Annotated in this window: 34 protein-coding genes and 1 riboswitch; of the genes, 9 read left to right on the top strand and 25 right to left on the bottom strand. The window is 73.9% G+C overall.

The genetic code is table 11. The annotated features are described in order from the left end of the window. The first annotated feature begins 256 nt into the window (after window positions 1-256). Window positions 257-1537: an MFS transporter gene (locus ACWDVG_RS16230; protein WP_451699826.1), complete on the top strand. Its 1281-nt coding sequence runs from the start codon at window positions 257-259 to the stop codon at window positions 1535-1537. A 37-nt stretch (window positions 1538-1574) separates the two neighbouring features. Beyond that, the gene (locus ACWDVG_RS16225) at window positions 1575-2825 is read left to right on the top strand and encodes a D-arabinono-1,4-lactone oxidase (protein WP_451699825.1); all 1251 of its coding nucleotides are present in this window, start codon (window positions 1575-1577) and stop codon (window positions 2823-2825) included. A 29-nt stretch (window positions 2826-2854) separates the two neighbouring features. Here the strand turns inward: ACWDVG_RS16225 and ACWDVG_RS16220 are convergent, their stop codons facing one another. After that, window positions 2855-3766: a hypothetical protein gene (locus ACWDVG_RS16220; protein ID WP_451699824.1), complete on the bottom strand. Its 912-nt coding sequence runs from the start codon at window positions 3764-3766 to the stop codon at window positions 2855-2857. A 433-nt stretch (window positions 3767-4199) separates the two neighbouring features. Between ACWDVG_RS16220 and sepH the strand changes: the two genes are divergently transcribed. Continuing rightward, on the top strand, window positions 4200-5258 hold the full coding sequence (gene sepH, locus ACWDVG_RS16215; protein ID WP_451699822.1) for a septation protein SepH: 1059 nt from the start codon (window positions 4200-4202) through the stop codon (window positions 5256-5258). Between the two features lie 151 nt (window positions 5259-5409). Here the strand turns inward: sepH and ACWDVG_RS16210 are convergent, their stop codons facing one another. Next, the gene (locus ACWDVG_RS16210) at window positions 5410-6237 is read right to left on the bottom strand and encodes a sulfurtransferase (protein WP_451699821.1); all 828 of its coding nucleotides are present in this window, start codon (window positions 6235-6237) and stop codon (window positions 5410-5412) included. 179 nt (window positions 6238-6416) lie between these two features. Here ACWDVG_RS16210 and ACWDVG_RS16205 point away from each other — a divergent pair, with 179 nt between their 5' ends. Then, entirely contained in the window at window positions 6417-7190 is a 774-nt protein-coding gene (locus ACWDVG_RS16205; RefSeq protein WP_451699820.1) for a VOC family protein, read from the top strand. Window positions 7191-7313: 123 nt separating this feature from the next. Here the strand turns inward: ACWDVG_RS16205 and ACWDVG_RS16200 are convergent, their stop codons facing one another. The 11 genes from ACWDVG_RS16200 to ACWDVG_RS16150 form a co-directional block, all read right to left on the bottom strand. Beyond that, entirely contained in the window at window positions 7314-8690 is a 1377-nt protein-coding gene (locus ACWDVG_RS16200; RefSeq protein WP_451699819.1) for a polysialyltransferase family glycosyltransferase, read from the bottom strand. Between the two features lie 3 nt (window positions 8691-8693). Further along, window positions 8694-9659, bottom strand: a complete 966-nt coding sequence (locus ACWDVG_RS16195; RefSeq protein ID WP_451699818.1) for a glycosyltransferase family 2 protein — start codon at window positions 9657-9659, stop codon at window positions 8694-8696. 28 nt (window positions 9660-9687) lie between these two features. Next, a complete protein-coding gene (locus ACWDVG_RS16190) occupies window positions 9688-12426 on the bottom strand; it encodes a YfhO family protein (RefSeq protein WP_451699817.1) in 2739 nt (912 codons plus the stop codon). A 231-nt stretch (window positions 12427-12657) separates the two neighbouring features. Beyond that, a complete protein-coding gene (locus ACWDVG_RS16185) occupies window positions 12658-14079 on the bottom strand; it encodes a protein kinase domain-containing protein (protein ID WP_451699816.1) in 1422 nt (473 codons plus the stop codon). Next, window positions 14076-15095 carry a tetratricopeptide repeat protein gene (locus tag ACWDVG_RS16180; RefSeq protein ID WP_451699815.1) on the bottom strand — a complete coding sequence of 340 codons (1020 nt, stop codon included), beginning with the start codon at window positions 15093-15095 and terminating at the stop codon, window positions 14076-14078. Before ACWDVG_RS16180 ends, ACWDVG_RS16185 begins: the two co-directional genes overlap by 4 nt. Before the next feature lie 78 nt (window positions 15096-15173). Next, window positions 15174-18563 carry a protein kinase domain-containing protein gene (locus tag ACWDVG_RS16175; RefSeq protein ID WP_451699814.1) on the bottom strand — a complete coding sequence of 1130 codons (3390 nt, stop codon included), beginning with the start codon at window positions 18561-18563 and terminating at the stop codon, window positions 15174-15176. Window positions 18564-18693: 130 nt separating this feature from the next. Next, window positions 18694-19305, bottom strand: coding sequence for a hypothetical protein (locus ACWDVG_RS16170; RefSeq protein WP_451699813.1), 612 nt, complete (start codon window positions 19303-19305; stop codon window positions 18694-18696). A gap of 66 nt (window positions 19306-19371) precedes the next feature. Next, window positions 19372-20022: a thymidine kinase gene (locus ACWDVG_RS16165; protein ID WP_451699812.1), complete on the bottom strand. Its 651-nt coding sequence runs from the start codon at window positions 20020-20022 to the stop codon at window positions 19372-19374. 93 nt (window positions 20023-20115) lie between these two features. Then, window positions 20116-21321, bottom strand: coding sequence for an alkaline phosphatase family protein (locus ACWDVG_RS16160; protein WP_451699811.1), 1206 nt, complete (start codon window positions 21319-21321; stop codon window positions 20116-20118). After that, a complete protein-coding gene (locus ACWDVG_RS16155; protein WP_451699810.1) occupies window positions 21321-21905 on the bottom strand; it encodes a DUF5998 family protein in 585 nt (194 codons plus the stop codon). The genes ACWDVG_RS16160 and ACWDVG_RS16155 overlap by 1 nt, the downstream gene beginning before the upstream one ends. Window positions 21906-22019: 114 nt before the next feature. Next, entirely contained in the window at window positions 22020-24968 is a 2949-nt protein-coding gene (locus ACWDVG_RS16150) for a bifunctional acetate--CoA ligase family protein/GNAT family N-acetyltransferase (protein ID WP_451699809.1), read from the bottom strand. 173 nt (window positions 24969-25141) lie between these two features. Here ACWDVG_RS16150 and ACWDVG_RS16145 point away from each other — a divergent pair, with 173 nt between their 5' ends. Beyond that, complete coding sequence (locus ACWDVG_RS16145; protein WP_451699808.1) at window positions 25142-25423, top strand: HPr family phosphocarrier protein; 282 nt, start codon at window positions 25142-25144, stop codon at window positions 25421-25423. Between the two features lie 210 nt (window positions 25424-25633). On the opposite strand, the gene ACWDVG_RS16140 is transcribed toward ACWDVG_RS16145, so the two are convergent. The 4 genes from ACWDVG_RS16140 to ACWDVG_RS16125 all read right to left on the bottom strand — a co-directional run bounded on the left by ACWDVG_RS16140 (window position 25634) and on the right by ACWDVG_RS16125 (window position 30393). Beyond that, window positions 25634-26317: a GntR family transcriptional regulator gene (locus tag ACWDVG_RS16140; protein ID WP_451699807.1), complete on the bottom strand. Its 684-nt coding sequence runs from the start codon at window positions 26315-26317 to the stop codon at window positions 25634-25636. A 176-nt stretch (window positions 26318-26493) separates the two neighbouring features. Then, on the bottom strand, window positions 26494-27267 hold the full coding sequence (locus tag ACWDVG_RS16135; RefSeq protein ID WP_451699806.1) for a M23 family metallopeptidase: 774 nt from the start codon (window positions 27265-27267) through the stop codon (window positions 26494-26496). Window positions 27268-27276: 9 nt separating this feature from the next. Continuing rightward, window positions 27277-27440: riboswitch (cyclic di-AMP (ydaO/yuaA leader) on the bottom strand. 212 nt (window positions 27441-27652) lie between these two features. Next, window positions 27653-29050: a M16 family metallopeptidase gene (locus tag ACWDVG_RS16130; protein ID WP_451699805.1), complete on the bottom strand. Its 1398-nt coding sequence runs from the start codon at window positions 29048-29050 to the stop codon at window positions 27653-27655. After that, window positions 29047-30393, bottom strand: coding sequence for a M16 family metallopeptidase (locus ACWDVG_RS16125; RefSeq protein ID WP_451699804.1), 1347 nt, complete (start codon window positions 30391-30393; stop codon window positions 29047-29049). The genes ACWDVG_RS16130 and ACWDVG_RS16125 overlap by 4 nt, the downstream gene beginning before the upstream one ends. A 181-nt stretch (window positions 30394-30574) precedes the next feature. Here ACWDVG_RS16125 and ACWDVG_RS16120 point away from each other — a divergent pair, with 181 nt between their 5' ends. Then, window positions 30575-33031: a DNA gyrase/topoisomerase IV subunit A gene (locus ACWDVG_RS16120; protein ID WP_451699803.1), complete on the top strand. Its 2457-nt coding sequence runs from the start codon at window positions 30575-30577 to the stop codon at window positions 33029-33031. A gap of 170 nt (window positions 33032-33201) precedes the next feature. Here the strand turns inward: ACWDVG_RS16120 and ACWDVG_RS16115 are convergent, their stop codons facing one another. Continuing rightward, window positions 33202-34284: a CobW family GTP-binding protein gene (locus tag ACWDVG_RS16115; protein WP_451699801.1), complete on the bottom strand. Its 1083-nt coding sequence runs from the start codon at window positions 34282-34284 to the stop codon at window positions 33202-33204. A gap of 206 nt (window positions 34285-34490) precedes the next feature. Here ACWDVG_RS16115 and ACWDVG_RS16110 point away from each other — a divergent pair, with 206 nt between their 5' ends. Both ACWDVG_RS16110 and ACWDVG_RS16105 read left to right on the top strand, forming a co-directional pair. Then, on the top strand, window positions 34491-36227 hold the full coding sequence (locus ACWDVG_RS16110) for a sensor histidine kinase (protein WP_451699800.1): 1737 nt from the start codon (window positions 34491-34493) through the stop codon (window positions 36225-36227). Next, on the top strand, window positions 36224-36904 hold the full coding sequence (locus tag ACWDVG_RS16105) for a DUF7342 family protein (RefSeq protein ID WP_451699799.1): 681 nt from the start codon (window positions 36224-36226) through the stop codon (window positions 36902-36904). Before ACWDVG_RS16110 ends, ACWDVG_RS16105 begins: the two co-directional genes overlap by 4 nt. Window positions 36905-36935: 31 nt before the next feature. On the opposite strand, the gene ACWDVG_RS16100 is transcribed toward ACWDVG_RS16105, so the two are convergent. The 3 genes from ACWDVG_RS16100 to ACWDVG_RS16090 all read right to left on the bottom strand — a co-directional run bounded on the left by ACWDVG_RS16100 (window position 36936) and on the right by ACWDVG_RS16090 (window position 41303). Further along, on the bottom strand, window positions 36936-38528 hold the full coding sequence (locus tag ACWDVG_RS16100) for a solute symporter family protein (protein WP_451699798.1): 1593 nt from the start codon (window positions 38526-38528) through the stop codon (window positions 36936-36938). Beyond that, window positions 38525-38950, bottom strand: coding sequence for a DUF485 domain-containing protein (locus ACWDVG_RS16095; RefSeq protein WP_451699797.1), 426 nt, complete (start codon window positions 38948-38950; stop codon window positions 38525-38527). Before ACWDVG_RS16095 ends, ACWDVG_RS16100 begins: the two co-directional genes overlap by 4 nt. 235 nt (window positions 38951-39185) lie before the next feature. Further along, entirely contained in the window at window positions 39186-41303 is a 2118-nt protein-coding gene (locus tag ACWDVG_RS16090; protein WP_451699796.1) for a DNA gyrase/topoisomerase IV subunit B, read from the bottom strand. A 430-nt stretch (window positions 41304-41733) separates the two neighbouring features. On the opposite strand from ACWDVG_RS16090, the gene ACWDVG_RS16085 reads away from it, so the two are divergent. Next, the gene (locus ACWDVG_RS16085; RefSeq protein WP_030211728.1) at window positions 41734-41964 is read left to right on the top strand and encodes a DUF7455 domain-containing protein; all 231 of its coding nucleotides are present in this window, start codon (window positions 41734-41736) and stop codon (window positions 41962-41964) included. Between the two features lie 142 nt (window positions 41965-42106). Here the strand turns inward: ACWDVG_RS16085 and ACWDVG_RS16080 are convergent, their stop codons facing one another. The 4 genes from ACWDVG_RS16080 to ACWDVG_RS16065 all read right to left on the bottom strand — a co-directional run bounded on the left by ACWDVG_RS16080 (window position 42107) and on the right by ACWDVG_RS16065 (window position 47814). Next, window positions 42107-42928, bottom strand: coding sequence for a S1 family serine peptidase (locus tag ACWDVG_RS16080; RefSeq protein ID WP_451699795.1), 822 nt, complete (start codon window positions 42926-42928; stop codon window positions 42107-42109). A 142-nt stretch (window positions 42929-43070) separates the two neighbouring features. Further along, window positions 43071-44624, bottom strand: coding sequence for an RNA polymerase sigma factor (locus ACWDVG_RS16075; protein ID WP_451699828.1), 1554 nt, complete (start codon window positions 44622-44624; stop codon window positions 43071-43073). Window positions 44625-45002: 378 nt separating this feature from the next. Beyond that, window positions 45003-45890 carry a FadR/GntR family transcriptional regulator gene (locus tag ACWDVG_RS16070; protein ID WP_451699794.1) on the bottom strand — a complete coding sequence of 296 codons (888 nt, stop codon included), beginning with the start codon at window positions 45888-45890 and terminating at the stop codon, window positions 45003-45005. Between the two features lie 160 nt (window positions 45891-46050). Then, complete coding sequence (locus ACWDVG_RS16065) at window positions 46051-47814, bottom strand: ATP-binding cassette domain-containing protein (RefSeq protein WP_451699793.1); 1764 nt, start codon at window positions 47812-47814, stop codon at window positions 46051-46053. Window positions 47815-47842: the final 28 nt, after the last annotated feature.

Below are 47842 nucleotides of genomic sequence, written 5' to 3'. Positions count from 1 at the left end.
TCCAGGAACGGGACCACGTCGTCCGGGCCCTCGGGGCCGCCGAAGGAGAGCAGCAGCAGGGCGTCGTACGGGGCGGGATCGTGCTGATCGGACATGGCTCCGATCCTGCCACCCGCCGCTGACGGCGCGGGTCGCGGCCCGTCCGAAAAAAGGGGGATGCCTCATCGACTTCAACGCCGTAGGCTTTAGACGTTAATTACACGTGTTGAGTACGCGCGGGGTCGCCGCGCCGACGCACGGAGATCCGGAGTTCCCCTTGGCCAGTCCCTACCGCGCGATCTTCTCGGCGCCCGGCACCACCTCGTTCTCCGTGGCCGGGTTCTTCGGCCGCATGCCGCTGTCCATGATGGGCATCGGCATCGTCACGATGATCTCCCAGGTCACGGGTCGGTACGGCCTCGCGGGCGCCCTCTCGGCGACCCTGGCGATGTCCGCCGCCGTCCTCGGCCCCCAGGTCTCCCGCCTGGTCGACCGGTACGGCCAGCGCCGGGTGCTCCGCCCGGTCACCCTGATCTCGCTCGTCGCCGCGGGCGGGCTGCTCCTCTGCGTGCAGCAGCAGGCGCCCGACTGGACGCTCTTCGCCTTCACCGCCGTGATCGGCGTCGTGCCGAGCGTCGGGGCCATGACACGGGCCCGCTGGGCGGAGATCTACCGCGGCGAGGCGCGCTCGCTGCACACGGCGTACTCCTGGGAGTCGATCGTCGACGAGGTGTGCTTCATCTTCGGCCCGATCATCTCCATCGGCCTGTCGACGACCTGGTTCCCGGAGGCCGGTCCGCTGCTCGCGGCCGTCTTCCTCGCCGTCGGCGTCTTCTGGCTGACCGCCCAGCGCGGGACCGAGCCGCAGCCGCACCCGCACCGGGAGGCGAGCGGCGGCTCCGCCCTGCGCTCCCCCGGCCTGCAGGTCCTGGCCCTCGCGTTCGTCGCCACCGGCGCCATCTTCGGCTCGGTGGACGTGGTGACCGTCGCCTTCGCCGAGGAGCAGGGGCAGAAGGCCGCCGCGAGCCTCGTCCTCGCCGTGTACGCGCTCGGGTCCTGTCTGGCGGGCGCGGTCTTCGGACTGCTCCACCTCAAGGGCGAGCCCTCCCGCAGGTGGCTCCTGGGCATCGCCGCGATGGCCGTGAGTATGATCCCCCTCCTACTGGCCGGGAACCTGCCGTTGCTGGCCGTGGCGCTCTTTGTCGCGGGCCTCTCCATCGCACCGACGATGGTGACCACGATGGCCCTCGTCGAAGCGCACGTACCGCGCACCAAGCTGACCGAGGGCATGACCTGGACGGGTACCGGGCTCGCGATCGGCGTGGCGCTCGGCTCCTCGGCCGCCGGCTGGGTGGTCGACGCGTCGGGAGCGGAGGCGGGGTACGTGGTGCCCGTGGTCTCGGGCGCGCTCGCGGCCGCGGTGGGTGTGCTCGGACACCGCCGGCTGAGCAGGCCGGTGCCGAACCGGGAGGGGCAGCGTGAACGGGACGACAACGGCGGGGGCGACGGGTCCGACGGCCTCGGGGAGCGCAGGGGCGGCGAGCAGACCGTGGCGTAACTGGGCGGGGAACGTCACCTCCCGCCCCGTACGGGAGGTGAGGCCGGCCTCGGCCGAGGAGCTCGCCGAGGCCGTGCGCCGCGCCGCGGAGGACGGGCTGCGGGTGAAGACGGTCGGCACCGGCCACTCCTTCACCTCGATCGCCGCCACCGACGGCGTCCTGGTCCGGCCCGACCTCATGGCCGGCATCCGCCGCGTCGACCGCGAGACGATGACCGTGACGGTCGAGGCGGGCACCCCGCTCAAGCGGCTCAACGTGGCGCTGGCCCGGGAGGGCCTGTCGCTCACGAACATGGGCGACATCATGGAGCAGACCGTCGCCGGGGCCGTCTCCACCGGCACCCACGGCACCGGCCGCGACTCGGCCTCGATCGCCGCGCAGATCCGCGGCCTGGAGCTGGTGACGGCCGACGGCACGCTGCTGAGGTGCTCCGGGCAGGGGACCGAGGAGGAGCGCGCGGTCTTCGAGGCCGCCCGGATCGGCCTCGGGGCGCTGGGCGTGATCACGGCGATCACCTTCGCCGTCGAGCCCGTCTTCCTGCTGACCGCCCGCGAGGAGCCGATGAGCTTCGAACGGGTCACCGCGGAGTTCGACGAGCTGCACGCCGAGAACGAGCACTTCGAGTTCTACTGGTTCCCCCACACGGACAACTGCAACACCAAGCGCAACAACCGCAGCCAGGGCCCCGCCGCGCCGCCCGGCCGGGTCAGCGGCTGGATCGAGGACGAGTTCCTCTCGAACGGCGTGTTCCAGCTCGCCTGCTCGCTCGGCCGCGCGGTGCCGCCGGTCGTCCCGACGCTCGCCAGGATCTCCAGCCGGGCGCTGTCGGCCCGTACCTACACCGACATCCCGTACAAGGTCTTCACCTCGCCGCGCCGGGTCCGCTTCCTGGAGATGGAGTACGCGCTGCCGCGCGAGGCGGCCGTCGCGGCCCTGCGCGAGCTGAAGGCGATGGTCGAGGGCTCGCCGCTCAAGGTGAGCTTCCCGGTGGAGGTGCGGACCGCCCCGGCGGACGACATCCCGCTCTCCACGGCCTTCGGGCGCGAGACGGTCTACATCGCGGTCCACCTGTACAAGGGCACGCCCCACCACGGCTACTTCACCGCGGTGGAGCGCATCATGACGGCGCACGGGGGACGGCCCCACTGGGGCAAGATCCACACCCGGGACGCCGAGTACCTCGCCGGCGTCTATCCGCGCTTCGCCGAGTTCACGGCCCTGCGCGACCGGCTCGACCCGGACCGGCGCTTCGGCAACGACCACCTGCGCAGGGTGCTGGGCGACTGACGGCGGGGCGGGCGGGGGCAGGGCCCGGATCACTCCGACGGGGCCGACGGGGCCGGCGGGGCGGCCGGGTCGGCGGGGTCCGTCGGGGGCGTCCGCGTCGGGGCGGTCGGAGCGGTGGGCGTCGCCGGGTCCGTCGGCCGCGCGGGGGGCGTGGGCGTCGCCGGAGCCGTCGGTTCCGTCGTGGGCCCGGTCGGTGTCGGCACGGCCGGGGTCGAGCCCCCGTCGGCCGAGCCGGACGGCGTGGGCGCGGGGGCGCCCGTCTCCGCCCCGCCGCCCGGGGTCGTGTCCCCGTCGTCCGCATCCGAGGGCGCGGGCGTCGGGGTCGGTGTCCCGCCGCGGCCCGGCGCGTCCGCGCCGCCGGGGCCGTCGTCCGCGCCGCCGCCCCGGACGACGGAACCGAAGGTCGTCCTGCCCTGCGTGCCGCTGAAGTCCTCGCCCGAGACGAGCTCGTAGGCGGTGATGCCGCCCATCGTGACGCCGAAGACCAGGGCGGCCGCGATCGCCGGACGCCGCCATCCCCGTACGCGGGTGCCGTGGGTCGTGGCCTCGCCGAACTCTTCGGCGTACGGGACGGGGGCGGGGGCCGGGAAGGGGGTACGGGCCGGGGTCTGACGGGCCTTCGGCCGGGCCGCCGCCTTCGCGTCCCGCATCTGCTCGCCGGTCCGCTTGAAGAGGTGCTGGAAGAGCGGACCGCCACAGGTGGCGATGACACTGATCACACCCGCGCCGACGATCGTGCCGTACACACCGAGGGTGGCGGCGAGTTTGGCGGCGACGACGGCGGCGACGGCGCTGCCCGAGACCTGAGCGACGCTCAGATCGATCCTCCGCCTGCCGTCCCGCGCCGGCGCTGTCGCCGTCTCCCCCGTATCTCCCGCCCCCACCGCCTCGTTGGTGCCGGTCTCCGGCCTCTGACGCATCGCCAACCCCTGCTTGCTCATCTGTTCCACCGTGCACCCAGAAGGGACAAATGGGCGAAGCGAATAGTTCCGTTTCCGGTGGTTCTGTGAAGAGCGACACGTGGGAGGGGGCGTCACGGAGACTCAACTCCCGTACCGCCCGAGAAGTTGAGCGGCGCGCCGGTCCACCCAAGTGGCCCGAATGGAGTACATTGACGAACCCTGGGGTCCGGACGCCTTCACGGGTGCCCGGAACACGGGGAGGGGGCCGAACCCGGCACTCGAACCGGCGGCGCCGCGGCACCGCACGGAAACCCGCTGCGCAGCGTGACCGCCAGTCACTCCGCGTAGCGATCAGGTAACCGTGCCATAACGGCGTTCCAGGGTCCATGCCCGACACGCCGGGCAACTCGGCAAGGTAGTGGCAGGCTGCACCCGGGCAGGCCACACTCGACTAGCGGAAGCAGCGACGCACGTGACGTCGGCAGGCACCACCCGGGAGGTCCCCATGCCCGAACTGCGTGTCGTGGCCGTCTCCAACGACGGCACACGACTGGTGCTGAAGGCTGCTGACAGCACGGAGTACACGCTTCCGATCGACGAGCGGCTCCGTGCCGCCGTGCGCAACGACCGCGCGCGCCTCGGCCAGATCGAGATCGAGGTGGAGAGCCACCTCCGCCCCCGTGACATCCAGGCGCGGATACGAGCCGGTGCCTCCGCCGAGGAGGTCGCCCAGCTCGCCGGCATTCCCGTCGACCGCGTGCGCCGCTTCGAGGGCCCCGTGCTCGCCGAGCGCGCCTTCATGGCCGAGCGGGCCCGCAAGACCCCGGTCCGCAGGCCCGGCGAGAACAGCGGCCCCCAGCTCGGCGAGGCCGTGCAGGAGCGGCTGCTGCTGCGCGGCGCCGAGAAGGACACCGTGCAGTGGGACTCCTGGCGGCGCGACGACGGCACCTGGGAGGTGCTGCTCGTCTACCGCGTCGCGGGCGAGGTCCACACCGCCAGCTGGACCTACGACCCGCCGCGCCGGCTCGTCCAGGCCGTCGACGACGAGGCGCGGGCCCTCATCGGCGAGACCGACGACACCATCGCCGCCGCCCCCGAGCCCAGCTTCCCCTTCGTGCCGCGCATCGCCCGGCTGCCGAGGGACCGGCCGCTCGACCGGGCCCTCGACCGGCAGCTGGACCGGGCGCCCTCCGCGTCCGCCGCCGAGCCGGAGGAGGAGCGCGACTCGCTGACGAGCCTCCTGGAGGCCGTGCCGAGCTTCCGCGGCGACATGGTCGTGCCCGATCCCCCGGAGACCGAGCCCGCGGAGGAGGCGGAGGCCGAGGAACCCCCGGCCCCGGCCGCCTCGGCGGGTGCCGGAGCCGCGTACGCCGACGTCCTCATGCCACGCGCCGTCTCGGGCCACCGCGACCGCCTCCACGGCGCAACGGACCGCCAGGCGGAGGCCGACGGCGTCCGCCCGGGCCGCCGCGCGGCGGTGCCGAGCTGGGACGAGATCGTCTTCGGCACCCGGCGGAAGAAGCAGGACTGACGCACGACTCCTTGTACGTCGTGAGGAGGCCCGCACCTGACGTCAGGTGCGGGCCTCGTCGTGCGTACGGAGGGGGGCGCGGCGCGCGTACGGGGCGGGCCTCGTCGTACGTACGGGACGGGGGCGCGGCGGCTCCGTCGCTCCCGGAGGCCTACTGGGGGTCGGGGCCCGTGGCGACCGGGCGGGACGGGTCGGAGGACCACTCCGACCAGGAGCCCGCGTAGAGCGCCGCGGGGATGTCCGCGAGCGCCAGCGCCAGGACCTCGTGGGCGCCCGAGACGCCGGAGCCGCAGTAGACGGCGACCGGCGTTCCCGCGCCGACGCCCAGGGCGGTGAACCGCTCGCGCAGCGCGTCGGCTGCGAGGAACAGGCCGTCCGGGCCGACGTTCTCCGTCGTCGGGGCCGAGACCGCGCCCGGGATGTGCCCGCCGACCCTGTCGATCGGCTCCACGTCACCCCGGTAGCGCTCGGCCGCCCGGGCGTCGAGGAGCAGCCCCGAGCGGGCCAGCGCCGCCGCCTCGTCCGCGTCGAGCAGACCGAGCGCCCCCGGCTTCGGCCGGAAGTCACCGGGCTCCGGCGACGGGGTCTCGCGGGACAGCTCCCCCGTCCAGGCGGCGAGGCCGCCGTCGAGGACCCGCACGTCGGGGTGGCCGGCCCAGCGGAGCAGCCACCAGGCGCGGGCCGCACCCCAGCCGAGACCGCCGTCGTAGACGACGACGGGCCGCCCGGTCGAGACGCCGGCCCGGCGCATCGCCGCCCCGAAGGCCGCCACGTCCGGCAGCGGATGGCGGCCGCCGGTGCCGGGCGGACCGGCGAGTTCGGTGTCCAGGTCGACGTAGACCGCGCCGGGGAGGTGACCGGCCTCGTACTCCGGCCGCCCGGGCGGGCCGCCGAGCGTCCAGCGGACGTCCAGGAGGACCGGCGGCCGCTCCCCGGCCGACTCGCTGAGAAGTTCGCTTGCGGAGATGATGGGCTTCATGGGAGCCATCCTCGCGCAGCCGCACGGCCGTGGCGGGGAATCCCCGGCGTCCCTCCCACCGGACCCACCGGATCCCGCCACCGTCGGCCTCGTGGGCGGGGCGCGACGCGCCTTTCGGTTTTCGGTGCGACCATCGGCACGGGCACGGTCAGTGGAAGCGGTCCGAGGAGAGAGTGACGATGACCGAGGCGACTCGGCGTACACCCGGTACACCCTGTTGGGTGAGCCTGATGGTGCACGGGATCGACGCGACACGGGAGTTCTACAACGCGCTCTTCGCCTGGGACTTCGTCCCCGGTCCGCAGCAGCTCGGCCCGTACGTCCGGGCCCTGCTGGACGGCAAGGAGGTCGCCGGCATCGGCCAGATGCCGCCGGACCGGCACCTGCGCATCGCCTGGACGCCCTACCTCGCCACGCCGGACGCCGACGAGACCGCCGAGGCCATCCGCAGCTGCGGCGGGACGGTCGCGGTGGGGCCGCTGGACGCGGGCGAGGCCGGCCGGATGGCGATCTGCGCCGACCCGATCGGTGCGACCTTCGGCGTCTGGCAGGCGGAGGCGCACCACGGCACGGCGGCCGCGGGCCCGCCCGGGACGCCGGTCTGGAACGAGCTGCTCACGTACGAGACGTCCGCGGCCGGGAAGTTCTACCGCTCGGTCTTCGGGTACGAGGTCGAGCCCGTCGTCTCCGCCGACCACGACTACGCGACGCTCCTCCTCGACGGCCGCCCGGTGGCCTCCCTGCACGGCGTCGGCAACGCGCTGCCCCGGGACCGGGGCGCGCACTGGATGACGTACTTCGAGGTCGCCGACGTCGACGGGGCCGCGCGGCTCGTCACCGAGCTCGGCGGACGGGTGCTGCGGCCGCCCCGGGACGGCACGGCCGGGCGCCTCGCCCTGGTGTCCGACCCGGAGGGCGCCGTCTTCACGCTCGTCCGGTCCGCGGACCGCTGAGGCGCCTCCGCCGACCGCCGAGGTGCCCGGCTCAGATGCCCCGCCGACCGCCGGGGTGCCCGGCTCAGGTGCCCCGCCGACCGCCGGGGTGCCCGGCTCAGGTGCCCCGCCGACCGCCGGGTCTCAGGGCCTGCGGGCCCGCACGAGGTTCCGGAGGCGTCGGCCCGCCGTGGCCGCCGTGCGCGCGGCGGCCGGGTCGCCGCCGGGCAGGCCCAGCCGGGTCAGCCGCTCGACGGTGAAGTGGTGGGCGGTGCCGGGTTCGGCGTGGTGGGCGGCGAGGAACCGCTCCGTCTCCTCCCGCATGCCGGGGTGGCTCGTGTGCCGCATGCAGTAGCCGACGGCCCGGACGAGCGGGGCGAGGGAGGCGGGGGCGGGGCCGGGCACGGCGGGCGCCGCGTCGCCCTCCAGGTCCGGGACGAGGTGGTCGACGACCGTGAGCGGGATGCGGTTGCTGTTCTCGAACGGTGTCAGCCGGGCGAGCAGCTCGGCGGTGCCGACCCGCGCGACGGGGACGTCGTAGTAGACGGCGGCGGTGAGCAGCGCCGTGGAGAAGCATCCGACGACGAGCCGGGGACGGCAGCGCTCGTAGAAGGTCTCGGCGAGCAGCGGCCCGTCGAGGACGGTGAGCCGCACGCCCGCCCGCTCGGCCTCCTCGTGGAGCACCTGCGAGTAGCGCACGGGGGCGGTCGGGTGGGGCTTGAAGACGAGGGAGCGGTGTCCGGCCGCGACCGCGCCCCGCACCATCCGCAGGTGCAGGTCCTCCTCTTCCTCGGCGGTGAGGAGGCCGAGGGCGGCGAGGTACTGGCCGAGCAGCAGCGCGGTGGGTTCGGCGGCGGCGGCCCGCTCGACGGCCCCGTCGATCGCCGGGTCGTCGGCGACGGCCGCGGCGATCTCGGCGAGGACCGCCCGGAAGGCCTCGTCGGGGACGAGCTCGGCGCCGACGCCGTACTCGGTGAGCAGCAGGGGCCGCAGGCCGGGCACGAGGTCGAGGTGGAGGACGCGCCGGATGCGGCAGGCGACCGACTGGGGCAGGTCGGAGCGGGTGGGGCCGTAGCTCATGAGGCCGTCGGCGTAGACGTCGACGGTGCTCTCGGGAAAGGCTCCGGCGAGTGCCTTGGCGGGATTGACCTGGATGGACTCGACGATCAGCTCGACGGGCGCGGTGCCGAGGCCCCAGGCGGTGCGCAGGACGCGCTGCCAGAGCGGGGCCTCCTCGGGCCGGGGCGCCCAGGTGGCGGGGTGGTACGGGTGGATCGTCTCGTTCCAGTCGAGGACGCCGTCGAAGCGGGCGGCGATCCGGTCGTACCCGGCCATGCTCTCCAGGCGCAGCGCGGTCTCGGGGATCTCCGCGTTGTGGGAGAGCAGCAGGAGCCGGCGGGCGTCCTCGCGGGGGCCGTACCGGCCGGCGTCGAGCGCGGCGGCGACGGTGGCGGCTCCGTAGAGGGTGGACACCTGGAAGATCTGGACCGGGCGGCGGTCGTCGGGGGCGGCGGGGGCCATGGGTCAGGCGGTCCTTCCGGTGTCGCGCAGGCTCCGGAGGAGGGTGCTGCGGGGGGTGTCCATGGTGGCGAGGGTCTCGTCGAGGACCTCCCGCGGCATGCGGTGCAGGGCGTCCGCGACGTCGGACCGCAGCTTCCGGGCGACCTCGGGCTCGTACCCGCCCGCCTTGTTCACGTGGAAGGCGATCATGGCGCAGTAGGTGCGGACGGCCTTGGGCAGGAAGCGGTCGGCGTCCACGTCCCGGGAGACCTCGTCGAGGAGGAGGTCGTAGGAGGGGATGAAGTCCAGCTGGCGGTTGTCGGTGATCTGGGTGAGGGACGTGGTGACGCCGCGCCGGTAGAAGACGCCGTGCAGGGAGAGCGCCGCGTAGGTGCGGGCCTTGAGGTGGAGGCGCCAGACCCAGAGCCGGTCCTCGGCCGTGCGCAGGGAGGTCTCGAAACGCGATTCCCCGTTCCGGAAGAGCCGCGCGCCGTAGATGCCGAAGGGGACGAAGGGATAGTCGACCATCGTCACCATGCCGGCCGGGGAAATGCCGTCACGGGGGTCCATGACCGTGTCCCTGTGCTTGGCCGGAGCGTATTTGATCTGCCTTTTCCGGCCTTCCGAAAGGACGTGGTCGGTGCGGGCGAAATCGCAGCCGAGGCGCTCGATTCCGGCGACGGCGGCCCGCAGGTGTCCGGGGGCGTACCAGTCGTCGCCGTCGAGGAAGGTGAGGTACGCGCCGCGCGCCGCGTCGATGCCGGTGTTGCGGGCCTGGGCGACGCCGAGGTTGGTCTCGTGCCGGATGACGGTGGAGTTCGGGAGGCGGTCGCGCCAGCGGTCGAGGATCTCCGGGGTGTCGTCCGTGGAACAGTCGTCGATCAGCAGGAACTCGAACTCCGGATCCGCGTTGTTCGCGAGGCTGCGGAGGGTGTCGGGAGCGTACGCCCCGACATTGTGGAACGGGACGACGACGGACAGTTTCGGCACACGGATTCCCAACACTGAAATCGAACGGTCAAACGCCGGTACGGCGGGCAGAGTAATCGGCCCGTTTCCCCGGGAAACGATCCGGGCGTGCACTGCGGGTGAACTCTTGTCGTCCCCGGTGGAAACCGGGCCCCCGTCGCGGCACGCGCGCCCCGCGGGTTCTCCGGTCCAGAAGCCAGGTGGCGGCGAGGGCGAGCAGCGCCGTGCCGCCGACGGCGGCGCCGAGCCGGAGCCCCGGCGGCCGGAAGGAACAGCTGACGGAGGTGGCGCGGCCGTCGAGCGGTACGGCGACGAGGCCCCGGTAGGCGCGGGCGGACACCGGCTCGGCGTCGCCCGCGGCGCAGCGCCAGCCGGAGAGGCGGGGCACGGCGAGGACGGCGAGGCCCGTGCTGCCCTGCGGCAGTTGGGCGGTGACGCCGTGTCCGGTGGCGCGGACCTCGGTGGCGCCGGTGGCGGTCAGCCGTCGTACGGCGGCGTCGAGGCGGGCGCGGTCCAGGCAGCCGAGCGCCTGGGCGGGCAGCCGGATCTTCCCCTTGGTCTTCGCCTTGGCGTCAGGGACCAGTTCGACGCGCACCTCGCCGGAGCCGGGCACGGTGCCGAGCGCCCGCATGGGGGCGCGCACGGCCGGCGGGCGGCCGTCGTACGGGACGGGGGCGCCGCCCGCGAGCGCGGCGGTGCCGTGGAACTCGGGCGCCCAGAACCAGAGGGTGGACCCCGCGGGGCAGCGGGCCGTGACGGTGCGTCCGGACCGGCGCACCGCCGGCAGGTCGTACACCGAAGCGCCGAGAAGGAGTTCCTGGTTCCGGAAGGCGGAGTCGCGCGGGTCGGTCGCCGCCGGGGAGCCCGCGGGGCTGTCCGGCGCGGGGCGGACGGTGACGAGCGGGGGTACGGGCACGGTCGTGGCCGTGATCGTCGCGCGCGGGGCGGCGTCCTTGCGGACGGGTTCGGTGGGCCGCGAGCGCATCCGGGTCCCGATCGAGAACAGCGCGTCGGTCACGGGGTTGTCGAGGGTGACCGGGTGGCGGCCCTTGGCGTAGGAGCCGAAGCCGAGGTCGGCCAGGGTCCGGGAGGTGGTCTCGGAGGTGAGGCTGCTGTACAGGTCGGCGCCCTGCCCGCCGACGACCAGGGCGTCGTTGCCGCCGGGGACCTCCCCGGGGTCCGTACGGTGGTCGGGCCAGGCGTCGGCGCGCGCGACCGCGCGGGCCATGTCGGCGTGCCAGGGGCCGAGTCGGGGGGACCAGGCGACCGCGTCGCGCTGCCGCTCCTCGACGCGCCATCCGGTGACGGCGTTCTCCCCGGCCTGGGCGGCGACGAGCAGGGCGACGGCGAGGACGGGCAGCGCGCGGGCGGCCCTCCCCCGGCCGGCGAGGAGCGCCGGGAGCAGGGCGGCGAGGGCGGCGGCGAGGGCGAGGAGCGCGGCGACGCCGAGCGTCGGGTACGTCCAGGGGTCGATGTCGAGGCTGCCGCGGGCCGACCAGGCCAGGAGCGCGAGGAGCGCGCCGCCGGCGAGGAGCGCGGCGGGCCGGGGCACGCCGGGGGCGACGGACAGCCAGGCTCCGACGAGCAGCAGCCCGCAGAGCACGAAGGTCTGGCGGTACGGGTTGCCGTTCGGCGAGGCCCCGGCGTGCCAGAGGAGGTGCGTGGGCTCCCACTGGAGGGAGAGCGTGACGCCGAGGACCGCCACCGTCCAGGCGGCGCGGACGCGCGGGGCGACGGCCCGGTTGAAGGGCAGGGTCAGGGCGAGCAGGAGCGCGGGCGTGCCGATGAAGAGCGCCGGGCTCGCGGTGCTCGCGGTGGCGGGCAGGAAGCGGGCGAGGACCTCGGTCCAGGCCGCGGGCGCGAAGGCGGTCGGCGGCGTGGGGTCGGCGGTGCGGGTGGCCAGGAAGACGACGGCGACGAGCGGGGCGGCGAGCCCGATGCCGATGAGGACGCTCCGGGCGGCACGGAACAGCCCGGCGGTGCGGCGGCGGAGGGGCGCGCCTTCCTCGGCGGTGAGGAGGCGGACGGCGAGCACGAGGGCGGCGCCGACGGTGGCCATGTACGCCGTGTAGAAGTTGGCGGTCCAGGCGAGGGCGACGACCACCGGGCCGAGGACGGGGCGGCGCCCGGTCCGGGCCCACTCCCCCACCAGGCAGAGGAGCGGGAAGGCGACGAGGCCGTCGAGCCACATGGGGACGGTGGAGCCGTGGTTGAGGGTCCAGCCGGAGAGGGCGTACGCGGTGGCGAGCACGGCGGCGACGGGCCAGGGCCCGGGGCGCAGCCGCGGCAGCAGCGCGGCCATGGCGGCGGCCGCGGCCGCGATCTTCACGGCGGTGACGACATAGAGGGCGAGGTCTTCCCGGCCGGCCGGGAAGACCACGACGAGCAGGTCGAAGGGGCTGCTCAGATAGGTGCCGATGTCGCCGAGGAAGTTGGAGCCGAAGCCCGAGTTCCAGTTGAGGAAGGCATCCCCGTGGGTCTCGCCGCGCCACAGGCTCCGCCAGTAGGCGTGGTACGGCAGGTACTGCTGGCCCAGGTCGACGACGTTCCTGGTGACGGGGCCGAAGGGGTGGCTGCGGGAGAGCGCGGTGGCGAGGCAGAACAGCAGGAGGGCGAGGAGGGAGGCGCACGCCGGGGCCCGCCGGAGGGGCCCTCGGGGGGCGCGCTCCACGGCCTCGGCGTCCTCGCCGGGCGCGTCCTCACCGGGCGCGGTCTCGGCGGGCGCGGTCTCGGCGGGCGCGGTCTCGGCGATGCCGGGCCCGTCGTCGTCGATCTCGACGGGACGCACACGTTCTCCAGGGGGCGTACGGGACGGGGGCGACGCCCGCGCGTCGGGCGGCACCGGGCACAGGCCGCCATTACCGCCGAGCCGGGCGACCCCCGGCCGATCACCAGGCGGTGTTCCGGTACACCCCGGGTGAACTCCCCGTGCCGGACGTCCGCTCCTCGTGGCCCGCCCCCGTCCCGGGGCCCCGTTCCCTTCTCCTTCTCGCGCTCCGCGGGGGAGGCCGCGCGCTGGTCAGCCGGCGGAAACGGCGTCTCGGCCCGAGCCCCACACGGCCCGGAGCTCCTCCCTGAGGGCGCCCGCGTCCGGGAAGCCGATCTCCGGCTGTTCCCGCAGGGCGTGGTCGATGACCTCGGTGAGCTCGCGCGGCAGGTCGGGTGCGGCCTCGCCCAGCGGGGTCGCCGGGGTCCGGAGGACGACGTGCCAGGGGTCCCGGCCCTGCGGGAAGAGGCGCGGGACGCGGCCGGTGAGCATCTTGTAGAGGCAGGCGGCGAAGGCCCAGACGTCGACGGCGGGCCGGGCGTCGCGGAAGTTGACGACCTGTTGGCGCGGGACGTACCAGGGCTTGCCGGCCGCGGCCCCGGTCCTGGTCAGTCCGCTCAGACCGGCCTGGTCGAAGGCCTTGGCGAGCCCGAAGTCGGCCACCTTCGCCACGGTCGCGCCGCCCGGGGCCCGGTCCAGCAGGATGTTGCCGGGGCTGAGGTCCCGGTGCACGACGCCCTGGTCGTGCGCGTGGGCGAGGCCGTCGAGGACCTGGAGGGCCAGCGGCAGGGCCTCCTCAAGCGGCAGCTTCCCGCCGCGCTCGACGAGCAGCCGGTCGAGGCTGCCGCCGGGGCAGTACTCGATCGTCAGGAAGAAGGTGCCCTCGGCGAAGCCGACGTGGTGCAGCGCCGCGATGTGGGGGTGCCGCAGGGAGCGGGTGAGGGCCGCCTCGCGCAGGAAGCGGGCCCGCGCGTCGGGCCGCGCCGCGACCCGGGGCAGCATCAGCTTCAGGGCGACCTCTCGGCCGGTGGGCCGGTGCCGGGCGAGGTGGACCGCGCCCATGCCGCCGCGCCCCAGCTCGCGCACGAGGTCGTGGTCGGCGAGGGACGCCAGGTCCTCGCGGCCGCCGCGCGCCACGTCGAGGAGCAGCCGCAGGACGACGGACGGCTCGGCCCGGCAGGCCTCGCACACGTACTCCCCGGCCTGGGCGTACGCCTCCGGGGCGGCCCCCTCGCCCGGCTCACGGCCGCAGGCGGCGCACGCGCGGGACGGCGACGCCGGCCGTGCGACGACCGGGACGCGGACGCGCACACGGAAGACGGTGTCCCCGATCCGGAGTTCGTCGCCGTCGGCGAGGTCGTGCTCCGGGAGGACGAGGGCGGCGCCCTCCTCGGGCGACTGGCCCCGGGCGCGACGGCCGATGGGGCGGCCGTTGACGTAGGTGCCGTTGCGGCTGCCGAAGTCGCGGACGCGGATCTCGGGCGGGTTGATGTCCAGGAGGCAGTGGTGCCGGGAGACCGTCCGGTGGTGTGCGTCGTCCGGGAGGCGGGGTACGCATTCGGCGGCGCGGCCCAGGAGGCAGGTGGTGCGCTCGGTGAACACGTGCTCCTGCCCGGCCAAGCGGCCCTTCACCTGTACGAGGGTGACGGTCGGGGCGGTCGGCGGGGCGGTCACGTGCGGCCTCCCCGCCCCGCGCCGCCACCTGCGCCGCCGCCCCCACCGGCCGCCCGCAGGCGGCGCAGGTGTGCGGCGGCCTTCTGCGACCCGGCGGCCGAGGCCCGCTCGTACCAGCGGACGGCCTCGGCCGAACGCGCGCCCGAACGCTCCAGCGCCTCCCCGAGGTTCAGCATGCCCATCGGCTCGCCCGCCTCCGCCGAGCGCCGGTACCACTGCTCGGCCTCGGCGGCGCGGCCGCTGTCGCGGAGGATGTTGCCGAGGTTGTTCATGGCCTGCGGTTCACCTGCCTCGGCGGACCGCCGGTACCACTGCTCGGCCTCCGCCTCGCGCCCCGCCCGGGCGACGAGGTGGGCCAGGGAGTACATGGCCGAGGCGTCGCCGCCCTCCGCGGCCTTCCGCAGCCACCGCTCGGCCTCCTCCGTGCGGCCGGTGTCCCGGAGCACCATGCCGAGGGTCAGCATCCCGCCCACGTGGTCCCGCTCCGCCGCGCCCCGGAACCAGCGTTCCGCCTCGTCCATGCGGCCGGCGTCGGCGGCGAGGAAGCCCTCTTCCACCATGCAGGGGGCGTACCCCTGCTCCGCGGCCCTGCGCTGCCAGCGCAGGGACTCGGCCTGTCGGCCGGTCTCGCGGAAGACGACCGAGAGGTTGCCCATCGCCATGGAGTGGCCCAGCTCCGCCGCGCGGCGGAACTCCCGCTCCGCCTCCTCGGCGCGGCCCTGCTGCCAGTGCAGGCCCCCCAGGCGCACCAGGGCGTCGGCGTCGCCGGAACGCGCCCGGTGCGCGTGCCGAGCGGCCCGGGTGTCCACCCGCGGGTCGCCGGTCAGCTCCACGAGCGCCCGCAGCAGCGGGCCCAGCTCCCCTGCGTCGTACCCGGAACGGCCCTCGCCGGGGCTCGCTCCGGGGCTCTCCTCGGGGGCCCCGGCAGGGTTCCCGGAGTCCTTGGTGTCCCCGGAGTTCCCGGTGTCCCCGGTGTCCCCGGTGGTCTGGCGCTTGCGTCTCCGGCCGAACAGCACGGCGGTCTCCTTCCTCGTCGTCTCGTCGTCGTCCCGGTAGCCGTCTCGTCGTCGTCCCGGTCGTCGTCACGCAGGGCGTCATGTCCGCCGCGCGGTCAGCTCCCAGTCGAGGACCCACGCACGCAGGACCCCTGCGGTTCCGTCCGCCTCCGCCGCGAAGGCCGCGCAGCCGTCCGGCGCGACCACGACGTCGTCGAACCCGCCCGGCGGCCCGTCGAGGACCCGCAGCCGGCGCCCGTTGCCCAGGTCCCAGACGCCCAGGCCGCGTTCGGAGTCCACGGCCAGGACGAACCGGCCGTCGGGCGTCGGGCGGAGGGTACGGACGTATCCCGGGTGCTCGTCGAGGACCGCCACGAGCACACCGCTCACGACGTCCCACAGCCGCATCCTGCGGTCCTCCGGCCCGCCGCCGGAGAGCAGGAGCAGCCGCCGCACCCCGCCGCCGCCCGCGGGCCCGGTGAACCCGACGAGGCTCCGTACGGGGGCGGTGTGGCCGTGCAGGGAGAGCCGTCGGCGGCCGGTCTCCAGGTCCCAGAGCCACACGGTGCTGTCCGGGCCGGGCAGCGCCGCGGTGCGCCCGTCCGGCGCGAGCCACAGGGCCGAGGTCCTGCCGTGGTCGCCGTCGAGGGTCCGCAGGCACGCGCCCGTGGCCATGTCCCAGAGGCGTACGCGGTTGTCGGCGCTCCACACGAGGGCGCGCCGGCCGTCGTCGGTGAACCCGGCCTCGGCCGCGCCCAGGGCGATCCGCAGCGACGCCAGGTTCTCGCCGGTCCGCGCGGACCAGGCGTCCAGTCGCCCGTCCTGGGCGGAGGTCAGCAGCGTGCGCCCGTCGCCGGTGAAGCGCACGGCCCGTCTCCAGCCGTCGGACAGGCCCTCGATCACCGGGCCGGGTTCGCCCGACCCGGTGTCGAGGACGCGCACGGTGCCCGCCGTCCGCACCGCCGCCGTCCGGCCGTCCGGGGACAGGGCCGCCGCGCTCACCCGCGAGCGGAACCGCGCGAGGGGCACGCCGGGCCAGGCGCTGCGCAGGCCGGTGCGGGTGATGTGGGGCTCGCGGGCGAGCTCGCGCCAGGCGGCGAGCACCTCCGGGGCCCGCTCGTGGCCGGGCGTGGCGCGGGCGCGGGTGAGCAGGGCGAGGGCGGCGGCCGGGCGGCCGTCCCGCCGTTCCCGCCCGGCCTCGGTGACCATCCGGGCCACGGTGTCGTGCAGGCCGCTGAGTTCGGCGTGCCGCCGCGGCCGGCTGAGCCGTACGGCCGCCGTGTACGGCTCGGGCAGCCGCCACCGCCGGGCCGTGCCGTCCCGCCCCGCGGAGAGGAGGTGGCGTCCGTCGTCGAGGAAGGCGACGGCGTCGACCTGCCCCTGATGGCCGCGGTAGGTCCGCAGGGTGCGGCCGGTGGCGGTCTCCCAGAGCAGGACCTCGCCGGTGCGGCCACCGCCCGCGAGGAACCGGCCGTCCGCGCCGAACGCCAGGCGGACGGCGCGGCCCTCGAAGGCGCGCAGGAGGGCGCCGGTGGCGGGGTCCCAGAGGTGGATGCCGCCGTTGAGGAGGGCGGCGGCCGCGGTCCTTCCGTCAGGGGCGAGCGCGAGGGGCGGGCTCGCGTACGACGGGGTGCCGTCGGGCAGCGGGAGCCGCGTCCGCCCGGCGGACCCGTCCGGGTCGCGCAGGCACACCACGCCGTCCGGGCCCCGGAAGACGAGGAGGCGTCCGTCCGGGGTCGCCGCCACCTCGCCCTCCGCGTGGCCCTCGTGGACGAAGCGGGCGCCGCCGGTCACGAGGTCCCAGCCGACGACCGTGCCGTCGCTGGTGCCCGCGACGACCAGCCGTGCGTCCGGGAGGAGCCGGAGCGCGTGCACGGCGGTGTCACCGGAGCGGTAGTACGGGGGGAAGGTCCGGCGGCAGCGGCCGTCGCGGAGGTCCCAGAGCCGGACCAGGCCGTCCGTGCCGACTCCGGCGGCCCACCGCCCGTCGGGCGAGAGGTCCACGGAGTGGCGCGCGCCGTCCAGTTCGGCGATCGGGGCGGCGACCGGGCGCCGGGCGTCCAGGTCCCAGAGCCGGACCCGGCCGTCGCACGCGGTGAGCGCGCGCCGCCCGTCGCCGGTGGGCCTGACCTCCAGGTCCGGTTCCGCGCTGAGGATCCGGCCGCGCGGCGTGTCGGTCCACCGCTCGTACGCGTACCAGGGCAGCGACCGGACCGGCTCGGGCGGGCCGAGGGCGCCGCGTTCCCGCTCCACCTCGCGCACGAGCGCGCTCACGCGCTCCGGTCCGGGCGACCCGGCGGCAGGGGCGGGAACGGGGTGGTGGTCGTGGGGGGTTCCCGGCCGGTCGGTGCGGGTGGCCTCCAGGGCGGTGAGCAGCTCCTCGTCGGTGATCGCACCGCGCCGCCAGCGCGCGAGGCCCACGTGGTAGGTGGCCTCGGGATGGCGCGGGTCGACGGCGAGCGCGGCGGCGAAGGTCTCGTCCGCCTCCTCCGTACGGCCGAGGTCGAGGAGGGAGAGGCCCCGGTTGTTGAGTTCGTCGGCGCGCAGCCCGGCCGCCACGGGCCACGGCCTGGGGTAGGGCCGGCCGGTCGACTCCCGGTAGAGCACGGCCAGTTCGTCCGCGACCTCGCGCAGGGAGGCCGGGCGGTCCGCCGGGTCCTCGCGCAGGCAGCGGGCGAGGAGGTCCGCGACCCCGTCGGGCAGCACCGGCAGCCCCTCCGGGTACGCCCCGGGCCCCGGGCCCGTGCCCCGCCGCCGGTCCGGCCCAGGGTCCCGCCCCGCCTCGTGCCCCGCGTATGTCCCGGGCGTGGCGGCGCGGGCCGCCGCCAGGGCCTCGCCCGCCACCGCGCCGAGCAGCCAGGTCACTTCGCCGGTGAACATCTCGTGGACCGACACGGCGAAGCTGAAGACGTCCGTGCGCGGGCTCAGCGGGGCGCCCGCGAACTGCTCGGGCGAGGCGTACGCGGGGGTCATCCCGCCCCCGGGGGCCAGCTCCCGCGCGCCCGCTTCGAGGGCCCCGGCGAGCCCGAAGTCGGTCACCTTGGCGGTGCCGTCCACGTCGACGAGGACGTTGCCGGGTTTGACGTCCCGGTGCACGAGCCCGCGCCCGTGGGCGTGGTCCAGGCCGCGGGCGGTCTGGATCGCCAGGTCCAGGACGCGGGCGAGGGCCTCGGCGGGGCCGCCCTCGTACAGCCTCCGGTCGGCGATCAGGTCCCGCAGGCTGCCGCCGGGCACGTACTCGGCGAAGACCCGGGGGACGCCGTCCAGGACGCGGACGTAGTGGCAGCCGCACACGTGCGGGTGGAGGCCGAGCGTCACCCAGGTCTCCGCCTCGGCGACGAACAGCCGTCGCTGCGCCTCCGTGCGGAACAGTTCGGGCCGCGGCGACTTCACGGCCAGGTCCACGCCCCACTCGCGGTGGCGGACCCGGTGGACGAGCCCCATCCCACCGTCGCCGTGCACGCCGAGGACCTCGTACTGACCGGCCACGACCTCCCCGACCGCCCACGCTCCCCCGGAGCCGACAGTCGGCGCACCCCCGGATCCGTCCCCCGGAGGTCCCCCGGCTCCGGCCGGGTCCGGCCGTTCCGGGACGGGCGCGGGGGCTCCGTACGGCACGTCAGCCGGCCCGGTATCCCGGAAGCGCGGCGAAGTCCCGTTCCACCACGGCGGTCTCGCGGACGCGGCGGGCCCAGGCGCGCGCCTTCGTCAGCGGGTGCTCCGGGAACTGCTCGTCCCAGGCGGCGTCGTAACTGGGCTGGTACGGCAGGGCGGGGTCGTAGGGGTGCGCCCGCCCGGGGATGTCGTACGGGACCCCCAGCTTGAGCAGGACGAGCGACTCGCGCAGGCCGCTGATGTCCCACTCCTCGAACTGGCCGGTCAGCACGGCGGTCCGGTCCGCCTTGGCCAGGACGAACGAGGCACGGAAGTTCCACCCGGTCGACGGGTCGGGCTGCCGCTCGGTGACGAGGGTGTACAGCGCGGGGACGCCGTCGAGGGTGACGGCGTCGGCTTCGACGAGGCACCCGTCGGCGGCGTGCGTACGGGCGAGCTCCCGGCGCAGGGTGTCGAGCCCGTCCAGCCAGAGCGGCGCGCCGGGCGGCAGCGGCGGGTGGACGCCGAGGACCACCACGTCACGGGTCCGCGGGTCGAACAGCCGGTTCTCGTCGAGCCGCTCGAACCCGAAGGTGTCGAACGTCAACGGCTTCGTCTGCGAGGGCACATGGACCACGGCCGTAAGCTAACACGCCGTACCGGCACGGCACTTGGGCGGCCCGTGGTCCCCGGCTCGGGAGCGTCAGGCGGTGCCGACCGGCAGGACGTCGGGGGACAGCGCGCCCGCGCGGGAGGAGGCGGAGGTCATGCGGCGCCGGTGGTGGCGGCGGCAGAGGACCTCGTAACCGATCTCCTCGGCCGGCCGGTTCACGTCGCCGACCACGACCTGCTCGCCCTCGACGACCATCTCGCCGCCGACCGTGCGGGCGTTGTGGGTGGCCCGGGCACCGCACCAGCAGAGCGCCTCGACCTGGAGCTGCTCTATGCGGTCGGCCAGCTCGATCAGCCGCTGGGAACCGGGGAAGAGCTTCGTACGGAAGTCGGTGGTGATCCCGAAGGCGAAGACGTCGAGGCCCAGGTCGTCCACGATCCGCGCGAGCTGGTCGATCTGCTCGGCGGCCAGGAACTGCGCCTCGTCGAGGATCACGTAGTCGGCCTTGCCGCCCTTGGACAGTTCGCCGACGAGGTAGGCGTAGAGGTCCATGCCGTCGCGGACCTCGACCGCCTCCATGACCAGGCCGAGCCGGGACGAGAGCTTTCCCTCGCCGGCGCGGTCCTGGCGGCTGAAGACGACGCCCTGGAGGCCCCGTGCGTCACGGTTGTGCGCGATCTGGAGCGCCAGCGTGCTCTTTCCGCAGTCCATCGTTCCGGAGAAGAACACCAGCTCGGGCATGACGGGACGGGACCTTTCAGGTCGTGGGGCCGGAGGGGCGGGACAGGGGCGTGACAGGAGCGGGGCAGGGGGATGGACGGAGCGCGGGCCGCCTCAGGAGCGCACTTCGAGCAGCGGGACGAGCTGCTCGGCGGGGGTCATGGACCCGTGCACGCCGACCATGGCCGACTCGTGGGGCTCGTTGACGGAGGCGGTGATGATCACGTCGTCGTGGGCCGCGGCGACGACGTCACCGATCCGGCCGTACACGCGCTCGTCGATCTCCTCGCCGAACCAGCCGAGGGCGAGGGCCTCGTCCCGGCTCGCCACCCAGAACTGCTCGCCGAGCACCTCGCGCCAGCAGGCCAGGACGTCCGTCTCGGCTCCGGGCACGGCGTAGACGTGCCTGGCGCGGCCCTCGCCGCCCAGCAGGGCGACGCCGGCGCGCAGCTCCCAGTCCTCGTCGAAGTCGATGCGGTGCTGCTCGTCGAAGGGGATGTCGACCATGCCGTGGTCGGCGGTGACGTACAGCGCGGAGCGGGGCGGCAGCTGTTCGGCGAGGCGCCGGACGAGCCGGTCGACGAACATCAGCTGGCCGCGCCAGGCGTCGGAGTCGACGCCGAAGCGGTGTCCGGCGCCGTCGAGTTCGCTGTAGTACGTGTAGACGAGGGAGCGGTCGCCGCCGGCGAGCTGCTCCGCGGCGAAGTCCACGCGCTCGTCGCCGGAGAGCCGCCCGTGGAAGGTGCCGCCGCTGAGCGCGACCTTGGTGAGCGGGGTCTGTTCGAAGATCGGGGAGGAGACCTGGGCGGTGTGGACCCCGGCCTCGTGCGCCAGCGAGAAGATCGTGGGGTACGGCTGCCAGGCGCGGGGCGAGGTCCACGGCTTCCAGCGCAGCTGGTTCATCAGCTCGCCGGTGTCGGGGTTGCGGACCGTGTAGCCGGGCAGCCCGTGGGTGCCGGGGTAGCGGCCGGTGCCGACGGAAGCGAGGGAGGTCGCGGTGGTGGCGGGGAACCCCGCCGTGATCGGGCGTCCCGTGCCGCCGCGCGAGGAGCCGAGCAGCGAGGAGAGGTAGGGGGCCTCGTCCGGGTGGGCGACGATCTGCTCCCAGCCGAGCCCGTCGATCAGGAAGACGCAGTTCCGGTCGGCCGGGGTCAGTTCGGCGATCCGCGGCGTGCAGCCGGGGACGCCCTGGCCGGAGACGAGCGTGGGCAGCAGGTCGCCGAGGGAGCCGGAGCCGTACTCGGGGACGGGCGCGGTCGCGGGCGCGAGCGGGACCGGGTCGTCGGGCCAGCCCCGGGTGACGGCGGTGGGCTGGACCATCAGCGGGTCGCCGCGGTGGCTTCGGAGAGCGCCTGGGCGAAGGCGAGGGTCTGCCGGACGGTGTCCGGGCCGTCGCCGGCGTCGCTCACCCGGAGGCTGAGGTCGTCGGCGGTGGAGTTGCCGGTGTAGCCGTGGTCGGCGTCGCAGTTGGGGTCGCCGCAGGCGGCGGGCTCCAGGTCGATCCGGGAGACGGCGCCCCAGCCGATGGTGAGGACCACCTCGCGGGGCAGCGTGCCCGGGGTGTACGACTCCGGGTTGGCGACGACCCGGCTGACGACGACCGAGGAGATCCGGTCGAGCTTCACGGACTCGGTGGACGTCGTGGCGTACGGGGTCGGGCTGCTGTTGTCGGCGGCCTGCTCGTCGGTGTGGCTGACGATGAAGCGGCTCGGCGTCAGGACGAGGACGGTGACGTGGCGCCGGACCTCGTTGGAGTCGAAGGTGGTCTCCTGGTGGACCACGTACGACGCGACGGCCTCGCCGCCGACGGCGGCCTCCACCGCCTCGGCCACGAGGGCCGGGTAGTAGCCGCTGCGCTCGATCGCCGCGCGCAGCCCCTGGGTCGTCGTACCGGTCTTCGCCATGGACTCCATCCTAATCCGTGGGCAGGAGCGATCTGGCCGAATGGGAACCGGCGGGGCCGCTCGACGGCTGTGGAGCTGTGACATCCGACTCGCCCGTCCCTCCCGTCCGCCGGCTCAGTAGCTGGGGAGGCGGCGCGGGCCGAGGTCGGTACGGGGCGGGGGCGGGGCGAGGCGGACCGTGGCTCCGAGGACCGAGAGCCCGCGGGGGGCGACGACGACCGGCTCCAGGGCGACGGCGACCACCTCGGGGTGGTCGTCGACGAGCCGGGACACCCGCAGGAGCAGCTCTTCGAGGGCGGGCGTGTCGACGGGGGCCGAGCCGCGCCAGCCGAAGAGCAGCGGGGCGGTGCGGATGGACCGTACGAGTTCGGCGGCGTCCCGGTCCGTGGCCGGAACGAGCCGGTGGGCCGTGTCCCCGAGGAGCTCCGAGGCCGCTCCCGAGAGCCCGAAGGAGAGGACGGCGCCGACGGCGGGGTCGATGGCCGAGCGGATCAGGGTGTCGACGCCGCGGGGCACCATCGCCTGGACGACGGGCTGGAGCTCCTCGGGCTTGCCGAGGACCTCGGTCAGCTCGGCGTACGCGGTGCGGAGCTGCTGCTCCGTCGCCAGGTCGAGCCGGACGCCGCCGAGGTCGGGGCGGTGGCGCAGGTGGGGGGCGGTCGTCTTGAGGGCGACGGGATAGCCGAGGCGGGCGGCGGCCGCGACGGCGGCGTCGGGCGTGGGGGCGGGCAGGGTCGGCAGGACCCTGATGCCGTACCGCCCGAGCAGCTCCCCGGCCTCCTCGGCGCCGAGGGTGACGCCGCGCCCCTCGTCGGCCGGCGCGTCGCCGAGCCCGCGCGCGATGAGGGCGGCGGCCCCGGCCTCGTCGATGTCCTCGAGTTCGGGCACCCGTCCGGGCTCGGCCGCCTGTCGCCGCCACTGGCCGTACCGCACGGCTTCGGCCAGTGCCCGCACGGCGCGCTCGGCGGCGGGGTACGCGGGGATGGTCCGCACACCGGCCGACCCCGGGTCGGCGGCCTCGGCGGCCCCGGCGGCAGGGTCGGTGTGGGGGGAAGCGGGCTGCTCCGACGGGGCCGCGGGGGCGGGTGCCGGCGCGGCCGGGGGCGCCGGGGCGGGCGTGGGGCGGCCGGGCGCGGGGCCGCCGGGCGGGGACGGGCGGGTGCTCGTGGCGGCGGCGAGGGCGTCCGCGAGGGCGCCCATCTCGACGTGGACGACGACGACCGGCTTCGCCGGGCCGGGGACGGAGGCGACGGCCTCGCGGAGGTACGCGGCGAGGGTCTCCCCGTCGCCGGACTCGGTGGCGCCGTTCTCCCCCACCCAGGGGATGGCCGTCACGACGACGGCGTCGCTCGTCTCGTCCGCGAGCGCGGCGGCGAGCGCGTCCCGGAAGTCGGCGGGCCCGGCCGCCGTGGTGAGGTCCAGCGGCCGCAGCGGCCGCAGCCCCTCCGTGAGGCAGGCGTCGTACGTGAGGAGGCCCAGCGACTCCGAGTTGCCGAGGATCGCGACCCGGGGTCCGGCGGGCAGCGGCTGGGCGGCGAGGAGGATCCCCGCGTCGACGAGTTCGGTGACGGTGTCGACGCGGATCACGCCCGCCTGGCGGAGCAGCGCCGAGACGGTGGCGTGCGGGATGCGGGTGACGGGGACGCGGTGGCCGGGCGGGGCGCTGCCGCTGTGCCGGGCGCCCTTGACGACCACGACCGGCTTCACGGCGGCGGTGCGGCGGGCGAGCCGGGTGAACTTGCGGGGGTTTCCGATGGACTCCAGGTAGAGCAGGACGACGTCCGTGCCGGGGTCGTCGTACCAGTGCTGGAGGAAGTCGTTCCCGGAGACGTCCGCGCGGTTGCCGGCGGAGATGAAGGAGGAGAGGCCCGCCCCGCGCCGGTGCAGTCCGGCGAGCAGCGCGATGCCGATCGCGCCCGACTGCGTGAAGAGCCCGATGCGCCCGGCGCCCGGCATCTGCGGGGCGAGCGAGGCGTTGAGCCGGACGTCGTCCGCGGTGTTGATGATCCCGAAGGCGTTGGGCCCGATGATCCGCATCCCGTACGAGCGGGCCTGCCGCACCAGCTCCCGCTGCCGCTCGCGTCCGGCCGCGCCGCTCTCCGCGTACCCGGCGGAGAGGACGACGAGGCCCCGCACCCCGTGCTCGCCGCAGTCGGCGACGGCCTGCGGCACGCGCTCGGCCGGCACCGCGACGACGGCGAGGTCGACCGGTTCGCCGATGGCGGCGACGGAGGGGTGGGCGGGGACGCCGTCGAGTGCGGCCGGCCCGTCGTCGGTCAGGGCGGCGTTCACCGCGTACACCCGACCGGTGAAGCCGGCGTCGAGGAGGTTGCGCAGGACGGTCCTGCCGACGCCGCCGGGTGCGCGGCCGGCGCCGACGACGGCGACGGAGCGGGGGTCGAGGAGCCGCTGCACGGACCGGGCCTCGGCCCGCTGTTCGCGGGCGCGCTGGACGGCGAGGGAGCGGTCGGTGGGTTCGAGGTCGAGGTGGAGCCGGACGGAGCCGTCCTCGAAGCTGCGCTTCTGGGTGTAGCCGGCGTCCGTGAACACCTTGATCATCTTGGTGTTGGCGGGGAGCACCTCGGCGGCGAAGCGGCGGATGTCCCGTTCGCGGGCGACGGCCGCGATGTGTTCGAGGAGGGCGGAGGCGACTCCGCGGCCCTGGTGGGCGTCCTGGACGAGGAAGGCGACCTCGGCCTCGTCGGCCGGGGCGGAGGCGGGCAGCCCCTGGGCGTTGATCCGGTCGTAGCGCACGGTGGCGATGAACTCCCCGCCCACGGTCGCCGCGAGTCCCACCCTGTCCACGAAGTCGTGGTGGGTGAAGCGGTGGACGTCCTTGGCGGAGAGCCGGGGGTAGGGCGCGAAGAAGCGGTAGTACTTCGACTCGTCCGAGACCTGCTCGTAGAAGCTGACCAGCCGGTCGGCGTCGTCCGCGGTGATGGGCCTGATGCGCGCGGTGCCGCCGTCGCGGAGCACCACGTCCGCCTCCCAGTGGTCCGGGTAGGCGTGCTCCGGTGGCGCGGGCTGTTCCACCGCTCCCGACTGATCCGAGGCGCTCTGCATGGGGCAAGCGTACGGCCGGGGTACGACAGGGGCACCGGTCGCGCGTCGGTGGTGTGCCGTGCAAGGTGAGAGGGCCGAAGGGCGGCCCGGTCGGGTCCGAGGTCGGTACGAGCACGCCGCACCCCGTGAGAGACTGGTCTAGACAACCCGCTTGAGACTTGAAGGGCAACACCATGGCTGAGCGCCGCGTCAACGTCGGGTGGGCCGAGGGCCTGCACGCCCGCCCCGCCTCCATCTTCGTCCGTGCCGCCACGGCATCCGGCGTTCCGGTGACGATCGCCAAGGCCGACGGCACCCCGGTGAACGCCGCGTCCATGCTGGCGGTGCTCGGCCTCGGCGCGCAGGGCGGCGAGGAGATCGTGCTGGCCTCGGAGGCCGAGGGCGCCGAGATCGCCCTGGACCGTCTCGCGAAGCTGGTGGCCGAGGGCCTCGACGAGCTCCCCGAGACCGTCTGACCCGGGTCGTCCCCCGAGAGCCATCGTGGCCGGTACCGCCGGAAATCCGGCGGTACCGGCCACACCGTTTTTCCGGCACCGCTATTCGGCACCGCTTTCCGGAGCCACCGGCACGAGCCGATTATCGGCGCTCTTGTCCGGGCAGCGGGAATTCCCGGGCAGCACGAACAGAGCCCGTTCCCTTCACATTCTTTGTATACGGTGCGCGTGTTAATTCCGGGCGCTCGCCGTGTTGACGACATGTTGCGAAACCCTCACGCGGCCGCGCTCGGGCTTTTTGAGGCGATGCAGCGGGAGGGAACGCTCCACGTGGAGCGCGGTCATCGCCCGCGCCCGCTCGGCGTCCCCGCGGGCGACCGCGTCCACGATGGCGCCGTGCTCGGCCCAGGCCTCCACGGGCTGGGCGGGCTGCTCCACCACGTACATCCAGGCGATCTTGTGCCGCAGCTGGGTGAGCGGCGCCGTCAGGGCCGGGCTCCCCGACGCCTGCGCCAGCGTCTCGTGGAACCAGCCGCCCAGGGAGCGCAGATCCTCGCCCTGGCCGCGTCGGGCCCGCTCCTGCCCCAGCCTGACCAGGCCGCGCAGCACCTTGAGGTGAGCGTCGGTGCGCCGCTGCGCCGCCCGCGCCGCGCCCAGCGGCTCCAGCAGCGCACGGACGTCGAGCAGATCGGCCGCCTCCTGCTCGGTGGGTTCCGCGACGTGCGCGCCCGCGTGACGGCGGGTCACCACGAACCCCTCGGACTCCAGGGTGCGCAGGGCCTCACGGACCGGGACGCGGGAGACGCCGTACCGCCGGGCGAGCTGCTCCTCCGTCAGCCGGCTGCCGCGCTCGAAGACGCCGGAGACGATGTCGTCCCGAATCGCCGTGCATACCGAATGCGCGGGAATGCGCATGTCCGACCTCCGCCTGTGATCCGCGCACCGAATTCGACGCCTGCTGCCGCGACTCTATTGCAGCACACCGGAATTTCCGATGCCCGGCCGCCGGGCAGGTATATCTTCTGGCCACACGAAAAGCCCCGGCTCGGTACGAGCCGGGGCTTTCGCGACGGATGTGGCGGCGGCGGACGTCAGACGTTGACGCCTCGGGCGCGCAGGTACGCGACGGGGTTGATGTCCGAGCCGTAGTCGGGGCTCGTGCGGGCCTCGAAGTGGAGGTGCGGCCCGGTGGAGTTGCCGGTGGAGCCGGAGACGCCTATCTGCTGGCCGGGCTCGACGGTCTGGCCGACGTGGACGTCGATGGAGGCGAGGTGACCGTACTGGGTGTACGTGCCGTCGTGCATCCGGATGACGATGTTGTTGCCGTACGCGCCGCCCCAGCCGGCCTCGACGACGGTGCCGGAGCCGACGGAGACGACCCGGCTGCCGTAGGAGGCGTGGAAGTCGACGCCGGAGTGGCTGCCGGAGGACCAGAGGGAGCCGCCGGTCTTGTAGCCGGTGGAGACGTACGAGCCGGCGATCGGGAGCTGGAAGGAGGCCAGACGGCGGCGCTCCGCCTCGCGGGCGGCACGCTCGCGGGCCTCGCGGATCTCCTGGGCGCGGGCCTCGGCCTTGCGCTTCGCCTCGGCCTCCGCCTTCGCCTTGGCGTCGGCCTCGAAGGCTTCCTTCTCCTGCGCGTCGACCTGGGCGCTGACCCGGTCCGCGAGGGATTCCTCGGTGATCACACGGGTGAGGCCGGTGTCCTCGACGGAACCGTGGTTGTCCGTGTCGGCGGCCAGCGCCGGGGAGGCGAGGGTGCCGATGACGCCGGTGGTGGCGAGCGTCGCCGCGCCGGCGATGCCCGCGCCGCGGCGCGCCATCCGGCTCGGAGCACGATGCTTCCCGGTGGCACGGGTGAACGCCAAGAGGCTGATCCTTTCCTTCCCTCTCGCCTACCGGGTTAGCTGACGGGTTCGGAGCAGGAAGGTCTCCTACGAGCCCCTCCGCACGAGGCGAAGGCGCCCGATTCACCCCAGGGACTGAGTGGGTCCCCGGCTCCCCGGGCTCGCGCCTGACGGGGACTCGGCGATCGCTGTCCGATGCCGCGGATGCGGCGGGTGCAACGGACGGACAGCGCCCACGACGCTAGGCCGATCAACTGTCGATCACCAAACAGACGCGCTCTTTTGTAAGACATGCCACAGGGCAGACGATCACACTTACCGCCAATCCGGACAATGCGAAGGACCCCGACCTTTGCAGGGATCGGGGTCCTCTCGCGCCCGGCGCCAGCCGGGCGGTGGGCGTCAATCAGCCCGTCACGACGGTCACTTCACCGATGCCGAGGGCGCGCACCGGCTCCTCGATCCGCGCGGCGTCGCCCACCAGGACGGTGACGAGCCGGTCGACCGGGAAGGCCCGGACGACGGCGGCCGTGGCCTCGACCGTGCCGGTCTCGGCCAGCCGCGCGTACAACTGCGCCTGGTAGTCGTCCGGGAGGTGCTGCTCGACCTGGTCGGCGAGCGTCCCGGCGACGGAGGCGGCCGTCTCGTACTTGAGGGGCGCGACCCCCACCAGGTTCTGCACGGCGGTCTCGCGCTCCTCGTCGGTGAGCCCCTCGGCCGCCAGGGTGCGCAGCACCTTCCACAGGTCCTCGAGGGCCGGTCCGGTGTTGGGGGTGTCGACGGAGCCGCTGATGGCGAGCATCGAGGCGCCGTTGCCCTCGCCGTCCGAGCGGAGCACCTGGCCGAAGGCCCGCACGCCGTACGTGTAGCCCTTCTCCTCGCGCAGGACCCGGTCGAGGCGGGAGGTGAGCGTGCCGCCGAGGCAGTACGTGCCGAGGACCTGCGCCGGCCAGACGCCGTCGTGGCGGTCCGGACCGATCCGGCCGATGAGCAACTGGGTCTGGACGGCGCCGGGCCGGTCCACGATGACGACCCGTCCGGTGTCGTCGGCGGTGATCGGCGGCATCCGGCGCGGCTCGGCCGGCTCCCCCGCCCAGGCGCCGAGGGTCTCGGCGAGGACCTTGTCGAGGTCGACCCCGGTCAGGTCGCCGACAACCACGGCCGTGGCCGTGGCGGGCCGGACGTACGCCTCGTAGAAGGCACGGACGGCGGCGGCGTCGATCGCGGCGACGGTCTCCTCGGTGCCCTGACGCGGCCGGGACATCCGGGAGTCGGCCGGGAAGAGCTCCTTGGAGAGCTGCTTGGCGGCGCGGCGGGACGGGTTGGCCGTCTCGTGCGGGATCTCGTCCAGGCGGTTGCCCACCAGGCGCTCGATCTCGGTCTCAAGGAACGCCGGCGCGATCAGGGCCTCGGAGAGCAGGCCGAGCGCCTTGGGCAGCCGGGAGACGGGGACCTCGAGGGAGACCCGTACGCCCGGGTGGTCGGCGTGCGCGTCGAGGGTGGCGCCGCAGCGCTCCAGCTCGGCCGCGAACTCCTCGGCGCTGCGCTGGTCGGTGCCCTCGGAGAGCGCGCGGGCCATGATCGTGGCGACGCCGTCGAGGCCGTCGGGCTCGGCGTCCAGGGGGGCGTCGAGGAAGATCTCGACGGCCACGACCTGCTGGCCGGGGCGGTGGCTGCGGAGCACCGTCAGGCCGTTGGCGAGGGTGCCGCGCTCGGGAGCCGGGAAGGCCCACGGCCTCGCGGTGCCCGGCCGGGGCTGCGGGTGGAAGTCCATGCTGGTCAAAGACACGGCAGCGTCGGTCACTGGTCCGCTCCCTCTTCCTCGTCGCTGTCGCTCTGCTCCGCGGTCACCGGCTCGTAGACCAGCACCGCGCGGTTGTCGGGCCGGAGCCTGGCCGCGGCGACGGCCCGCACCTCCTCGGCGGTGACGTCGAGGACGCGGTCGACGGCGGTGAGGGCGAGCTGCGGGTCGCCGAACAGCACGGCGAACCGGCACAGTTCGTCGGCGCGGCCCGCGACCGTGCCGAGCCGGTCGAGCCACTCGCGCTCCAGCTGGGCCTGGGCGCGCTCCATCTCCTCCGGCGTGGGCCCCTCGGCGGCGAAGCGGGCCAGCTCCTCGTCGACGGCCTCCTCGATGCGGGGCACCTCGACGCCGCCGGAGGTCTTGACGTCCAGCCAGCCGAGCGAGGGCGCGCCCGCGAGCCGCAGCAGGCCGAAGCCGGCGGCGACGGCCGTGCGGTCGCGGCGGACCAGGCGGTTGTGCAGGCGGGAGGACTCCCCGCCGCCCAGGACCGTCAGGGCGAGGTCGGCGGCGTCGCACTCGCGGGTGCCGTCGTGGGGCAGCCGGTAGGCCGCCATCAGCGCGCGGGCCGGCACCTCCTCCTCGACGACCTCGCGGAGCTGCTCGCCGATCGTCTCGGGCAGCGAGCCGTCGCGCGGCTCCGGCTTGCCGTCGTGGCCGGGGATGGAGCCGAAGTACTTCTCCACCCAGGCGAGCGTCTGCTGCGGGTCGATGTCGCCGACGACGGACAGGACCGCGTTGTTCGGCGCGTAGTAGGTGCGGAAGAAGTTCCGCGCGTCCTCCAGCGTCGCCGCGTCCAGGTCCGCCATGGAGCCGATCGGCGTGTGGTGGTACGGGTGGCCCTCCGGGTACGCGAGGGCGGTCAGCTTCTCGAACGCCGTGCCGTACGGCACGTTGTCGTACCGCTGGCGGCGCTCGTTCTTGACGACGTCCCGCTGGTTCTCCATCGACTCGTCGTCGAGGGCGGCGAGCAGGGAGCCCATGCGGTCGGCCTCCAGCCAGAGCGCGAGCTCCAGCTGGTGGGCGGGCATGGTCTCGAAGTAGTTGGTGCGCTCGAAGCTCGTCGTGCCGTTGAGCGAGCCTCCCGCGCCCTGCACGAGCTCGAAGTGGCCGTTGCCGTGGACCTGCTTCGAGCCCTGGAACATCAGGTGCTCGAAGAGGTGGGCGAGGCCGGTGCGGCCCGCCACCTCGTGGCGCGAGCCGACGTCGTACCAGAGGCAGACCGCGGCGACCGGGGTCAGGTGGTCCTCGGAGAGCACCACGCGCAGGCCGTTCGCCAGCCGGTGCTCGGTCGCTGTCAGGCCGCCGGAGCCGGCCTCGGCCGTGGCCGTGTGACCCATGGGCATGTACGTCCCTTCGATCGCGATGTGGAAAAGTCCTGCCACTGTATGCAAGCGCGCCGACACCTGGCGAAGTTCCCGGCCCCGTCACATGTCCCTCTTCCGGGTCGCGGTCGGCGCTGTCGGTGGCACGGTCCACAATGGTCCGCGTCAGATCAACCTTGTTGGTGAAGGAGCCGCAGCCGCGATGGCCCGCCGCAGCACGAAGACACCGCCGCCGGACGACGCGTACGAGGAGAGGATCCTCGACATCGACGTCGTCGACGAGATGCAGGGCTCCTTCCTCGAGTACGCGTACTCGGTGATCTACTCGCGCGCTCTGCCCGACGCCCGCGACGGCATGAAGCCCGTCCAGCGGCGCATCGTCTACCAGATGAACGAGATGGGCCTCCGTCCGGACCGCGGGTTCGTGAAGTGCGCCCGGGTCGTCGGCGAGGTGATGGGCAAGCTCCACCCGCACGGCGACGCGTCGATCTACGACGCCATGGTCCGCATGGCGCAGCCCTTCTCCATGCGGGTCCCGCTCGTCGACGGCCACGGCAACTTCGGCTCCCTCGGCAACGACGACCCGCCGGCCGCCATGCGGTACACCGAGTCGCGGATGGCCCCGGCCGCGCTCCTGATGACCGAGTCCATCGACGAGGACACGGTCGACTTCGCGCCGAACTACGACGGCCAGGAGCAGGAGCCGGTCGCGCTCCCCGCCGCGTACCCGAACCTGCTGGTGAACGGCGCGTCCGGCATCGCCGTCGGCATGGCGACGAACATGCCGCCGCACAACCTCGGCGAGGTGATCGCCGCGGCCCGGCACCTGATCCGCCACCCCAACGCCGACCTCGAGTCGCTGATGCGCTTCGTGCCCGGCCCCGACCTGCCGACCGGCGGCCGGATCGTCGGCCTGTCCGGCATCAAGGACGCGTACGAGTCCGGCCGCGGCACCTTCAAGATCCGCGCCACGGCCACCGTCGAGAACGTCACGGCGCGCCGCAAGGGCATCGTCGTGACCGAACTGCCCTTCACGGTCGGGCCCGAGAAGGTCATCTCCAAGATCAAGGACCTGGTCGGCTCCAAGAAGCTCCAGGGCATCGCCGACGTCAAGGACCTCACGGACCGCGCCCACGGCCTGCGCCTGGTCATCGAGATCAAGAACGGCTTCGTGCCCGAGGCCGTCCTGGAGCAGCTCTACAAGCTGACGCCGATGGAGGAGTCCTTCGGCATCAACAACGTCGCGCTGGTCGACGGACAGCCGCTGACCCTCGGCCTCAAGGAGCTCCTGGAGGTCTACCTCGACCACCGCTTCGAGGTGGTCCGGCGCCGCTCCGAGTTCCGCCGGACCAAGAAGCGCGACCGGCTCCACCTGGTGGAGGGCCTCCTCGTCGCGCTCCTCGACATCGACGAGGTCATCCGGCTGATCCGGCAGAGCGAGAACTCCGCGCAGGCCAAGGAGCGCCTGATGGAGCGCTTCTCGCTGAGCGAGGTCCAGACGCAGTACATCCTGGACACCCCGCTCCGCCGCCTCACCAAGTTCGACCGCCTGGAGCTGGAGACCGAGCGCGACCGGCTCAACGGCGAGATCGACGAGCTGACCGGGATCCTCGACTCCGACGCCGAACTGCGCAAGCTCGTCTCCGGGGAACTGGCGGCCGTCGCCAAGAAGTTCGCCACGGACCGCCGCACGGTCCTCCTGGAGTCGGCGGGCGCCCCCGTCGCCGCCGTGTCCCTGGAGGTCGCCGACGACCCGTGCCGGGTGCTGCTCTCCTCGACCGGCCTCCTGGCCCGCACGGTGACCGAGGAGGTGCCCGCGGCCGAGGACGGCAAGCGCGCCAAGCACGACGTGATCGTCTCGGCGGTCGCCGCGACCCAGCGCGGGGACGTCGGCGTGGTGACCTCGGCCGGCCGGCTGCTGCGCCTCGCGGTGATCGACCTGCCCCAGCTGCCCGACACGGCGCACGCGCCGAACCTCGCGGGCGGCGCGCCCCTGACCGAGTTCGTGTCCCTGGAGGCGGACGAGACCGTCGTCTGCCTGACCACCCTCGAAGAGGCCTCGCAGGGCCTCGCCCTCGGCACCCTCCAGGGCGTCGTCAAGCGGGTGGTGCCGGACTATCCGGCCAACAAGGAGGAGCTGGAGGTCATCACCCTCAAGGAGGGCGACCGGATCGTGGGGGCGACCGAGCTGCGGACGGGCGAGGAGGACCTGGTCTTCATCACCTCCGACGCCCAGCTGCTGCGCTACCCCGCCTCCCAGGTGCGGCCGCAGGGCCGTCCGGCCGGCGGCATGGCGGGCGTCAAGCTGGCCGCGGGCGCCGAGGTGCTCTCGTTCACGGCGGTGGATCCGGCGGCGGACGCCGTGGTCTTCACCGTCGCCGGATCCACGGGCACGCTGGACGCCTCCGCCGGTACGTCGGCCAAGCTGACGCCGTTCGACCAGTACCCGCGCAAGGGCCGCGCCACGGGCGGTGTCCGCTGCCAGCGCTTCCTGAAGGGCGAGGGCGTCCTGATCCTGGCGTGGGCGGGCGCGACCCCGGCCCGTGCCGCGCAGAAGAACGGCACCCCGGTGGAGCTGCCCGAGGCGGACCCCCGCCGGGACGGCTCGGGCACGCCGCTGCCGAAGGCGGTCGACGTGGTGGCCGGTCCGGTGGCCTGACCCCGCCGCGCACCCACGGCGCGAGACCCCCGGAGGGACGGCCCTCCGGGGGTCTCGCGCCGTTCCGTCGGCGCCCGTGTCGTGCCGTCCGCGCTTCCGCCGGCTCGGTCAGGGGGGCGGCCGGGTCGTTTCGGGAGGCAGCCGGGGCGTTCAGGAGGCGGCCGGGTCGATCAGGAGCCTGCGGGGTCGTCGTCCTCGTCGGGGCCCAAGGCCTCGGTCTCGTCCCGCTCCCGCACGTACCGCAGGAGGCCCCACATGGCGGCCTCCTCGGGCACGTCGTCCGGGCCGTTCTGCTCGCAGGCGGCGAGGGCCTTGCGCAGGGCCGCCGCGTCCACCCCGGACCCGATGAGGACCAGCTGCGTCAGCCGCTCCTCGCCGGCGGGCCACGGCTCCGGATAGAACCGCAGGAAGCGGCCCACGGCATGGACGGCGTACCGGTGGTCCGGGTCCCCGGCGCCGAGGTCCACGAAGCCCTTGATCCGGTACAGGCCCTCCGGGCGCGAGTCCAGGAACGCCATCAGCCGACGCGGGTGCAGCGGCGTGGACGTGGCCAGGGAGACGGTCTCGTAGGCCGCGTGGGGGTGGGCGTGCTCCTCGTCGTCGGAGCCGTACAGCACGTCCTCGATCGACATCTGGCCCTCGATCTCACCCTCGGGCACCACCCGGTCGAAGAGCAGTTCGGGGTCGACCCGTCCATGGGCGGCCTCGACGACGGCGGCGCGCCCCGCGAGGCCGGTCACCGCGGCCCGTACCTCCCTCAGCCCGGCCTCCGCCACCCGGTCGGCCTTGTTGACGACCACCAGGTCGGCGAGGGCCAGGTGCCGGTCGGTCTCGGGGTGCCGCCGCCGGGTCGACGCGAACTCCACGGCGTCGACGACCTGGACGAGGCCGCCGTACACGATCCGCTCGTTCTCGCTGGCGAGCACCATGCGGACGAGTTCCTGCGGCTCGGCGAGTCCGCTCGCCTCGATCACGATCACGTCCAGGCGCGCCTCGGGCCGGGTGAGGACCTCCAGGTACTCGTCCAGCTCGCTCGCGTCGACGGCGCAGCACAGGCAACCGTTGCCGAGGGAGACGGTGGAGCCGACCTGGCCGGCCACCGTCATGGCGTCGATGCCGATGTCACCGAAGTCGTTGACCATGACCCCGATCCGGGTGCCCCGCGCGCTGCGCAGCAGGTGGTTGAGCAGTGTGGTCTTCCCGGCCCCGAGAAACCCGGCCAGGACGACGACGGGGATCTGGTGGGTGGTCAAGGAACGTTCCTCCGGTCTCTCGCCGCTGTTCGCGGGGCCGCGCGCCCCGGAAGGGCCCAGGATAGGCGGGCCCCCGCACGGCCCGGGCCGCCGACGCCCGGCACCCGGCGCCCGACCCCCGGCACCCGGCACCCGGCCCCCGGCGCCCCGCGACCGGCGCCCGTGACATTTCCGGTCCCGGCTCGGCGCCCCGTACCTTTTCCCGCATGAGCCCCGCACAGCCCAGCCCCGAGCGGCCCCCCGCGCGCCGTCGGCGGTTCGGGTGGCCCCGGCGGGTGTTCTCGCAGGTCCTGCTGATGCAGCTGGCCGTGGCGACCGGTGTGACCGTCCTGGCCACCGGTCTCTTCCTCGCGCCGCTGAGCGCCCAGCTCGACGACCAGGCCATGCGGCGGGCCCTGGCCATCGCCGAGTCCACCGCCTCTCCCCGGCTCGCCGCCGACCTGGCCGGCAGCCCTCCCTCGGCCCGCGGCCCGGTCCAGGCGGAGGCGGAACGGGTCCGGGTCACCACGGGCGCCGAGTACGTCGTGGTCATGGACAGCCGCGGAGTGCGCTGGTCGCACCCGGACCCCGCCCGGATCGGCCTGCCCGTCTCGACCGACCCCAGCGGCGCCCTCGCCGGACGCGAGGTGATGGAGATCGACAACGGCACGCTCGGCCGCTCGGCGCGCGGAAAGGCCCCGCTGCGCGACGCCGGCGGCCGGATCGTGGGGGCCGTGTCGGTCGGCATCGAGTACGACAGCGTGCGCGCCCGGCTCCTCGCGGCGATCCCGGGGCTCCTCGCCTACGCGGGCGGGGCGCTCGCGGTGGGCGCGCTGGCCGCCTATCTGATCTCCCGGCGCATCCAGCGGCGGACCCACGACCTGGCCTTCTCCGACATCTCCGCGCTGCTCGCCGAGCGCGAGGCGATGCTGCACGGCATCCGCGAGGGCGTCGTGGCCCTCGACCGGAACGGCGGCGTCCGGCTGCTGAACGACGAGGCTCAGCGGCTCCTCGGCGTCGGCCCGGAGGCGGCGGGGCGGCCGCTCGACGAGGTCCTCGGCCCCGGCCGTACGACCGACGTCCTCGCCGGCCGCGTGACCGGCGAGGACCTGGTCACCGTCCGCGGAAACCGGGTGCTGGTCGCCAACCGGATGCCCACGGACGACGGTGGCGCCGTCGCGACCCTCCGCGACCGCACCGAGCTGGAGCGGCTCGGGCGCGAGCTGGACTCCACGCACGGTCTCATCGACGCCCTCCGGGCCCAGGACCACGAGCACGCCAACCGGCTGCACACGCTCCTCGGCCTGCTGGAACTGGAGATGCACGACGAGGCCGTCGAGTTCGTCACCGAGGTCGTCGGCGTCCACCGCGCCACCGCCGAGCAGGTCACGGAGAAGGTCCACGACCCGCTCCTCGCGGCGCTCCTCGTCGGCAAGGCGACCGTCGCCGCCGAGCGCGGGGTCGCGCTGCGGATCGCGCCCGACTCCCTCCTCCCGGACCGGCTCGTCGACCCGCGCGAGCTGGTCACCGTCGTCGGCAACCTCGTCGACAACGCGCTGGACGCGGCCGGCGGCACCTCCGGCGCCCGGGTCGAGGTGGCCCTGCGGGCCCGGAGCCGTACGGTCGTCCTCTCCGTCGCGGACAGCGGCCCCGGTGTGCCGGAGGAGCGGCGGGAGCTGATCTTCACCGAGGGCTGGACGACGAAGGAGCTGCCGTCGCACGGCCGGCGCGGGCTCGGTCTCGCCCTGGTCCGGCGGCTCGCCGAGCGCCGGGGCGGCAGCGCCAGGGTGACGGCGGGACCGGACGGCGGCGCCGTGTTCACGGTCGTCCTGCCCGACGCGCTGTCCGACCCGGAGGCCTCCCCGGTCGACCCGGAACCGTCCGCGGCCGACCCGGAACCGTCCGCGGCCGTGTCGGGGCCCCGGACCGGCCCCGTGGGGTCCGTCGGGGAGGCGGCGCCGTGATCGACGTGCTCGTGGTGGACGACGACGTGCGCGTCGCCGGGATCAACGCCGCCTACGTCGCCAAGATCCCCGGTTTCCGGGTGGCGGCCACCGCCCACTCGACGGCCGAGGCGCTGGCGGCCCTCGACGCGGTGCCGGTGGACCTGGTCCTCCTGGACCACTACCTGCCGGACGAGAACGGACTCGCGGCGGTACGGGAACTCCGGCGGCGCGGTCACCCGTGCGACGTGATCATGGTGACGGCGGCGCGGGACGTGGCGACGGTGCAGGCGGCGATGCGGCACGGGGCGCTGCAGTACCTGGTGAAGCCGTTCACCTTCGCGGGGCTGCGCGCCAAGCTGGAGGCGTACGCGACGCTGCGCCGGGCCCTCGAACGCGGGGGCGAGGCGGAGCAAACCGAGGTGGACCGGATCTTCGGGACCCTGTCGGCCGGGACGGTCGCCGCCGACCTCCCCAAGGGGCACTCCCCGACGACGGCCGAGCTGGTCCGGCAGGTGCTGCTCGCGGCCGGCGGCCCGCTCTCCGCGCAGGAGATCGCGGAGCGGGCGGGCGTCAGCCGCCAGACCGCCCAGCGCTACCTGAAGCTCCTCGAACGGACCGGACGGGTGCGCCTCTCCCTGCGGTACGGCGAGACCGGCCGCCCCGAGCACCGGTACGCGTGGGTCACCTCGCCCTGACCCGTGCGGTGCCACCGGTCCCCGGCACCCGTCAGGCGGCCCCCGCCCCCGTCAGCGCCCGCACCTCGGTCTCGGCGTGCCGGGCCTCGTCGGGCGGCTCGGGCGAGGTGACCGTGCCGAGCCAGCCGGCGAGGAAGCCGAGCGGGATCGAGACGACACCGGGGTTCTGCAACGGGAAGACGTGGAAGTCCACGCCGGGGAACATCGCCTCCGGGCTCCCGGAGACGACCGGTGAGAACAGGACGAGCAGCACCGCCGGGACGAGGCCGCCGTAGACCGACCAGACGGCGCCCCGGGTCGTGAACCGCCGCCAGAAGAGCGAGTAGAGCAGCACCGGCAGGTTGGCGGAGGCCGCGACCGCGAAGGCGAGCCCCACCAGGAAGGCCACGTTGAGGTCGCGGGCGAGCAGCCCCAGGCCGATGGCCGCGGCCCCGATCCCGGCGGCGGCGACCCGGGCCACGGTGACCTCGCTGTACTGCTTGGTGTGGCGGCGGCGCAGCGTGCTGTAGAGGTCGTGGGCGACGGACGCCGAGGAGGCGAGCGTGATCCCGGCGACGACGGCCAGGATCGTCGCGAAGGCCACGGCGGCGACGATCGCGAAGAGGACGGTGCCGCCGGTGGAGCCCGCTCCCCCGCCGAGGTCGAGGGCGAGCAGCGGTACGGCGGTGTTCCCGGAGCCGTGGGAGGCGCGGACCGCGTCCGGCCCGATGATCGCGGCGGCGCCGAAGCCGAGCACGATGGTCATCAGGTAGAAGCTGCCGATGAGCCCGATGGACCAGACGACCGAGCGGCGGGCGGCCCTGGCGGTGGGCACGGTGTAGAAGCGCGAGAGGATGTGCGGCAGTCCCGCCGTGCCCAGGACCAGGGCGAGACCGAGGCTGATGAAGTCGAGGCGGGCGGTCAGGTCGCCTCCGTACCGCAGTCCGGGGGCGAGGAAGTCCGTGCCGTGGCCGCTGCGGTCGGCGGCGGTCGTGAGCAGGCTGTTCACGTCGCCGTGGAAGCGCAGCAGGACGAGCACGGTGAGCGCGACCGTTCCCGCCATGAGGAGGACGGCCTTGACGATCTGGATCCAGGTGGTGGCCCGCATGCCGCCGAGCGACACGTAGATCACCATCAGCGCGCCGACCCCGATGACGGTCCAGGAGCGGGCCGCCTCGCTGGTGCCGCCGAGGAGCAGCGCCACCAGGCTGCCCGCGCCGACCATCTGGGCCACCAGGTAGAGGACCGAGACGACGACGGAGGAGCTTCCGGCGGCGATCCGGACCGGACGCTCGGCCATGCGGGCGGCGATGACGTCGGCGAGGGTGAAGCGGCCGCAGTTGCGGACGAGTTCGGCGACGAGGAGGAGGACGACCAGCCAGGCCACCAGGAAGCCGACGGAGTAGAGCATGCCGTCGTAGCCGAAGAGGGCGATCAGGCCGGAGATGCCGAGGAAGGAGGCCGCGGACATGTAGTCGCCGGCGATGGCGAAACCGTTCTCCAGAGGGGAGAAGAGCCGTCCCCCGGCGTAGAACTCCTCCGCGGAACCGTGCCGGTTGCGGCTGACCCAGGTGGTGATGCCCAGGGTGACGGCGATGAAGACGCTGAACAGGACGAGCGCGAGGGTCTGGTGGCTGCCGGTCATCGCGCGGCCACCCCCCGGGTCATCTCCTGGGTGTCCCAGCGCAGTTCGAGCGCGGCCCGGTCGCGGCGCAGCCGGGCGTGCCGGGCGTAGGCCCAGGTCAGCAGGAAGGTGGTGAGGAACTGGCCGAGTCCGGCGAGCATCGCCACGTTCACGGCGCCCACGACGGGCCTGGCCATGAGGCCGGGCGCGGCGGTGGCCGCGACGACGTAGGCGAGGTACCAGAGGAGGAAGGCGAGGGCCGCGGGGAACACGAACCGGCGGTAGCGGCGCCGCACCTCCTGGAAGGCGGGGCTCCGCTGGACCTCCAGATAGATCTCGGCGGCGCCCGGGGCCGGGCGCGCCCCCGCGTGGGCCTCGTGCCAGGGGTCCTCGAACCGCGTCGCCGCGGCCTCGCGCCCCTCCTGCTTGTCCAGCTGCTCCACGGACCAACTCTCCTTGTCAGCGAACCGTTTCGGCCGCGTGCCAAGGATGGACAGAGCGGGAACTTCCCGGACTCTTCTCCCCCTGCATTTCACCTGATCAGGTGATGCGACGGGCGATCTCGCTGACCGGACCGTGCCGATATGCGTACCGGTGGGCGTGCCGATGCGCGTACCGCACGGACCGGCCGGTGCGGGCCGGTCCGTGCGGTCGGGAGGAGCCGTACGGGAGGGTGGCTCAGGCGTCGATGCGCGAGCGGTCGAGGGTCGCCGCCGAGCTGGTGATGAACTCCTTGCGGGGAGCGACGTCATTGCCCATGAGCAGGTCGAAGACCTGCTCGGCGGAGTCCAGGTCGCCGATGTTGATCCGGCGCAGGGTGCGGTGGCGGGGGTCCATGGTGGTCTCCGCCAGCTGGTCGGCGTCCATCTCGCCGAGGCCCTTGTAGCGCTGGATGGAGTCCTTGTAGCGGATCCCCTTGCGCTGGAACTCCAGCAGCGTCTGCCGCAGCTCGTTGTCCGAGTACGTGTAGACGTACTTGTCCTGGCCCCGCTTCGGCTGGACCAGCTCGATGCGGTGCAGCGGCGGTACGGCCGCGAAGACCCGCCCCGCCTCGACCATGGGCCGCATGTACCGCTGGAAGAGCGTGAGCAGCAGCGTGCGGATGTGGGAGCCGTCGACGTCGGCGTCGGTCATCATGATGACCTTGCCGTAGCGGGCGGCGTCGATGTCGAAGGTGCGGCCCGAGCCCGCCCCTATGACCTGGATGATCGCCCCGCACTCGGCGTTCTTGAGCATGTCCGAGACGGACGACTTCTGGACGTTGAGGATCTTGCCGCGGATCGGCAGCAGGGCCTGGAACTCGCTGTTCCGGGCGAGCTTCGCCGTACCGAGGGCGGAGTCCCCCTCGACGATGAAGAGCTCGCTGCGCTCGACGTCGTCGCTGCGGCAGTCGGCGAGCTTCGCCGGCAGCGTCGAGGACTCCAGCGCGGTCTTCCGGCGCTGCGCCTCCTTGTGCTGGCGGGCCGCGATCCGGGTCCTGGCGGCGGCCACGGCCTTCTCCAGGACGGCGCGGGCCTGCGCCTTGGCGTCCCGCTTGGTGGAGGTCAGGAAGGCCTTGAGCTCCTTGGCGACCACGTTGGCCACGATCCGGCGGGCCGCGGAGGTGCCGAGGACCTCCTTGGTCTGCCCCTCGAACTGCGGCTCGGCGAGGCGGACCGTCACGACGGCCGTGAGCCCTTCGAGGGCGTCGTCCTTGACGATGTCGTCCTCGGCGACGCGGAGCAGCTTGGCGGAGCGCAGCACCTCGTTGACCGTCTTGGTGACGGCCTGCTCGAAGCCGGAGACGTGGGTGCCGCCCTTGGGGGTGGCGATGATGTTGACGAAGGACTTCAGCGTGGTGTCGTAGCCGGTTCCCCAGCGCAGGGCCACGTCCACGCCGAGCTCGCGGGTGACCTCGGTGGGGGTCATGTGGCCGCGGTCGTCGAGGACCGGGACGGTCTCCTTGAAGGTGCCCTGGCCGGTGAGGCGCAGCACGTCGCAGACGGCCTTGTCCTGCGCGAGGAACTCGCAGAACTCGCTGATGCCCCCGTCGAAGCGGAAGGTCTCCTCGCTCTTGCCGACCCCGTCGAGGTCGCGCTCGTCGCGGACGACGAGCGTGAGGCCGGGCACGAGGAAGGCCGTCTGCCGGGCGCGCTGGTGCAGCGTGTCCAGGGAGAGCTTGGCGTCCTTCAGGAAGATCTGGCGGTCGGCCCAGTAGCGGATGCGCGTGCCGGTGCGGGTCTTGGGCACCCGCTTTGTCTTGCGCAGGCCGTTGCCCGGGTCGAAGGGGCTCTCGGCGCCCTGCTCCGTGAAGATGCCGGGGACGCCGCGGCGGAAGCTGATGGCGTGGGTGGAGCTGCTGCGGTCGACCTCGACGTCGAGGCGGGCCGAGAGCGCGTTGACCACGGAGGCGCCGACGCCGTGCAGGCCGCCGGAGGCCGCGTACGAGCCGCCGCCGAACTTTCCGCCGGCGTGCAGCTTGGTCATGACGACCTCGACGCCGGAGAGGCCGGTCTTGGGCTCGACGTCGACCGGGATGCCGCGGCCGTTGTCGCGGACCTCGACGGACCCGTCGTCGTGGAGGATCACCTCGATGTGGTCGCAGTAGCCGCCGAGGGCCTCGTCGACGGAGTTGTCGATGATCTCCCAGAGGCAGTGCATGAGGCCGCGGCTGTCGGTGGACCCGATGTACATGCCGGGGCGCTTGCGAACCGCTTCGAGCCCTTCCAGTACGAGCAGGTGCCGCGCGGTGTAGTTGGAACCGTCACGGTCTGCGGTCAGCAGCGCACTGGACGGCACGGACGTTTCGGCGGTCACGCGGTTCGCTCCTCGCTGAATTTGAAATCTTGCCCGGTGGGGTACGACCCGGCGTCGGTCACGGCTCAGAGGGTACCGATGCCTGGTAGAGCCGCTGTCACGCCACCCTCCCCGTTTCCTCATGCTAGTCCACGGTCGCATGGGTGTTCGATCCCTCGAAGGGGTGACGCGAACATCACGTTCCCTTCCGGGCATGAACCATTTAGGCTCCGGGCACGTCCTCTTGAACAACCGGCAACCACGCCGGGAGGACGAACCACACCAGCAATGCGAAATCCGTAGAGCGACGCAATACGGCTCATTCGCCGCCAACCGGCAGCAGACAGCCACCTCGGAAAAGTTTCGAGGAAAAGCCAGGAGCGGGAACGTTTTCGGCCTGGTTGGATGTTGACCCTGGTACGACAGCTCGTCGAGCTAGAGAAGAGGCGACGTGACTACTGTTCTGACCCCCGCGAGCCCCCTGACGGCCGCTGACCGCTGCGACCGCTGCGGCGCCCAGGCATACCTGCGTGTCGTCCTGACCAGCGGTGGTGACTTGCTCTTCTGCGCCCACCACGGACGCAAGTTCGAGCCGGAACTCAAGAAGATCGCCGTTGAGATACAGGATGAGACGGACCGGCTCACCGACGTGCCGGCCCGCACGGTGGGCGACGAGCACTGACGCCACTCATCCACGACGAGCTCAGGGCCGGTCGCTGACCGGACGGCGGGCGGCCACCCCCGCGTACAAGGGGGGGTGGCCGCCCGTTCTCGTACCTCCTCGGGCCCGGCCCGAGAGCAGGCACCCTGGCGGACGGCAGCGGTCAGAAGCGCTCCGGCAGCACCGTGGCGACCCGGGTGTAGACCCCGGGGTTCTCCGCCTGCCCGCAGCCGCTCCCCCACGACACGAGCCCGACGAGGCGCCCCTGGGCGACCAGCGGCCCGCCGCTGTCCCCCTGGCAGGCATCCCTGCCCCCGCGCGGATCGCCCGCGCACAGCATCGTCTCGCTCTCGTACGCGACGCCGAAGCCACCCCCCGGGTACGCCCGTCGGCACGAGGCGTCCGGCAGCACCTGCACGGGCGCCGTCCGCAGCGTGGACGCGTACGATCCGTTGCCGGTCGTGTCGCCCCAGCCGTACACGTGCGCCTCCGTGCCGGGCTCGAGCGCCGGATCGCCGGTCCGGGCCACCGCGAGCACGTACGACCGCGGCAGCGCCTCGGCGAGGGTCAGCACGGCGAGGTCCCCCGCGTTGGCCGACGGGTCGTAGTCGGGGTTCACCCAGGTCTCGGCGATGCGCACCTCCTGGCCGCCCTCGCCCCGCAGCGCCGCCCGACCGGCGATGACCACGAAGTCACGCACTTCCCAGGGCTCGCCCCCCAGCACGTCACGCCCCAGGCAGTGGGCCGCGGTGAGCACCTTGGTGGGAGCCACCACCACGCCCCCGCAGAACTGGCCCGCCCGGGTACCCCCGAACCGGTCACGGCTGGACAGCGCCACCACCCATGGCGCGTCCGCGATCCGGGCGGGACGGCCGCCCACCACGACGCTGTCTGCGGCGGCGGGGGCGGCCGTGACCACCGGCCCCGCCGCCGCCGTGATCAAACCCAGGGCGCCCGTCAACGCTCGGGCGAGGGAACCACGCATGGAGCCTCCTGACTCTCCGGTGATGTCGGTTCACCCAGCGTCCTGCACCCGGTCCCCGTGTGCACCCGCGTACGGCCGAAGGGCCCGGTCCCCGCGTGGGGGAACCGGGCCCTTCGGCCGTACCGCTCTGTGCCTCGAACGATCAGTCGAGGTAGTCGCGCAGGACCTGCGAGCGCGACGGGTGACGGAGCTTCGACATCGTCTTCGACTCGATCTGGCGGATCCGCTCGCGCGTGACGCCGTAGACCTTGCCGATCTCGTCCAGCGTCTTCGGCTGGCCGTCGGTGAGACCGAAGCGCATCGAGACGACGCCCGCCTCACGCTCGGAGAGGGTGTCGAGCACGGAGTGCAGCTGCTCCTGGAGGAGCGTGAAGCTGACCGCGTCGGCCGGGACGACCGCCTCGGAGTCCTCGATCAGGTCACCGAACTCGCTGTCACCGTCCTCACCCAGCGGGGTGTGGAGGGAGATCGGCTCGCGGCCGTACTTCTGGACCTCGATGACCTTCTCCGGGGTCATGTCGAGTTCCTTGGCCAGCTCCTCCGGGGTGGGCTCACGGCCCAGGTCCTGGAGCATCTGGCGCTGGACGCGCGCGAGCTTGTTGATGACCTCGACCATGTGCACCGGGATGCGGATGGTGCGCGCCTGGTCGGCCATCGCGCGGGTGATCGCCTGACGGATCCACCAGGTGGCGTACGTGGAGAACTTGTAGCCCTTGGTGTAGTCGAACTTCTCGACGGCGCGAATCAGACCCAGGTTGCCCTCCTGGATCAGGTCAAGGAAGAGCATGCCGCGGCCGGTGTAGCGCTTGGCCAGCGAGACCACGAGCCGGAGGTTGGCCTCGAGCAGGTGGTTCTTGGCCCGGCGGCCGTCCTCGGCGATGATCTCCAGCTCGCGCTTGAGCTTCGGGGCGAGCTTGTCGGAGTTCGCGAGCTTGTCCTCGGCGAACAGACCGGCCTCGATGCGCTTGGCGAGCTCGACCTCCTGCTCGGCGTTGAGCAGCGGGACCTTGCCGATCTGCTTGAGGTAGTCCTTCACCGGGTCGGCGGTGGCACCGGCGACGGCGACCTGCTGGGCGGGAGCGTCGTCCTCGTCCTCGTCGGACAGCACGAAGCCCTTGTTCTCGCCCTCGGTCTCCTCCTCCTCGCCCTTGCCGGGCGCGACGACGTCCTCGAGGAGCTCCTCGCCCTCGATCAGCTCGTCGGCGTCCTTCTTCGACGCGGACTTCTTCGCCACCGCCTTCTTGGCGACGGCCTTCTTGGCCACCGCCTTCTTGGCGACGGTCTTCTTCGCGGCCGCCTTCTTGGCGGTCGCTCCGGCCTCGTCGGCCGGGTCAGCGCTCTCGGCGGCCGGAGCCGCCGCGGTGGCCGCGACGCTGCTCTTCGTCACGGTCGTCCTGGCGGTGACGGTCTTGGTGGCGGTGCGCTTGGCCGGGCTCTTGGCGGCGACGCTCTTGCGGGCGCGCTTCGGCGACTCCGCTGCACTGACCATCAGCGTCACACCCTCTTCCTCGAGGATCTGATTGAGGCTGCGCAGAACATTCTTCCACTGGGTTGGCGGAATCTGGTCAGCCTCGAAGGCCCGACGCACGTCATCGCCGGCGATCTGCCCATCAGCCTTTCCCCGCTCGATGAGCGCCATCACAGACTCGGACTCGGCGATCTCCGGCGGGAGCGTACGGGATGTGCTGGCCGACACGAACAACCTCTCGGAACGATGGAAACGGCTTCCGGCCCCGCCCTGGATCGGGCCGGAGCCGACGACCGTCGACGGGGAATGTGCCGACGGCGCGGGCTGGACCGGGGAACTGCACAGCGCCTCCGTCGGCTGCTGTATTCCTTCCTCGGCTGTCACCTCTTAGGTCATCGCACGGCTCGGAGGAGTGTTACGCCCAATCTTCGTGGCCCGAGTCACACCACATTCACGACGAAACGGTCGAAGCGTCGGATAACCCCACGTTCCGTACCGCCGGCACCCTGGCTCCCCCCGGGGACCCCTGCCGGGGCCCCCGGACCGCGCTCGGATCCGGCGGCACGCGATGCGTGCGCCTTCGCGCTGCCGACCACGGCCCCCGGGTCAGTGTTCGCGGGGGGCGGGGACGACGCGCTCCACTTCGGGGTGGACCGTGAGCAGCTGCCGCATGGCCGTCTCGGCGCCGTGGGCGTCGCCGGCCGCGAGGGCGTCGACGATCCGGCCGTGGTGCGCGAGGCAGGCCTCGCCCGGACGGTCACAGGCGGTGACGGGACCGCCGGAGACCTGGAGCGCCGCGGCGACGATGCCGGAGAGGTGCTCCAGCATGCGGTTCCCGGCGAGCTGGATGAGCAGGGAGTGGAACTCGGTGTCGGCGCGGGCGAAGGTGATGCCGTCCCCCTGCGCGTACGCGTGCCCCATGATCTCGACCATGTCGGCGAGGCGCTGCTGGACGTCCTCCCGGCCGTGCCCGGCGGCGAGCCGGGCGGCCAGCGGCTCGATGGTCCAGCGCAGCTCGTTCAGCTCGCGGCGCTGGTCGTCGCGCTGGGGGCCGAAGGCGCGCCATTCGATGATGTCGGGGTCGAGCAGGTTCCAGTCGCTGACGGGCCTGACCCGGGTGCCGACGTTCGGGCGGGCGCTGACCAGCCCCTTGGCCTCGAGGACGCGCAGGGACTCGCGGACGACGGTGCGCGACACCTCGAAGCGCTGGCCGATCTCCTCGGGGACGAGCGGGCGGTCCGCACCCAGGTCGCCGGAGACGATCATCTGGCCGAGCTGCTGGACGAGCTGACCGTGCAGCCCCCGTCCGCGACTGCCCGTGGCGCGGCGGCCGACGCGGCCCAGCTCGGTGTCCACCCCCTCCCAGGAGGGCGGACCCACACGGTCGGCGCCGGGCGCCTCCGGATAGGAGTAGCGGTCGAGATCGCCCGGGGCGCCGAGGGAGGGGTCGACGGAGCGGGCGGCGGTCATCATGGTGTGCGCAAGGGTACTCACGCATCCTTTGTCGGCGTGGTCTCCGTGGCCCTTGAGGTCTTTGGTGAAAAGCACACGAAAGGGTGATCGGCACCCCGTGCGCAATTGACGATTAATCGGACATATCCGGCATTCCCCAAGGCAGTTACCGGTGAACCGGAGTCTTTCGGTCCGTAACCGATCACCAACGGGCCTTACGGCGAAGGCCCGTGAACACATAGGCGCAGAGCAACCCCGTCAACATCAGCGAGAGCGCCACCCCCGCGGGCTGCCCGAGGACGCGCAGGGCGCCCAGGAGCCACCGGTCCACCGCCGGGGACCACTGCGCACCCGCGAACTCCCGCAGCCGGGCCGGAAGTCCGGCGACCGAGCGGACCGAGGGGCCGGTGAGCACCTGCTGCAGCAGCGGCACGAACGCGACCGGGACCGCCAGCACGGCCGCCACTCCGGCCGCCGCCGCCCGGAAGACACCGGCACCGAGCACGCCCGCCCAGGCGCAGCCGACGACCAGCCCCAGCCAACTCGCGGACATCGAAGCCCACTTCGCGGGTACAGGGATCAACTCGGCGCCGTAGAGGAGCCTCAGGGCCCCCAGGTCGGCGGCGACGGCGAGGACGCCCAGCAGGAGGGCGGCCACCGCCGCGACCGCCAGCTTCGCGACCAGCAGGCCCAGCCGCCGGGGCACGGTGCCCCTCCCCGAGGTGAGGGCGGGATAGCGGTACTCCTCCCCGAAGGAGAAGGCGCCGAGCAGTCCCGCGCCGAGCGCGGCGGGCGGCAGCGGGGAGAGCGCGGGCCAGCCGGCCAGGACGGTGGGCAGCGGGGTGCCGCCTCCCCGGGCGAGGAGCAGGGCCGTCGTCACCGAGGCGAGGAGGACGCCCGCGACGGCCAGGGGTGTGGACGGTACGCCGAGGAGGCGGCGGAGCTCGTAGCGGAGCGGCCGCAGCGGTGACCGGGCCGGACGGCGGCTCCGGCCGGCGGACGGGTCTCCGCTCCCGCTCGGGGCCGCCGCCCGCGCGGGGGCGCCGGCCCCGGGGGCCCCGTCCTCGGGGCCGGCCGGCCCGGGTGCGGGGGCGGGAGCGGGACCGGTCTCCTCGGTCAGCCGGTGGATCAGGACGCCGTGCCGGAACGCGGTCTCCCCCACTTCGGCGCAGTCGCTGCCGTAGACGGAGAGCCGCCCGCCGTCCTCGGCGACCACCTCGACCGGGCGGCGGGCCGCCCTGGCCTCCTGGGTCACGGCCGCGGCGAGCCGGGCGGCGTGGGGGGTGCGGACGGCGACCCGGGGGCGCATCCGGGTACGGGCGAACGCGGCGGCGTCCTCGTCACCGGCCAGCCTGCCGCGGTCGAGACTGACGACCCGGTCGGCGTTCCTGGCCGCGTCCCTGGGGTCCGCCGTGGTGTAGAGCACCGTGCCGCCCGCGTTCGCGTGGGCGCGCAGCATCCCGTACAGCCAGGCGCTGTCGGAGGGCGAGAGTCCCGCCGTCGGCTCGTCCAGGAGCAGGGTGTGGGGGTGGCCCAACAGGGCCGAGGCGAGCCCCAGTCGACGGTCGGCGCCGAGCGGCAGGGTGCCGATGCGCCGTCCGCCGAGGCCCTCCAGGCCGACGGTCCGCAGCAGTTCGTCCGCGCGGGCGAGGGGAACGCCCGCCGCCGCGCAGAGCATCCGCAGCTGGCTCCGGAGCGTCCGGGACGGGTGGCCGGGGACGTCGCCGAGGAGAACGCCCACCTCTCGGGGCGGGTGGGCGATGCGGTGCAGCGGGCGTCCCCGGAAGTAGGTGATCCCCCGGCCCGGTTCGAGTTCCAGCATGAGCCGGAGCGTGGTGGTCCTGCCGGAGCCCGGCGGGCCGAGGAGGGCGGTCACGGCGCCCGGCCGCGCCTCGAAGGTGAGGTCGTCCACGGCGTGCGGGCGATCGCGGCGGGGGGTGCTGGTCAGTCCGATTGCCTGGAGCATCGCTTCTCTCGCGGTCGATGACACCGCT

This window comes from Streptomyces sp. NPDC003327 (assembly GCF_053589515.1).
Note: the sequence above shows the minus strand (reverse complement) of the source record. Positions and strands in the feature narration are given on the sequence as shown.

Bases quoted from the DNA above. Each gene is read 5' to 3' on its own strand.
- ACWDVG_RS16220 (WP_451699824.1), bottom strand. From the start codon at position 3,766: ATGAGCAAGCAGGGGTTGGCGATGCGTCAGAGGCCGGAGACCGGCACC.
- ACWDVG_RS16210 (WP_451699821.1), bottom strand. From the start codon at position 6,237: ATGAAGCCCATCATCTCCGCAAGCGAACTTCTCAGCGAGTCGGCCGGG.
- ACWDVG_RS16205 (WP_451699820.1), top strand. From the start codon at position 6,417: ATGACCGAGGCGACTCGGCGTACACCCGGTACACCCTGTTGGGTGAGC.
- ACWDVG_RS16200 (WP_451699819.1), bottom strand. From the start codon at position 8,690: ATGGCCCCCGCCGCCCCCGACGACCGCCGCCCGGTCCAGATCTTCCAG.
- ACWDVG_RS16165 (WP_451699812.1), bottom strand. From the start codon at position 20,022: ATGCCCGAGCTGGTGTTCTTCTCCGGAACGATGGACTGCGGAAAGAGC.
- ACWDVG_RS16160 (WP_451699811.1), bottom strand. From the start codon at position 21,321: ATGGTCCAGCCCACCGCCGTCACCCGGGGCTGGCCCGACGACCCGGTC.
- ACWDVG_RS16155 (WP_451699810.1), bottom strand. From the start codon at position 21,905: ATGGCGAAGACCGGTACGACGACCCAGGGGCTGCGCGCGGCGATCGAG.
- ACWDVG_RS16150 (WP_451699809.1), bottom strand. From the start codon at position 24,968: ATGCAGAGCGCCTCGGATCAGTCGGGAGCGGTGGAACAGCCCGCGCCA.
- ACWDVG_RS16145 (WP_451699808.1), top strand. From the start codon at position 25,142: ATGGCTGAGCGCCGCGTCAACGTCGGGTGGGCCGAGGGCCTGCACGCC.
- ACWDVG_RS16140 (WP_451699807.1), bottom strand. From the start codon at position 26,317: ATGCGCATTCCCGCGCATTCGGTATGCACGGCGATTCGGGACGACATC.
- ACWDVG_RS16125 (WP_451699804.1), bottom strand. From the start codon at position 30,393: ATGCCCATGGGTCACACGGCCACGGCCGAGGCCGGCTCCGGCGGCCTG.
- ACWDVG_RS16120 (WP_451699803.1), top strand. From the start codon at position 30,575: ATGGCCCGCCGCAGCACGAAGACACCGCCGCCGGACGACGCGTACGAG.
- ACWDVG_RS16110 (WP_451699800.1), top strand. From the start codon at position 34,491: ATGAGCCCCGCACAGCCCAGCCCCGAGCGGCCCCCCGCGCGCCGTCGG.
- ACWDVG_RS16100 (WP_451699798.1), bottom strand. From the start codon at position 38,528: ATGACCGGCAGCCACCAGACCCTCGCGCTCGTCCTGTTCAGCGTCTTC.
- ACWDVG_RS16080 (WP_451699795.1), bottom strand. From the start codon at position 42,928: ATGCGTGGTTCCCTCGCCCGAGCGTTGACGGGCGCCCTGGGTTTGATC.
- ACWDVG_RS16065 (WP_451699793.1), bottom strand. From the start codon at position 47,814: ATGCTCCAGGCAATCGGACTGACCAGCACCCCCCGCCGCGATCGCCCG.